This window comes from Pedobacter sp. CAN_A7 (assembly GCF_015752175.1).
Classification (GTDB): Bacteria; Bacteroidota; Bacteroidia; order Sphingobacteriales; family Sphingobacteriaceae; genus Pedobacter.
Window position 1 is genome coordinate 980416 of record NZ_JADOUW010000002.1, and the last position, 57671, is coordinate 1038086.

Here is a 57671-nt window from a genome sequence, read left to right on the forward strand (position 1 = left end):
AGGCATTCCGGTAGATAACCTGAAAGATGCTTCCTTACAGTTTCCGGTATCACGTGCCAACAGTGATTTCTATGGTGGCGAATACCTGAATACGTTGAACTCGCTTTTCGGTCGTTTAACTTATGATTACGATCAGAAATACCTGTTTAGTGGTATCATCCGTCGTGATGGTTCATCCCGTTTCGGCTCCAATAATAAATATGGTTACTTCCCATCTGCATCCGTGGGTTGGGTGGCTTCGAGAGAAAGTTTTTTCCCTCAAAATGATGTCGTGAACTTGTTAAAATTCAGGGCATCCTATGGGGTAACCGGTAATGATAATATTGGTGATTTCAGGTACCTGTCTACCGTAAGTGGTGGTCGTAACTATACTTTAGGTAATTCTGCTGGTTTAACCAATGGCGTGAGTCCTGATGCTTTATCAAATCCAGATTTGAAATGGGAAGAAACCTCCTCTACAGATATTGGTATCGACGCTACTCTATTTAACAAACTTTCCATCACTGCAGATTGGTATACCAAGAAAACAACAGGGATGTTGTTAGGTGTAGCCGTACCGCTGTACGTAGGGAATAACGGTCCGGTAGGTAATATTGCCGACTTAACCAATCAAGGTATTGAATTGGAATTAGGTTATAGCGATAACATTGGTGATTTCTCTTATAAAATTTCCGCTAACGGTGCCTTATTAAAGAACAGAATCGGTTACCTGGGTGATGATAAAGAATACCTAGGCGGACAAACCATTACACCAGCAGGCCTGGAAGTAACCAGAACCGCTGTGGGCTATGCCATAGGGTCATTCTATGGTTTCAGAAGTGACGGCTTATTTCAGAACCAGCAACAAATCGAAGACTACAAAAACGCAGATGGCAACCGAATTCAGCCGGATGCACGTCCCGGCGACATCAAGTTCAGGGACCTGAACGGTGATGGTATCATCAATGAAAGCGACAGGGAATTTATTGGCGATCCAACGCCAAAATTCACTTACGGGATGACCTTCAGTGCAGCTTACAAAGGGTTTGATATTCTGGTATTTGGTCAAGGTTCTGCAGGAAACCAAATCTTTAACGGTTTAAGAAGATTCGATCTGCCGTCTTCTAACTACACTACCGATATTTTAGACCGTTGGACCGGCGAAGGAACCAGTAACACCACTCCACGTCTGGCGATGGAGGATAACAACAAAAACTATAGCCGTGTGTCGAGCCTGTTTTTGGAAAGCGGATCTTACTTCCGTATTAAAACCTTGCAATTAGGTTATTCGCTTCCAAATAGTGTGGTTAAAAAAGCAGGTCTTTCTAAATTCCGCTTATACGTGATGGCAAATAACCTGTTCACCTTCACCGAATACGGTGGTTATGATCCGGAAATTGGTGGTGGAAGTTTCGGTATCGACCGTGGCTTTTATCCGCAGGCAAGAACCTTGTTCTTAGGTTTAAATGTTGGCTTTTAATCTTATTCATATGAAATCATATATAAAATACGCTATTGCCTTACTGGCATTTATACAGGTCTTTGCTTCATGTAAAAAGGATTACCTGGAGCTCACCCCAAGGGGCACGGCTTTAGAAGATAATTTCTACAAAAATGAAAGTGAAGTATACCAGGGCCTTATTGCCGTTTACGATGTGATCCAATGGGGAACTTCAGGCGGTTACACCATGAAAATGCCATTGTTGAGTGCAGCATCCGACGATTGTTATGCTGGCGGAAGCAATGCCTCCGATCAGCCGAACTGGGTGGCTTACGATAACTTTAAAATGGATTCCCGCATCGGTCCGCAGTCAGGTTTATGGTCTAAAAACTATACCGGTATCAACCGCGCCAATGTGATTCTTGATAAAATAGAGAAATCGACCACCCTCAGTGCACCTTTTAAAGCAAGGGTAACCGCAGAAGCTAAATTTCTTCGTGCTTACTTCTATTTCGACCTGGTACGTTGGTTTGGAAATGTTCCCCTAATTATTACAGTTCTGCCTACGGCCGACTTATACACCCAGGTGCAGGCCACACCAGATCAGATTTATGCACAGATTGAGCAAGACTTACGTGCTGCTTTTCCTGACCTTCCCGTAACTATTGGTGATACCGATAAAGGAAGAATCTCGCAGGGTGCTGCAAAAGCACAGCTTGGAAAAGTGTTGCTTTACCAAAACGACAATGCTAAGATGACTGAAGCAGCCACCTTATTTCAAGATGTTAACCGTACAGGCAATGCCTATGGTTATGCTTTAATGGCTGATTATGCAAGTATTTTCAATCCGGAGAACAAGTTTAACAGCGAATCAATTCTAGAAATTCCACATTCAAATAATGCTGCCTGGACAGACTGGGGTTGGATTAATGGGGGTGAAGGTAACGTTGCTACACAATTTATTGGTATTGATGGTTATAGTGGCGATACTTATTCCAGTGGCTGGGGTTTTTGCCCGGTTACCGAGAGCCTGGTTGCTGTAATGAAAGCTGACCCACGTTTCGATGCAACCATCATTGACGGTACTGCCTTAAAAGCTGCCGGTGCCACCTATAATGTAAGGTACCAGAACACCGACTACTTTATTAAAAAGTATGCACCATTAAAAGCTTACCGTTCGGCAAGTGGAACAGCTGAACAAAACTGGCCGATCAATGAAATTGAAATCAGACTGGCGGATACCTACCTGATGGAAGCGGAAGCATTGGTGCGTGGTGGCGGACAAGCCACACGTGCCCAGGAACTGCTTGACGCCGTTAGAAAAAGGGTAGGCCTGCCTTCCATTCCTGCTACATTAGATAACATCTACAAAGAACGCCGACTAGAACTGGCCACTGAAGGACATCGTTTCTTTGACCTGGTTCGTACTGGCAAAGCAGTAGAAGTATTAGGTGCAAGTGGTTTCCAGGCTGGAAAAAGCGAATTCTTGCCAATTCCACAAACGGAAATCGAAATCACCAAAGGAACGATCAAACAGAATCCTGGTTATAATTAATCATTAGAAAATGAAATTTGTAAACGACACTTTAAAAAATCCGGTCCTTATGGGCCTGATTTTTATATTCACCTTATTGAGCAGCGCCTGTAAAAAGGACGATTCAGACCGCGATTTGGGTCCTGCACCCACTGCCGATCAGGTGAAGTTCACTGCCAGTCCTGGCACTGACAATCCGAACGTAATTACCTTAACCAGCCAGTCGCCAGGATTTAAGGCCATGTGGGATTTGGGAAATGGCGCTACTGCCGAGGGTAACACCGTAACCGCATCTTATCCTTTGTCGGGAGAATATGTGATTAAACTAACCATCCTCACCGATGGTGGTTACGCATCCAACACACAAACTGTTACCATTGCGCAAACCAATCCGGCTATGCTCACGGATCCTGCTTTCGACCTTATTTCAGGTGGCTTAGCTAATATGGCGGGTAAAACCTGGGTGGTTGATAAAGGACAGAAGGGACATTTAGGCGTAGGTCCGATAGGGGGCACTGAACCCGAATGGTACCAGGCTGGCCCAAATGAAAAAGAAGGTTTAGGATTGTACGACGATGAAATGGTATTCAACATGAATGCCCTGAAATACACCTACAATAACAATGGAACAACTTTCGCCAATGCTGGAAATGCACCAGGTATCGGTGGTCCTACAGGAAGTGCTGATCCTACCGTGGCTTATACACCGCCAACTAACCTGACCTGGCTAATTACTGAAAACAACGGCACCAAATACCTGACTATTTCAAACGGTGGCTTCATCGGTTATTATCTGGGCGTATCACAATACCAGATTCTATCACTTACTAATGATGAAATGCACCTTAGGTCTTTAGACAAGGCGGTAAATGGCAATGCCTGGTACTTACGCCTAATCAGGAAAGGTTATGAAAGACCAGTGGTGGCACCGGTACAGAAACCTATGCAGGCAGCTAACCTTTCAGACGATTTTGACCTGGTGTCTAATTTTACCTGGGCAACGGAAAACATTACCTACAAACGTTCTTATGATAATCCAAATCCTTTTCCCATCAATACCTCTACAAAAGTGGCCTTTTATGAGAAATGGACAGGGGGTGATGGTCAATATGGAAACCTTAATGTAACCATGCCTTACCGTTTTGACCTGGCCGCCAAAAACAAAATCAGAATGAAGGTGTTCATTCCTGGGGCAAACGATTTTACAAAAGTTAAATCAATGGTAGCCATTAAGTTACAGAACTCTTTGTTAGGCGGAAATGCCTGGACCACACAAATAGAAATCGCAAAAACCATTACACCTGATCAATACAATAAGTGGATACAGTTGGAGTTTGATTATGCAGGATTTGCTGATCAGACGCTTTACGACAAAATCGTCGTACAGGTAGGTGGCGAAGGTCATCCAGAACCAGGGATCTTCTATATTGATGATTTCGAATTCAAATAAGCTCAGTTTTATATGGTGTATTTAAAAAATAAAAGTACAATGTTGTCATTCACTATACCCGCAATACTAGCTCTGATTAGCGCCTGCTCCAGTAATGAGGACTTAAGGCCTATCATTATCCAGCCGGGCACCAATCCTATTGTTGATAAACAATGGGCATTTGAAACTGCGCCAAGCTGGAGTGATGAATTTGATTACACCGGCTTACCGGCCACCGCCAAGTGGGATTACGACCTTGGCGGTAGCGGCTGGGGTAACAATGAAAAGCAAAACTATACCAATTCGATTAACAATGCCAGCGTAGCCGATGGCAAGTTAACCATAACAGCCAGGAAGGAAAGCAGCAATGGGATGAGTTACTCTTCTACCCGTTTGGTAACCCGCAACAAGCTGGATGTATTGTACGGAAGAATCGAGGTAAAAGCGATGTTACCTACCGGTAAAGGCACCTGGCCGGCAATCTGGATGTTGCCTACAGATTACGCCTACGGCGGATGGCCAAAATCAGGTGAAATTGATATCATGGAACACGTGGGTTATGACCAGAATACGGTTCATTTTACCACGCATACCGAAGCCTATTATTTTAAAATCAATACGCAAAAAACAGCCACCAGGGTTATTCCAACGGTTAGTACGGAGTTCCATACCTATCGGGTAGACTGGACGCCATACGCCATTAGGGGTTATTTTGATGATGTAAAAGTGTTCGAGTTTGCTAACGAAGGTAAAACTTATAAAGAATGGCCTTTCGACAAACGTTTCCATCTTTTGCTTAATGTGGCTGTAGGTGGCGACTGGGGTGGTGCACAGGGCATCGATGATAATATCTTCCCTCAAAGTTTAATAGTGGATTATGTGCGTTACTACAAAATGATTGAAAAGTAAAGGCATGAAATTTAAAAATATAGTGAAGAGTGGTTTTTGCGTTGCATTGCTATTAAGCTGCTTTTTTTCTAGTGATGTTTATCCCCAGGGTTTTCTAAAAACCCGGGGACAAAACATCGTCAATGAAAAAAACGAAAACATCTTGCTGCGTGGTATGGGCCTTGGTGGCTGGATGCTGCAGGAAGGTTATATGTTAGGCATCAACAATGAAGGCCAGCAATACAAAATCAGAGAAAGAATCAAGGATTTTATCGGTCCTGAAGAAACACAGAAATTTTACGACACCTGGCTGCAGAAACACACCACACGTGCAGATATCGATGCCATGAAAGCATGGGGGTTTAACTCCGTCAGGCTACCTATGCACTATAACCTCTACACCCTGCCAATAGAAGCAGAGCCTGTTGCCGGTAAGGATACCTGGTTGGAGCAAGGTTTCGCCATGACCGATAGCCTGCTTGCCTGGTGCAAAGCCAACGAGATGTACTTGATTCTTGACCTTCATGCTGCACCCGGAGGCCAGGGCAATGACTTCAACATCTCCGACCGCAATCCAGAATTACCATCTTTATGGGATAGTGCCGAAAACCAGCGTAAAACCGTTGCGCTGTGGAAAAAGCTGGCCCAGCGTTATAAAAATGAAAGCTGGATCGGCGCATATGACCTGATTAACGAGCCAAACTGGGGTTTTCAGGATCCGGTGAACGATAAAAACGGATTGAAAGAACAAAAAAATGAAGTGCTGAAAAAGGTGTTGGTCAATATCACCAAAGCCATCAGGGAAGTAGATCAACAGCACATGATCATTATTGAAGGCAATGGCTGGGGCAATAACTACCAGGGCATGTTACCCCCCTGGGATGACAATATGGTGCTCAGCTTCCACAAATACTGGAATTACAACAACCAGGAATCTATAAAAAGCTTAGTGGAACACCGCGAAAAGTACAATGTGCCGGTATGGCTTGGCGAAACCGGCGAGAATTCTAATGTCTGGTTTCAGGAAGCCATTGCCCTTTTTGAAAGAAATAATATCGGCTGGTGCTGGTGGCCTTTGAAAAAGCTGGGTTTTAACAATCCTTTAGAAATTAAAAATAACCCATCTTATCAACAAGTTTTAAACTATTGGAACAAAAAGGGACCTAAGCCAAAAAGCAGTGTTGCTGCACTAGGTTTTAAAACTTTATTGGAAAACCTGGAGTTCGGAAAAAACACAGTGCATCATGATGTAATTGATGCGATGTTCAGACAGGTAGCAACCACGGACACTAAGCCTTTCAAAAAGAATGTTTTAACCAACAAGACAACATTGAACCTGGCTGCGGTCGATTACGACCTGGGAAGAAATGGTTATGCTTATTTTGATAAAGACACTGCCGATTACCACATCTCCACAGGTAAAAGGTCTGCTGGTAACCAGGGTCGTGTATACCGCAACGACGGTGTCGATATACAGAAAGACAGTACAGGAACAGGTTATTTTGTGTCCAATATGGAACAAGGGGAGTGGCTACAATACACCATTCAGGTGCAGGATGCCGGAACCTATGTGGTCAAACTTGAAGATACACCTGCATCAAAAGGGCTGTTGACCATATGGCTTAACCAAGAAGAATCAGGTGAAAAACTGAAGTTGAAACCAGGAATCCACCAATTAAAAATAAGAGTTGATCAAAGTGGTGCTCAGCTTAAAAACATACAGATTGCTGCCCTATAATGAACCTATGTTAAGCTTAGCGCTTACAAAAAGCAGGAGTAAAAGTTTAAGACAACATCATCACCAGGACAATAACTTGTAAACTAATGAAAAAGATACCGGAATTAATTGCCGGTATCTTTTTATATCTCCAAATAATTGCTCAAACTTGCCTATATTTTTAAAGTATGGATATTGGAATAATTGGGTTAGGCGATATGGGTAAGCTTTATGCGAAATGTTTTGCTAAAGCAGGTTACCAAGTCTTTGGTTCCGATCTGCCTCAATTCAAAGAACAATTAAAAGAAGAGCTGGAACCCTTAGGTATACTCCTTTTGGAGGATGGTAAAGAAGTTTCCCGCCGTTGCGACGTGATTTTCTATGCGGTGGAAGCCGAGAAAATAGACCTGGTGCTCAGCCTTTATGGTTCTTCGACTAAGTACGGCGCCATTGTAGCTGGTCAGACCTCCATTAAACATCCCGAAATTGCTGCCTTTGAGAAACACCTGGCAAAGGATGTGAACATCATTACCTGCCATTCGTTGCACGGACCCGCATTCGATCCTGAAGGACAGAAACTCATTGTCATCCCACACCGTACCAATAAAGAAGCTTTTCAAAGGATGATGGACCTTTTATCGGTCTTAAAATCAGACATCGTCGTGATGGAAGATTATCATGAACATGATAAAATTGTAGCCGATACACAAGCATCAACACATGTAGGTTTCGAAAGTATGGGCACCGCCTGGAAAGAAGCTGGTTTTTTTCCATGGGAAGATGCTGCCTACCTTGGCGGGATAGATAACGTGAAGATTTTAACCACCCTCAGAATATTTAGTTATAAAGCCCATATTTACGGAGGCCTGGCCATACTGAATCCGTATGCCCGTCAGCAGGTGAAAAGTTATGCGCAATCTGAGTCTGATTTATTTAAGATGATGATCAGGGAAGAGGCTGATGAATTCAGGAACCGTTTGTATAAAGCACGTGATTTTATCTTTCATGAGGAACAAAAACCTTTGTTGCTCGATGATGATGTGATGAAAGAGTTTTCTCTTTCTGACCATGCTGCTTCCAGAAAGCCCAATTCCCACCTGAGCCTTTTAAGCATGGCCGACTCCTGGTACCGCCTGGGTGTAAACCCATACGATAACCTGATCTGCCAGACCCCACCATTTAAACTTCGATTGGGCATTGTGGAATACCTGTTTAGGAATGAAGATTTATTGGAAGAATCCATAGAAACTGCCTTATATGATAAAAAAATAAGGGGCGATGATTTAGAATTTCACTCTGCAGTTCGCGAGTGGTCGTCTATTATCGGTTATGGCGATATGGAAGGTTATAAACAACATTTTGAACAAACTAAGCTGTTTTTTGGCGAAAGACTGGAGCATGGTCGCCAGCAAAGTACAGAAATGATCAGAAGGTTAAAAATGGATTAACCTGATTTATATACTTAATACACACACTTTAACAAACACATGAAAAAATTTTTTATCGGACTGCTCGGCTTTTTTACCGTTTATGCAGCTCAGGCTCAAAAGCAACCCTACCAATATGTTAAACCAATCATTGGTACGGCAAAAATGGGGCATACTTTTCCTGGTGCCACTGTTCCTTTTGGTGCCGTACAATTAAGTCCCGACACAGATACCTTAGCCTACGAGGTAAACGGGAAATATAATAAAGACATGTACAAATATTGTGCAGGTTACCAGTATAAAGATAAAACGATTGTCGGCTTTAGCCATACCCATTTTAGTGGAACCGGCCATTCTGATCTTGGTGATTTCCTGATCATGCCCACTACCGGTAAACTGCAGCTGAACCCTGGTACCGCTGATAAACCTGAAAACGGTTACCGTTCGGCTTTCTCTCATGATAATGAGGTGGTGGAAGCCAATTACTACAAGGTGAAACTTGACGACCATAACATTACGGCCGAATTAACCACCAGCCCAAGGGTAGGATTCCACCAGTATACCTTTCCTAAATCAGATGAGGCCCACATTGTGCTCGACCTGATGAGTGGCATCTACAATTATAAAGACAAAAACGTATGGACCTTCGTCCGCGTGGTCAACGATTCCCTGATTACCGGTTATCGCCAGACTTCAGGCTGGGCACGTACCCGTACTGTTTATTTTGCCATGACTTTCTCGAAGCCATTTAAAAGTTACGGACAGAAAAACTACGATGATAAACAGGTATACGGCGGTTTCTGGCGCAAGTTTGATCAAACTAAAAACTTCCCGGAGATGGCTGGAAAGAACATTAGAACCTATTTCGATTTCAGCACGGAAGAAGGAGAGAAGGTAAAAATTAAGTTTGCGCTTTCTTCGGTAAGTCAGAAGAACGCCCTGGAAAACCTGCGTACTGAAATACCGGGATGGGACTTTGAAAAAGTGAAAAAAGATGGACAGCAGGCCTGGAACAAGGAGCTGAGTAAAATTGCTATAAACACCTTGAATGAAGATGACAAGGTGAACTTTTACACCGCCATGTACCATACTTTTATTAATCCCACCACCTATAATGATGTGAATGGAGAGTATAAAGGTTTAGATCAGGATACCCATAAAGCAGAAGGTTTTACCAATTATACCACCTTCTCGTTATGGGATACCTACCGCGCTTTGCATCCACTGTTTAACATCATCCAGCCTAAACGTAACGGTGATATGGTAGCCTCCATGATGGCGCATTACGACCAGAGTACATTAAAAATGTTACCCATATGGTCACACTATGCCAATGAAAACTGGTGTATGAGTGGTTACCACAGCGTTTCTGTGGTGGCTGATGCCATTTTGAAAGGCACGTATACCGGTGATGCCGAAGCAGCGCTACAAGCTTGTATCAACACGGCCAACCACCGCAGTTATGAAGGAATTGGCGAATACATTGATAAGGGATATATTTCTGCTGCCTCCAACGGTACTTCTGTGTCCAATACTTTAGAGTATGCCTATGATGACTGGTGTATTGCACAGTTGGCTAAAAAACTGAATAAAACAGCTACCTATAACGAATTTATGAAACGCTCGGCAAACTGGAAAAATGTATACGATGCCCAGTCAAACTTTATGCGCCCGAGGTTAGCCGATGGCAGTTTCAAAAAGGATTTTGATGTATTAAGTACCCACGGTCAGGGTTTTATTGAGGGTAATGCCTGGAACTATAGCCTTTATGTGCCCCATAGCCCTGAAGAAATGATTGCTTTAAGGGGTGGAAAAGACCGTTTTGCTACCCATTTAGATTCTTTGTTTACCATGCACCTGCCTGATGAGTTTTTTGCTGATACCGAAGACATTACCCGCGAAGGCATTATAGGCAATTATGTACACGGTAACGAACCGGCGCACCACGCTGCTTATTTGTATAATTACACCAACACGCCATGGAAAACTCAGGAACGTGTGCGCATGATTTTAAAAAAAATGTACCTGCCGACTGCGGATGGCCTGGGCGGAAATGATGATTGCGGACAAATGAGTGCCTGGTATATTTTCAGTTCCCTCGGTTTTTACCCCATGGCACCAGGGTCTTTGAACTACGAATTGGGTAGCCCGGCAATCGTGAATGCGACCTTAAACCTGGAAAATGGAAAAACCTTTAAGGTGACCACCAAAAACCAAAGCAACAAAAACGTCTATGTGGATAAAGTGTTGATAAACGGCAAAGTGATTGATCGTAAATACATTACACACGATGAAATTACTGCCGGTGGCGAAATACAGTTTATAATGGCTGCAAAACCTCGTAAAAAATAAAGCCTGATGGATATCCGGTAAAGATTCTATATTTGCCAGCTAAATTTTAAACAGCTAGTAGATGAAGAAATTTGCCTTCACTGGAGTAGCGTTGTTGAGCCTCACGGCCAGCCTTCAGGCTCAACAACCTTCCCAAAGGGATAGCACCAATAGACTTGATGAAGTCATGGTGAAAGAAAACAGGCTTCAACTGCCTTTTTCGCAACAAAACCGCAACATCTGGATCCTTGACCAGGAGAAGATAAAAACTTTACCCGTTCGCTCCGTTGCCGAGCTCTTAAGTTTTGTAACCGGCGTAGATGTTCGCCAACGTGGACCGGGTGGCGCACAGGCCGATATCAGCCTGGATGGCGGTACATTCGACCAGTCGCTCGTGTTAATTAACGGCGTCAAGGTGTCAGACCCTCAAACCGGGCACAACATGATGAACCTGCCCATTACCCTGAATGATATTGACCATATTGAAGTGATCAGAGGTTCTGCATCTCGTGTATATGGCATTAACGCATTAACAGGTGCCATCAACATAGTTACCCGTACAGTAGAGAAAACCTCCCTTTCTGCCAATGTCTTTGCCGGTAGTAGTTTTAATAAAGACGAAGTATCTGGTGATACCTATGCCAATTATGGCATACAGGTAAATGGAAGTCACAAAGGCGAGAAAGCAAGTCACAGTTTATCTGTAGCACAGGAAGCCGGAAACGGTTACCGTTACAATACTGCTTTTAATAACCAAAAGGTGTTTTACCAGGGAAAACTGGAATTAGGCATAGCCGACGATCTGGATGTGATGGCAGGTTATACCCATAATAACTTTGGCGCAAATGGTTTTTATTCCTCGCCAGGCGATAAAGAGTCGGAAGAAACAGTAAAAACATTACTGGCTTCGGTTGCCTACACCCGCAAGATCAATGCCGCCTGGACCATTATCCCAAGAATCAGCTACCGGAATAATGTAGACGATTACCTTTACATTAAACAAAATCCCGATCAGTTTCATAACAACCACCATACCGAGGTTTGGGATGCGGAACTTAACAATAACATTCAAACAAAAATAGGAACTTTTGGTGTAGGACTAGAAACCCGCCGGGAATCTATCAATAGCACTAACCTGGGCAAACGTGACCGTACGAATACGGGTCTGTTTGGCGAATTTAAGTTTGAGCCCATTGATCGTTTGCTCATCAATATGGGTGCTTATGTCAATTACAACTCTGATTATGGCTGGCAGGCTTTCCCAGGCATAGATGCTGGGTATAACTTTTATGGTAACTGGAGGGTATTTGCCAATGTAGGTACCGGACAACGCCTGCCTACTTATACTGATCTTTATTATAAAGGGCCCACCAATATTGGTAACGATTTGCTGCAGCCAGAAAAATCAGTTTATGCAGAAGGGGGTTTGAAATATAATAGCGAGCGACTGGTGATGAATGCCAGTTATTTTGTACGCCGCATCGATAATTTCATTGATTGGGTAAAAGCGCAGCAAACAGATCCCTGGAAGCCTGAAAACTTCAGTGAGGTAAACACCAAAGGTTTAACTTTAAGTGCCGATTACAGTGTTATAAAGGCCAATGCAGCAGCCACGCTATCGCAGTTGCGTGTAGGTGCTGGCTACACCCACCTTGATCCAAGTTTTAAAACCACCCTGGCGACAGCTGCTTTTTCACGCTACGCGCTGGAAAGTTTGAGAAACCAATTAAGTGGAACCGTACACGCTGATATCTATAATACCTTTGGCCTTACGCTGACCGCACGTTACAACGAAAGGATTAATTATAAATCATATACCGTGTTGGATGCACGTTTGGCCTACAGACAAGCTAAATACACCATTTATGCCGATGGCGCCAACCTGTTAAATGTACAATACATAGAAGCCGGTGCAGTACCTATGCCCGGCTCCTGGTTTACTTTAGGGGTTAAAGTAGGCTTGTAATACTTTACCTGATTTGCAGCTGCAGACCGGCGTAAAAATTACGCCCGGCTGCAGCATTATAATATCGGTTTCCTGCTGCATTAAGGTCGTTACCCAGACTATAGGTCTGATCCAACAGATTGTCGGCTCCTACAAAAAGTGTTACCGGGCTGTTACCTACCTTCAAATTTTTATAGCTCAGTTTTGCCTGCAACAAATGATATTTATCCGCATAAACCGTGTTGGCATCATTTAAAGGGATGGTCGATGTATAATTGTGTTGCACAAATAGCGACCAGCCTTTTTGAACATGCAGGTCTGCACTGCTTACTACGGTGTTTTTAGGTACGCCGGTCAATTCATTGCCACTGTAGTCGTTTGCACCATCCAGGTAGCCCCTAAAGTTAAATTTACTCCAGGTATAGGCATTTCTTAATTGCAAACCACTTACAAATTGTGTGGCATTTTGTGGAATAAGCCAGGCAGAAACTGCCGTTTCCACACCCCATTGTTTTGTTCCTCCAGCATTAATGAAAAACTCTGAATCGTTTTCATTTAAACGCCTTACAATCGCACTGTTCAGCTTATAGTAAAAACCAGTTACATCCACAAAGATCCTGCGGTTGGCCGTTGTATATTTGAAACCTGTTTCCGTGTTCCAACCATATTCCGGTTGCAGATCGGCATTAATCACCTGATCCGATGCGCGGATTTCAGCAATGGTTGGTGGCGAATATCCTTTACTTATGGAGGCATGTAGCGAAAACTGGTTGCTGGCCAGGTAGGATAGCGCCAGTCGAGGCATAAATTGAACGTCAAACGTATTGGTTTGCCGGCCTATGGCTACCGGTGCCAGACTTTCATAACGGTATTTATACAAGTTGGCACTTGCCGAAAGCTCCAGCAGCCATTTATCCAGAAAATCGATGTTTAAATGTGCAAAGGCGAAGTTGGAAGCTGCTTTGAGTTTATCTTCAGATTGCACCGCACCACGCTGCCCCTGGTTATTATCGAAATTACTGATGTCAGATTGCGTTTGTGAGCTTTCCAAACCAATGTTAAAAGTCCAGTTAAGAGCTTCACGTAATTGCTGGTATTCCAGGTAGGTACGTAACCCTGTCGTAAACTCCTTGCGGTGTTCATAATTGGTGATAAACGGATTTTTAAAATCCGTGTAGGAGGTGTATAACGCGGCTACATGTTTTAAGGAGGGACTTATTTTCCACTCATTAGACACACCACCATAAACAGTTTTGCTGAAAATAGCAATCTGTTGTTCTATCGCACTTTTGGTGAAAGCCGTGGCTTGTCGTGATAAACGCGGATTCAGCGCAAACTGTGCTGCGGTTAATCCACCGGGAGTATTGTAGTGCAGGTCTGAATAAAACAACAAAGCTTTTAAATTAGCTGAAGCACTATAATCATACTTTTGAAAAAGCTGTATGTACTTTCTGTCCATTGCACTGTGATCGCGGTATCCATCACTACGCTGGTACGACTGGCTCAACAGGAACTGGTATTTATCCCACTTTTTGCCCAGTTGTATATTCTCCTGGAACAATCCGTACGAACCACCCAGTGCATTGAATTTCAGCGTGGTACTGTCGGCGTTTTCCTGCAGAGGCTGGATCAATACCACACCACCAGAGTTAGCGCCGTAAATACTACTTTGCGGACCTTTGAGCACCTGCACCTGTCCAACACTGCCAATGTCCAGTGCATTGAGGTAACTGTTACCACCAGCATCGGTAAGTGGAAATTCCTCCAGGTATACTTTGATGTTGCGGATGCCAAAAGGCGAGCGCAGCAAACTTCCACGGATGGACAAGCGGTAACTGCCTGGCGAACGCTCCTCCATGCGCACACCGGCGATGGTATTGATGGCAGGAACAAAACTTGTACCCGCCTGACTTTGTAAAATGGTAGAATCTATTAAACCGTAAGCCGTAGTACTGCGTAATAATGGCTGTACCGAAAAATAGGGGCGGATAACCACCTCTTTTAACCTATTGGTGGTATCTGTGGCCTTCCTTTGGCGACGATCGGTATTTTCTTGTGCTGTACTGCTTAAAAACAGTAACGTAAAAATAGGGAGAAAGAATTTTTTCATTATTTTAATTAGCTGCTACCCTCCATACAGTATTGCTTACATCATCGGCGACCAATAACGCACCGTCTTTAGCTACGGCAACACCTACCGGGCGACCGTAAACTTCGGCTTTATCAAGATCGGCAATAAAGCCAGTCAGGAAATCTTTCATCGGTCCGGCTTGTTTACCTCCTTTAAATGGGATGAAGGCTACTTTATAACCCGATAGTGCCGAGCGGTTCCATGAACCATGCTGCCCGATAAATACGCCATCCTGATAGGTAGCCGGAAATTTATTTCCAGTGTAAAAAGCCAGGCCTAAAGATGCGGTATGTGAACCTACAGCAATATCAGGTTTAATGGTTTTTTTAACCAGATCAGGACGTTGTCCTTTCATACGCGGATCTTCATGTGCACCAAAATAGGCGTAAGGCCACCCATAAAACGCACCTTTTTGAACACTGGTAATGTAATCAGGAACCAGGTCATCGCCCAGTCCGTCACGTTCATTTACGGCAGTCCACAATACGGAGCTGCCGGGTGCCCATGCCATGCCCACCGGATTTCTCAGTCCGCTGGCATAAATGTTCATTCCAGTGCCATCCGGATTAATCTCCAGGATATTAGCACGGTTCTTTTCATGTTCCATGCCATTTTCACCGACGTTACTGCCGGAGCCTACAGTGATGTAAATTTTACTGTTATCGGCGTTTGCAATCAAATTTCGGGTCCAGTGGTTGTTGTAACCACCGGCAGGCAAGTCCATAATTTTAGTGCCTTTTTCGCTGATGGCTATATCGCCAGGTTTGTAAGGGTATTTCCACAAACCATCGGTATTAGCTACATAAAAAGAATTTCCAATGACCAGTACACCATAAGGTTGGTTTAAGCCGGTTAAAAATTCAGATTGTAGGTCAGGCTTTCCATCATTATTGGTGTCTCTGAAAAGAATAACCGTATTGGCGCTTTTGCCACCTTGCTCTGACTTTGCTTTGCCGGTTACTACAGCTTCTATCTTTTCTTTGCCAGATCGTTCTGTATTAGATAAAACAACGAACACATCGCCATTGGGCGCTATATAGATGTTTCTTGGGCTTTTAGTATCGGATGCAAACTTGGTCACCGTAAATCCTGCTGGCGCAACAGGTGTTTTACCTTCGGGCCAGCCGATCACTTTGCTGAATTTGTTTTTTGCCCCATCTGGATTAGGTTCAGGTAGTGATAGTTCCTGGTTATACGCAGTGCTAAGGGTATCTGTCTGACTGGTTTGTTTATTGCTTTCCTGGCAGGCCAGTGAAAAAGGCAATACGGCCATGATCAAGGATAGTTTTCTCATATTTTTTCTAAGGTAAGGCATTATTTGAATTTGCTTTACACTTTTTAACAGGGAAAGGGGGAGTTGGTTTGTAACAATTTATAAGGATATTTTTTATTGAAAATTACCACACTCTTTTTAAAATCTACTTAAAGATAGGTAGGTGAAAATTGTTTTCTTCTCCATAAGTAATAACGGTGTATTTAAGAAATTAAATTGTTGATGTTTAGGCGAAATGGAAGGGAATTCCTGCACAATCCATTCTATTTGACCGCAGATAAGCTATCCCTGAAAGCAAGATGAATACGACATGAATCCGAGATGAATCCGTGTTTTTCTAGGAAAACACGGATTCATTATACATTGAAGTTATATACAACCTATATTCACCCAGAATCCATGTCGAATTTCTTTAAACTAAAAAGGCTACGTACTCTAGTACGCAGCCTTTTTAAATATTCAGCTAAAAACTTAAGCTAATTTAGCTTGTAAGTTTTCATCAATTGCAGCTAAGAACTCCTCAGTATATAAGTAATCTTTACCGTGTTCTACTTTATTTCCATGAATACAAACCGCTAAATCTTTAGTCATTTTACCACTTTCTACAGTTTCAATACAAACTGCTTCTAAAGCGTGACAGAAGTCAATTAATGGTTGGTTATTATCTAACTTACCACGGAATTCTAAACCTCTTGTCCAGGCAAAGATGGAAGCGATAGGGTTAGTTGAAGTTGGTTTTCCAGCCTGGTGATCACGGTAGTGACGGGTAACCGTACCATGCGCTGCTTCAGCTTCCATTGTTTTACCATCTGGGGTAATCAATACTGAAGTCATTAAACCTAATGAACCAAAACCTTGTGCAACAGTATCCGATTGAACGTCACCATCGTAGTTTTTACAAGCCCAAACAAAGTTACCGTTCCATTTTAAAGCAGAAGCAACCATGTCATCAATTAAACGGTGCTCATAAGTAATTCCAGCTTCCGCAAATTGAGTTTTGTAGTCATTTTGGTAGATCTCTTCGAAGATATCTTTAAAACGGCCATCATATTTTTTAAGGATGGTATTTTTAGTTGATAAGTATAAAGGCCATTTTTTGCTCAAAGCCTGGTTGAAACAAGCATGTGCAAAACCAATGATACTCTCGTCTGTGTTATACATCGCTAAAGCAACACCGTCACCTTTAAAGTTATACACGTCAAAAGATTGAACTTCGCCACCATCTTCAGGAGTGAAAGTTAAGGTTAACTTACCTTTTCCTTTAGTTACTAAATCTGTAGCACGGTATTGATCACCAAAAGCGTGACGGCCAATACAGATAGGGGCAGTCCAGTTTGGTACTAAACGTGGTACATTGCTCATCACAATAGGCTCACGGAAAACAGTACCATCTAAAATATTACGGATGGTTCCGTTTGGCGATCTCCACATTTGTTTCAAATTAAATTCCGTCACACGTTGCTCATCAGGAGTAATGGTTGCGCATTTGATACCAACACCATATTTTTTAATGGCTTCAGCAGCGTCTATCGTTACCTGGTCATTGGTTTCATCACGGTATTCAACACCTAAATCGTAATATTTGATATCAAGATCTAAATAAGGAAGAATCAGTTTGTCTTTGATGAACTTCCAGATGATACGAGTCATTTCGTCACCATCTAACTCTACAACGGGCTGGGTTACTTTAATTTTCTGTACAGACATATTATCGATGTAATTTTAATTAACTAAATACGAGATACAAAGATAGAAATTCTGAAACAATTAAAGATTTTATGGCGTTTATAAACAATAAAGAATATAGATATGAACTCTCCCAACCACAACAACGCAGAACAAAAAGGGGCTAACGACAAATTACACGGCGATAATTTGGGCGAAACGCAAAACTTAAGAGACCTGGCTTTTGATAAGGATAAAAACAGTTTTGAAATTGATGTAAAAAGCGAAGACAAGGACTATGACCATCCGCTTCCGTATGATACGACAGCTGCCAATGGCGGCGACGACAATTCGGATTATGATGAAGCCAATCCTTTTATTGGTGATGAATATGCCCGCAAAGATGAGGTAGTGGAGAATGACCTGGATAGTATGGGCATGCATATCGATGACGGCGATATTGTAGAGTTGAATCCCGAAGACGAATACTTAGCTAAAACGCCCGAAGACGACCGTACTGATTTGGATGAGGAGGGCTACCCGATTAACAATGCCCCACCCATGCCTTAAATACTACTATACAAAATTATGAATTGACGTCGAGGTTAAACTGCTTACGCATTTCTTCCAGCTGCGGGTTTTTCTGCACCATGTACTGGTATTTTTCAATGCTGGTATAAAGTCTGTTTTTTAACTCACGTTCTACTTTTTTAGTCACAATACGGAGGTTAAAGTTCTTTAACTCCGGTCGCAAATAATTCAGGAAGTAAACCAGCTCATCTTGCAGGATGCTTTCCTGAATTTTGTTTTCTATAATGACTGTAATCACGTCGTTTTCTAAAATCGGCTCATTGCTGGTCAGTAAAGTATATATGTTGATTTTTCCTTGTTCTTTTACTTTATTAGCATAACGTTCCCAATACACTTTCAGCTGTGCAAACGTAAAAACTTCCTTGTCACTACCATCAATATATTTAGGCTCTTTGTCGTCAATACCGTCAGCGATATTCTGCAGGGCATTTAACGAAGGTATTAAAGTGCCTATGGTGTTGTTGCTCTGCTGTTGTGGTTTCAGCGTAATGCTGTCGGCCACGCGTTTTTTCTCCTGTGTTGGGGCTGGAATGGCCGGGATCACAGGTGATGTTACCTTCGGTTGTTCGGACTGTTGTGTAGCTGATGGAATTGCTGTTACTGCTGGGCTTTGCTGTGCCGTTGTTGCCTCGTGTTGCGGTGTTGTAACCGCGTTTTGTGGCGCTGCTGCTGTTAGAGGTGCAGGTGCTGCGAATGAAGCAGGCGCTACAGGTGTTGCCTGTGCAGGTTTCGTTGCTGCTGCAGGCGATTGCGGGTTTAGATCAGACTTTTTTTTTTGCTGATCCTGTTCTCCTGCGCCGTTTTGCGCCGATGGTAGTTGGGCCAACTGTAATACCGATGGAATATGGCACATCTTTAATAAAGCCAATTCTACCTGTAAACGTTGGTTTTTACTGTTCTTATAAATGAGGTCGCATTGGTTAGCCAGGTTCAAAGCCGTTAAAATAAAAGAGGCTGATGTTTGCTGACTTTGACTCAGGTATTTCTGCTTGATGTTCTCACTTACTTCCAGCAGTTTCACCGTTTGTGGATCTTTACCCACCAACAGGTTGCGCAGGTGACTAGCTAGTCCATTAATAAAGTTGTTGCCATCAAAACCATTATTCAGAATCTCATCAAAGAGGATAAGCGTCTGGCTAACATTGGCGGTGGTTAAATATTCGGTCAATTTAAAATAGTAATCGTAATCCAGGATATTTAGGTTATCAATTACTGATTTATAAGTCAGGTTTTTATTGGTATAACTAACAATCTGGTCAAACATGGACAGCGCGTCGCGTAAACCGCCATCTGCTTTTTGAGCAATGATGTGCAGACCGTCGGCTTCTACGGCCACATTTTCACGAATGGCTATGGTGTTCAGGTGCGAAGCGATATCTTCTACCTGTATCCGGTTGAAGTCAAAGATCTGGCAACGCGATAAGATGGTTGGCAGAATTTTGTGCTTTTCTGTCGTCGCTAATATAAATATAGCGTAGGAAGGTGGTTCTTCTAAAGTTTTCAAAAAGGCGTTGAAAGCACTGGCCGACAACATATGCACCTCATCGATAATATAAATTTTGTATTTTCCGGCTTGTGGCGGGATACGCACCTGCTCAATTAAACTCCTGATGTCATCGACCGAGTTGTTGGAAGCGGCATCTAATTCGTGGAAGTTAAAGGAGTGGCCTGTTTGAAAGGAAACGCAGGAATCGCAGGTGCCACAGGCTTCCTGGTTAGGCGTAAGGTTGGTACAGTTTATGGTTTTAGCAAGGATACGGGCACAGGTAGTTTTACCAACACCACGCGGACCGCAAAACAGGAAAGCCTGTGCAAGCTGGTTGTTTTTGATAGCATTTTTTAAGGTTCCGGTAATGTGATTTTGGCCGACAACGGTTTCAAACGTAGAAGGACGGTATTTTCTGGCCGATACTATAAAATTCTCCATGCGACAACGAAATTAGAAAATTTTTGTGGAGCGCCATGCTTATCTATTGAAAATAATATAATTGTTTAACTACAGGTCCTGCGATTAAGCATAAATGGGAATGAGTAGCCAGTTATATCTTTAATTCGGGAATGACCAATTATGCTTATTATAATATGGAGGTTTAGAGAATGAGCCTGGGCGTCAATTTCCTGTTCGGTAAATAATTATGTGTAATTGTCTCTTTTTCAAATAGAAAATTATTACTACATTTGCAACCCCGTAGTCTACGGGAATATTATAAATTAATAAAATAAATAACAATGAATCAGTACGAAACTGTTATCGTTCTTACCCCGTTGTTATCAGAAGAGGTTGCTAAAGAGGCATTAGCCAAATTCAGCAAAATCATCACTGATAGCGGAGCCGAAATTGTTCAAGAGGACAATTGGGGTTTGAGAAAATTAGCGTATCCGATTGAAAAAAAAGCAAGCGGATTTTTCCACCTTACAGAGTACAAATCTTCAGGTGAATTAATTAACAAGTTGGAGTTAGAGCTTAAGCGCGACGAGCGTGTTCTACGTTTCTTGACCATTAGATTAGACCGTCATGCGGTTGCCTATAATGAGAAAAAACGCAGTGGAGCTTTTAACAAAAAACCTAAACAGGAGGCTGCAGTATAATGGCTAAGGATCAAATACAATATGTTACCGCTCCAAAAGTGGACGATAACAGAAAAAAATATTGCCGTTTCAGAAAAAACGGGATTAAATACATTGATTACAAAGACGCAAACTTTTTATTGAAATTCATCAATGACCAAGGTAAAATTTTACCTCGCCGTTTAACCGGTACTTCATTGAAATTTCAACGTAAAGTGGCACAAGCTGTTAAACGCTCACGCCACATTGGTTTGTTACCTTTCGTTGCTGACCAATTAAAATAAGAGCTGAAATGGAAATTATATTAAAACAAGATATCAAATCCCTAGGGGAAAAAGATGATATCGTGAATGTAAAGCCAGGTTACGGTCGTAATTACCTTATTCCACAAGGATTTGGTGCTTTGGCTACGCCTTCAGCTAAAAAAGTTTTAGCAGAAAACTTAAAACAAGCTGCTTTCAAACAAGATAAAATTAAAAAAGACGCTGAAGGTATTGCTGTACGTTTAGCTGATGTGAAGTTATCTATTGGTGCTAAAGCTGGTGAAACAGGTAAGATTTTTGGTGCAGTAAACACTATTATGATTGCTGATGCGTTAAAACTACAAGGTTTTGATGTTGACCGTCGCCGCATCACTTTCGAAACTGAACCTAAATTTGTTGGTGAATATATCGCTAACTTAAACTTACACAAAGAAGTGAAAGTTAAAGTTCCTTTCGAAGTAGTAGCAGAATAATCAAACTTATTCGATATAAAAAAAGCGTCCTGATTTTCAGGACGCTTTTTTTTGTGCCTATTTTTTCCGCAGGCTGCGGTATTGGTCAATTTGTTTCCTGATGTCCTGAACATCGCCTTTAGAAAAACCATGTACCTCTACCTTGGTGCCGTTTAGGTACAGGGTGATTGTGGAGAAGCCAATCATTGGGCTGTCGATTTCGATGGCAGTGATGTCTTCATAATTCAGGTATTTAGATTCGCCGCTAAATACACCTGGTTTCTTAATCTCTACGCTGCTTTCATTTAAGTGTATCTCTATAGGAAATGCTTTGTTGCCCTCAGAGAGCCTCGATGCTGTATATTTCATGTGTGTTATTTTTTATAGGCTTGACTATAACGAATGTAACAAATTTTTTGAATGCTGAAATCAAGGATTTGTTACCTTTGATTTAATGGCAAAAGTACGACGCGCTCCACAAAAAAAACAACAACCTTTTTTGAAAAAAATAACCAGTCTGCTAGCAAGAGTTTTAATCTGGTTTTTAATGGTCAGTGTCATCTGGGTGCTGCTCTATCGCTTTATCAATCCACCGATTACGCTGTTGATGATCGGGAGGAATATCGAAAGGAAAGCCGATGGCAAACCTTTTAAACTAGAGAAAGAATGGGTGCCTTTTGAAGAAATTTCTGATAACATGAAAAGGGCTGCGGTATCGGCCGAAGACCAGCTGTTTTTAACCCATATGGGTTTCGACCTGAAGGCCATAGAGAAAGCTTATGCTGATAACAACAATGGGAAAAAAGTGAAAGGTGGTAGCACAATTTCGCAGCAAACAGCCAAGAATGTGTTTCTGTGGCCGGGCCGATCTTGGTTGCGTAAAGGTTTTGAAGCCTATTTTACATTATTGATTGAGGTGTTATGGAGCAAAGAGCGCATTTTAGAAGTATATTTAAATGTCATTGAAATGGGTGATGGGATATATGGCGCAGAAGCGGCTTCGCAGGCTTATTACGGCAAATCCTGCCGGAAGATGACCCGTGGTCAGGCGGCTTTGATGGCAGCGTGTTTTCCTAATCCAAGGCGCTGGACACCAGCCCAGCCTACCAAATACATTAAGAAACGCCAATACCTGATCATGAGAAACATGAGACGTTTGGGTCCCCTTGATTTCTAGGGGCTAGTATTACCTTCATGCAGAAAAAGAACCTAAACCTGAATAAATCTAAAACCAATGAATATCACCATCCAGCCCCTGATTAAATTTACTTTCCTGGCGCTACTGCTGTTGGCCATGTCGCCAGTTGTGGCACAAAAAAAATACGTGATGGTGATTCATGGCGGTGCCGGTACCATTTTAAAGGCAAACATGACACCTGCAAAGGAATTGGCCTACCGCGAAGCTTTAACCCAGGCTTTAAAAACTGGTTACGAAGCTTTGAAAGCAGGTAAATCCAGTATGGATGCGGTGGAAGCCACTATCCATGTGATGGAAGATTCTCCTTTGTTTAATGCTGGAAAGGGCGCTGTATTTACTCATGACGGGAAAAATGAAATGGATGCTGCTGTGATGGATGGCAAAACACAGATGGCGGGTGCAGTTGCGGGCGTAACAACCATCAGAAATCCGATATCAGCCGCCAGGGCGGTGATGGAGAAATCAGAACATGTGATGATGGTAGGGAAAGGGGCGGAGCTCTTTGCCAAAGAAGCAGGGTTGAAAATGGTTCCACCAAGTTACTTTTACACCAAAGACCGCTGGGATGGTTTACAAAGAGCGATTAAGGAAGATTCAGCGAAAGCGGTATTGGATCATGGCAGCAAAAAAAGCATGTTAATGGGTGTTCAAAACAAAGACAATAAATTTGGTACTGTAGGAGCGGTGGCTTTAGACCAGGCCGGAAACCTGGCTGCAGGAACATCTACAGGGGGCATGACCAATAAAAAATATGGCAGGGTAGGTGATGCGCCAATCATTGGTGCAGGGACTTATGCTAATAACGAAACTGCAGGCATATCAGCCACGGGTTGGGGTGAGTTTTACATCCGCAATGTAGTGGCCTATGATATTTCGGCCATGATGGAATATAAAAAGATGAGTTTGCAGGATGCTACTGCCGCTGCCATCGAAAAAGTAGGTAAAATGGGTGGCGATGGTGGGTTGATTGCCTTAGATCGTGCAGGAAACGTAGCGATGCCATTTAACACCGCTGGAATGTACAGGGGAACGGTAACCGAAAACGGAGAAATTGAGGTTTTGATCTATAAATAGTTACAATAAATGCGCGAAGACACTGCTGTGCCAGCTTTTTTCAAAAGGAACTTCCCATTTCGTTTCAAACTCTTCTAAGTTTTGTACGAGGTTGTTGAAAACTATGGTCTGCGGACCAATCTTTTTAATGGAAATAAGGGTTTCAAAATCTTCCTTGCTCAAGGCTACAATTTTATTATCGGCTACATAAGCCATGTTGAAGCGGTTAAACAAGTCGACATTAAACTCCAGTTCAATCTCTTTAACCAAACGTACAGAGGCATCGATAGAACAACCAGTTACATTGGCAGCTGCTTCATCAACGGTAAAGACAATAAAGAAATTGTATACTACCTCTGCTTTAGCATCTAACTGATGGCCATGCGCTTTCCATTGGGCGGTAAAGTCCTGTAACTTCATTTCAATAGCCTGAACCTCGGCAGCAGTAAATTCACGGTCGCTTTGGTATACCCAAACTTTAGATTTCGGAGAAAAACTCATATTACAAATTTAACATTTTTGAAGGAAGAATATGCAGTTGTGTTTACTAATTTGACATTCAGACTTTCAATACTACTTATCGTCCGCTATGGAGGCCTGCAATGGATGCCTTGGGTGGTATTTCTCCAAGAACAGGATATCTAACCGGTGCCGAATACGTAATTGACGGTGGAACAATTCCGACCATTTAAAAATTTAAATAATAAATTATGAATTTACCTATAGTAATAACGAATTTAGTTAAAGCACAAGACCGTTTTGATGCTTTGACGGGGTACTCATTCAGTCGCTAAAAATTACCTTGTAAAATTAAACTGGCTTAGTGTTGTACAGTTCTGCTGTATAACACTTTCAAACAGAAGTACATTTTGAATCTAATGAAAGAAATATATGCTTAGAAAAGATGACACCATAAGTAGCGGAGATTTCTCTGCTGCTCAAATAGCATTAAGGGAACTATTTCCATCTCCTGATGAAATTCCTGATGTAATGAAGTTGCATGATCAGATACACCAGGATAGAATTCTTATCAACGGTGAATTACGTACATGGAAAGGTTCATTTCATGAAGTTTTCTCTCCTATTTTGTTAACCGATAAAGAAAGTGGATTGATTGGGAAAAAACAGATTGGAAGTTATCCTATAGCCACGACAAAGGAGACCGTTGAAGCGCTAAATGCCGCTGTAAACGCTTATCAAGGAGGACGCGGTGAATGGCCTTCCATGCATATTCATGATAGGATTCATCACTTACAATATTTTATGGCGGAGATGATGAAGCAGAAGTCAGCCATTGTGAAACTAATTGTTTGGGAAATTGGAAAAACGGTGACAGATGCGGAGAAGGAATTTGACAGGACTATTGAATATATAAACGAAACGATCCGTGCTGCAAAAGAACTTTATAACAGTACAAATGCATTCAAAGTTGCGCAAAACTTCATAGGTCAGACCAAGAGAGTGCCGCATGGTGTTGTTTTATGTATGGGTCCATTTAACTATCCCTTAAATGAAACTTTCACCACTTTGATTCCTGCGCTTATTATGGGGAATACCATCTTATTTAAACCACCTAAACATGGGACTTTGCTGTTTGAGCCATTATTGGAAGCTTTTGCTAACTGTTTCCCCAAAGGAGTGGTCAACACGATATATGGCAGGGGCCGAGATACCGTTCCAACACTTATGGAAAGTGGGAAAATTGATGTCCTGGCTTTGATAGGTTCAAGCAGGGTTGCCGATGCTTTGAAAAAGATGCATCCGAAATCAAATCGTTTGAAATCTGTATTGGGACTGGACGCAAAAAACGCCGCAATTATATTGGCTGATGCCGACCTGAGCCATACGGTTAAAGAAGTTATTGCCGGATCTTTATCATTTAACGGCCAAAGGTGTACTGCGTTAAAGATTCTTTTTGTTGACCATACCCTAGTTGATGAATTCAATAAACTTTTAATAGAAGAGATCAAACACCTAAAGGTAGGATTGCCCTGGCAAAAAGGTGTGACGATTACGCCATTGGCAGAACCTGAAAAACCTACTTATCTACGTGAATGTATAGATGATGCTACGAGTAAGGGGGCTGAAATTCTTAATGAGGAAGACGGTGGAGGCGTAATTTTTGAATCGTTTGTGCATCCTACAGTACTTTATCCGGTAAATAGTGAGATGAAAATTTATCATGAAGAACAATTTGGTCCGGTAATTCCAGTTGTTTCATTTACGTCTTTGGCAGAGCCTATAGAATATATTATGAATTCACCATTTGGTCAGCAGGTTAGTATCTTTAGTCAGGATGCAAACGCTGTATCTGTGTTAATCGATACACTTGCCAATCAGGTGGGGAGAATTAACTTAAACAGCCAGTGTCAACGCAGCCCCGATACGTTTCCTTTTAATGGACGCAAAGATTCTGCCGATGGCACTTTATCGGTAGATGAAGCCTTGTTTGCTTTTTCTGTTGATTCGGTCATCGTGACTAAACAGACCGCAGAAAATGAGCATCTAATTAGATCCATATTGGAAAAAGGAGGTTCAAAGCGGTTGACTAATCAAGTGCTATTTTAAAATAGCCAGTTTAATAGTTTACCGTTAAATTAGGAAACGAAGATTTCCAATTGTGTTGATCGTGGTAAGGGCAGTTGGCCGTTGATGTGGAAAACAGGCGTTTCTACAAATCGGGTGGCGACAATGATTTTTGTGCCGGAGGCGTGGGTGTCAAATAACTGTTGCACCAATTCGGGCGAGTTGTTGTCTTTAGAAAGGTGTGCAAGGACCAGGTGTGACAAGTGTTTCGGTTTATGCTCCAGGAATAAGGCTAATGCCTGTTTGTTGGAGAGGTGCCCTTCACCTCCGCTGATGCGTCTTTTTAAAAAGAAAGGATAGCTGCCCTGGTTAAGCATATCCTCATCATAATTCGCTTCCAGGAAAGCCGCATCACATTGTTTGAAATGGTGAATCAGCTGCTCACATACCACACCCAGGTCGGTAAACACACCTACTTTGGTGTTGCCGCAGCTGACAATAAAACTATGCGGTTCGGCGGCGTCGTGTACTTTGGGGAAAGCAATAATGTTTAAGCTGCCCACCGTATAGGTTTCAAAGCTTTCCAGCGTGCGGATTAATCCGGGTTTCAGTTTGCTGAACTTGCAGTTCAATAGCGTACCGGGTGTAATGTAGACAGGGATATTGTATTTTTTTGCCATCACACAAACGCCCCTGATGTGATCGGAATGTTCGTGGGAAATGAACAGGGCTTTAACCTTGAGCATAGATAGGCCCAGGCGCTGCATCCTGATCTCGGTTTCCTTACAAGAAATTCCGGCATCAATTAAAACTGCTTCTGTGTCGTTACCCACATAGTAGCAGTTTCCGTTGCTCCCGGAATTTAAAGAAGTAATCGATAGCGTATTACAATCCATTTGCACGGGCAGTGATTTCAGCAATATCCAGGACCTTCACGTTATCGTTCTGGTCTTTCATTTTTACCCCATCGCTTAACATGGTCATGCAGAAAGGGCAAGCTGCAGCTACAATCTGTGGATTGGTGCTTAAGGCCTCTTCAATTCTTTCGATGTTAATGTCCTTGTCGCCTTTTTCAGGTTCTTTAAACATTTGTGCACCACCAGCGCCACAGCAAAGACCGTTAGACTTACAACGTTTCATTTCGACCAGTTGGGCGTCTAACACTTCTAAAGCACGGCGAGGGGCTTCGTAAACGTCGTTTCCGCGACCTAAATAACAAGGGTCATGGAAAGTGATTTTTTTTCCTTTAAAACTTTCTCCGCCTTCAGCTTTCAGTTTACCTTCATCAATCAGCTGCTGGATAAGCTGGCTGTGGTGAATCACCTCGTAATTACCGCCTAAACCTGGGTACTCGTTTTTGATGGTGTTAAAACAATGTGGGCATCCGGTAACAATCTTTTTAACCTCGTAGCCGTTAAGCACCTCGATATTGGTCATGGCCTGCATCTGGAACAGGAACTCATTCCCGGCACGTTTGGCAGGATCGCCGGTACAGCTTTCTTCGGTGCCTAAAACGGCATATTTCATGCCTACATGGTGCAGGATTTTGCAAATATCACGGGTGGTTTTTTGTGCACGCTCATCGTAACTGCCAGCGCAGCCAACCCAGAAAAGAATTTCCGGAACTTCGCCTTTGGCTACCATTTGTGCCATAGTAGGCACTTCAAAATTTAATTGATCGCTCATGTTCAGCTTGAGTTTTAATCGTTAGTTTTCTTTGGCCCAGTTAAAACGGTCGGCAGGGGAATATTTCCATGGCGCACCGTTATTTTCCACATTACTCATCATCACGTTCAGGCTGGCTGGAACTTTAGATTCTTCCATGACCGTAAAACGCCTTAATTCGGTGATGATGGCTAATGGGTCAATGTTAACCGGACAAGCCTCTACACAAGCATTACAGCTGGTACAGGCCCATATTTCTTCGCGGGTAATGTAATCGTCCAGCAAAGATTTTCCATCGTCAAAGCCGTTGCCGGTTTTATCAATGTTTTTGCCTACTTCGGTAATCCTGTCGCGCGTATCCATCATGATTTTGCGGGGCGACAACAGTTTTCCAGTGATGTTGGCCGGACATACCGAGGTACAGCGGCCACATTCTGTGCAGGTATAAGCGTTCATGAGGTTAACCCATGATAAATCGTTGACATCTTTAGCGCCAAAACGGCCAGGTTCACTTGCTTCTGGTGTGAAGGAAGGATCTAGCATGGCTTTTACTTCGTTGGTTACACTCTGCATATTGGTAAATTCCCCTTTAGGCTCCAGGTTGGAGAAATAAGTGTTGGGGAAAGCCAGCATAATGTGGAAGTGTTTGGAATAAGGCAAGTAGTTCAAAAAGGCGAATATACCCACGATGTGAAACCACCAGCAGGTTCTTTCTACCATGACCAACCCAGAAGCAGTATCGGGCAATAGGTTTTGAAGAAACTGACTTACCGGGAAAGCACCAGCGGTAATGTAGTGACCGTGACCTAAAGCTTGTAGTTTGGCATCAGCGGCATTCATCAGCAGGAAGGCCGTCATCAATAAAATTTCTGTAATCAGGATATAGTTGGCATCAGATTTAGGCCATGACGTCATTTCAACCCCACTGAATCTTTTAAGTTTTAAAACATTCCTGCGGATTAAGAAAATGACGCAGGCTAACCATACCAGTAGCGCCAGGATTTCAAAAGATCCGATTAATCCGTTGTATAAAGCACCTAAGCCACCGAAAATACGGTGTGTACCAAAGATTCCGTCAATCATAATCTCAAGTACTTCGAGGTTGATGATAACAAAACCTAGGTAAACAAATAAGTGAAGGATGGCTGGGATAGGGCGGAAGAACATTTTTGTTTGTCCGAATGCCACTTTAAGCATGGTCATCACTCTTTTTTGAGGCTGATCAAACCGGTCTGCGGCTTTGCCAATTTGGATATTGCGTATCACTTTCCGGGCATTGTAGGCGAAAAAGCCTATGGCGGAAAGGGTTAGCAGGATAAATAAGATCTGTGCTATCATAAATGATTTATTATGGTCATGCTAAGTTAAAACTAATTCCTGTAAACAAATTACTATGCATGCATAAAGCTGGGTTTTTGTAGAAAAAATGGGTCAGTGATAATTATTTTCAACTTTTTTTAAATAAAGTTTGGAAGTTTAAAAAAAGAAGCTACATTTGCACTCCCAACAACGAAGAACGTTGCGGGAAAAACAACTACTAGTTGGTGCGATAGCTCAGTCGGTAGAGCAAAGGACTGAAAATCCTTGTGTCGCTGGTTCGATCCCAGCTCGCACCACTTCTACAAAAAAAGCCTTAGAGAAATCTAAGGCTTTTTTTGTTTACAGGTTTTTTTGTCACCCTCAGGATTGAGGGTGAAATTATAAATGTTTTAAACCATAAGAGCTGGGCGGCTTGTAGATTATCTTGTGCTTTCAACAGTATAAATAAAACTATCTGCTTTATAGTAGCCAACATTATATTCTATTGGCCGCTCTTCCTGGTCGTAAACAAATCGCTTGCGAAAAAGTATCGGGCTCCCAATGGGTACCTGGAGTTTTTTTGCAATATTTTCGTCGGCACCAATGGCTCTAATTTCCTCTTTAGATAAAGTCGCTACTACATCATGATCCTGTTCCAGCAATTCGTATAGCGGGCGCTTAAAATCATCGTCAGGGGTAAGGCCAACCCGGGGATGAAAATAAGAAGCAAAGAAAACAAAGGGTTCTTCAGGTCTTCCCCTTACTCTTTCCATTTTTAGAACAGGCTCATTGATCTTAATGTCAAAAAAACGGGCAAGGTTGCTATCAGGAAGTTCCCACGATACGTGAAGCTCAAAGTTTTTAATAGGAATACCTCGCAGCTTCATTTCTTGTGAAAAACTAAGCCAATTATTTGACTTAGAGCTTACAGCGCCAGGGGCAACCTTTGTGCCAGCCCTTTTTTTACGAATTAATAACCCCTCAAATACCAATTTATTAATAGCTATTCTTAAAGTAGTCCGTGAGATCTCCAGCATGTTTGCCAGGTCAATTTCATTTGGAATGTTTATGCCATTTTGGTATTGCTCTTCCGTGATTAGCTGCCTTAACAGTTTCTCTGCCTGCATATGCAATGGAACAGGGCTTTTATGGTCTATACTATAGCGCATGATTAAATATATGTACAAAAGTATAAATATTTATCAATTTGTTATATGTATGTACATAATAATCCAAATAAATAGCTGTCTTAGTGTATAATAAACACTATAAGAGTTAAAAAATATATAAGAAATACGTTTAGAATAATTGATATATTTTATATGTTTGTACATAACTAAAAAATAATCAGTATTAATGTATACAATACATCAGTAATTGCTGTTTAAAAGGTAGTTAGATATTATTATATGTACACTCATTAATCCATGAAATGAATTCACATTTGAAAGTTAACCCGGTTGAAACAAGCCAATCCATTCGCAAAACAGCCCAGCACCTCATGCCCATGCAGTTACTTAATCGGCAAGAAGTTAAGGAGGGCTATAATATCTATCCCATTTGTGCGCTTGGAGATCAAAAAATTTTTAACGGTTATTCATCGTTAACAAAGTGGATGGTCAGCCAAAAAAATGTGGTTATTGAAGGGTATGTAGGTCTTTTCTGGGATAAAATACAGGAGGCAATCAATAAGTGTCTGGCAGAAGAGGGTCTTACCGTTCGTTGGATTAATACCAGTGACTATTTGAAAGCACCTGCAGATGTTGACGTGTTAGTTGCACCTTTCCTGGGAACAGAAGATTCAGTTTGGGGAACTAAATGCACCTTATCACTTGCAGATCTTTATCAGACAGAAAATCTTTCTACACAGCGGCCAGATGAAACTGCTGACATTAATATCATCATCGGTCCGGGGGCTTCGCTGGCCGGCTGGGATGCTGCCATTTTATACATTGATCTTCCAAAAAATGAATTGCTGTTCAGGATGAGGGCAGGGGCTATAAATAATTTAGGCGCGAGTGCATTAACAGAGGCTTATAAAATGTACAAGCGGTTCTACTTTGTTGACTGGGTGCTGCTAAATAATCATAAAAAGGCTATACTAAATAAGCTGACTACGATCGCTGACGGCCAATGGTTAGCTGATATCAATTGGATGTTCAAGTCTGATCTGGACAATGGTTTAAATAAGATCAGCCATTCCGTGATCCGCGCAAGACCCTGGTTTGAGCCGGGTGCCTGGGGCGGACAATGGATAAAAGACCATATAGAAAATCTGAACAAAGATGTGGTCAATTATGCCTGGTCCTTTGAACTAATCGTGCCAGAAAACGGACTCGTTTTTGAAAGCGGGGGTAATTTACTTGAAGTTTCCTTTGATACGTTGATGTTTCAGCACCAGCACCAGGTACTTGGTAAACATGCCGCAACATTTGGCGATGAATTTCCTATCCGTTTCGACTTCCTCGATACCTTTAAGGGCGGTAACCTATCAATCCAGTGCCATCCGGGTATAGCTTACATACAGGAACATTTTGGAGAGAAGATTACCCAGGATGAAACCTATTATATTTTAGACTGCGATAAAGATGCTAAGGTGTACCTGGGTTTTCAGGAAAACATTGAGCCTGCAACATTTAAAAGCGTGCTGGAAGAAAGCCAGGAAAAAGGCGAGCAGATTGACATCACGCAATATGTGCAAACGTACACCGCACAACAACATGATTTTTTTCTTATACCCAATGGTACTGTACATAGCGCCGGTACCGGTAATCTGGTGCTCGAAATTAGCGCCACCCCATATATTTTTACCTTTAAAATGTATGATTGGATGAGGCTGGACCTGGAGGGTAAACCGAGACCAATTAATATCGAACATGCATTTAACAACCTAAATTTTGACCGAAAAGGAGCGCAGGTCCGCCAGGAACTGATTTCCAAACAAGTCGTCATCGAACAGGGAGAAGGCTGGCAGGTGGTGCATTTGCCCACTCATGTCGATCATTTCTACGATGTGCACCGGATGGAGTTTGATCACGAAATGTTCGTACAAACCGATGATTCTTGTCACGTGCTGATGCTGGTTGAAGGTGAAGCGTTGCAAGTCGAAACGGCAGATGGCAGTTTACAGCAATTTGCCTTTGCGGAGACTTTTGTAGTCCCTGCAGCAGCAGCATCCTATAAATTAACTAACCTGGGTGATCGTCGTGCTAAGGTGATCAAAGCATTTTTAAAATAAGCATCATGAGTAACAATTACCTCTACCTGGTTTGTTTAGTCGCTGCGCTCGGCGGTTTTCTATTTGGTTTTGATACCGCTGTGATATCCGGTACAATCAGTCTGGTTAAAAACGATTTCAGCCTCAATTCTGTTAGCGAAGGCTGGTTTGTAAGCTGCGCCTTACTGGGATGCATAGCGGGGGTAAGTTTTTCCGGGAAATTAAGTGATCAATATGGAAGAAAGGTCGTGCTGATTATTTCGGCAGTTTTGTTCCTGGCATCTGCCATTGGCTGTATGTTATCAACATCTTTTACCGTACTCATTATATTTCGCTTAATAGGCGGCCTTGGCATTGGGGTGGCATCTATGGTATCACCATTATATATTTCTGAGTTTGCACCATCACGCCTGCGCGGCATGATGGTGTCCTTATACCAATTAGCCTTAACCATAGGAATTGTGTTGGCTTACTTCTCCAATGTTTACCTGGCTGATCATGCGACAACTATTTACGGAAGTGAAGGCATGACTAAAATATTCTCTACCGAAGTGTGGCGTGCCATGCTTGGTCTGGGTGCTTTACCTGCCGCTGTATTTTTAATAAGTCTGTTTTTTGTCCCTGAATCTCCCAGGTGGTTGCTCTTAAAGGGAAAAGAGCATAAGGCTGAGGTTATTTTGATTAAAATTGACGGACCTGAAGCGGCTAAAAAGGAGATACAGGCATTTAAGGACCAAGGTGTTGAGCATGATACCTCTATAAAAGAATTGTTTACTCCTGTATACCGCAAGGCCATGTGGATCGGTTTGTTGTTGCCCTTTTTATCACAGGTATGTGGTATCAATGCAGTTATATATTATGGTCCGCGCATCTTGGAGCAGGCTGGTTTTACCTTAAATAATGCACTTGGCGGACAGGTAACTATAGGTCTTGTTAACGTGGTGTTCACCTTTGTCGCCATTTTCACCGTAGATAAATGGGGTAGAAGACCACTGTTATTTGTAGGTATAGGCGGCGCTGTAGCCTCACTGCTAACCATCGGCGCTTTGTTTGCTCTTGGCATCACCTCCGGTCCATGGATATTAATGTTTATCCTGGTATTTATCGCCTGTTTTGCTTTTTCTTTTGGCCCCGTATGCTGGGTAGTCATTGGCGAAATATTTCCTAATGCCATAAGGGGTAAAGCCATGGCTTTGGCAACCTTGTCCTTATGGATCGGTAACTTTTTAGTCGGCCAGTTAACACCCGTTATGCTGGAGGGGCTTGGGTCTTCCTGGACATTCTGGCTATTCGCGCTTTGCTGCTCTCCCGCTTTGTGGCTCACCTGGAAACTCATCCCTGAAACTAAAGGCCGTTCCCTGGAAGATATTGAGGCGCATTGGAAAAGCGACTACCAGAAAAATAGATCATAAAAACAATAGTCAGCATCTATCAGCCTGACTGCCCAACACAGTAACCAATTACCAACTAAATAACCAAATACTTCTTGTATGAAACCATTACACAACTTAAAGAAATTAAAGTGGCTTTGTAATAAGTCACTCGCCACCGCCCTGGTTTGTGCCAGCGTTTTTAGCGGATCACCAACATTTGCAGCTTTGGATCCCGTAGTGAAAACAATAAATCTTGCCGATATCACCATTACCGGTCGCGTATTAGATGAACAGAAAAAACCCATACCCGGAGTAAACGTAAGTATTGCCGGCACAACTCTAGGTACAGTGACCGATGGTAACGGTAATTATAAATTAAATGTGCCTGATGCCTATGCTGGCAGAAACATTACCTTCTCCTATACCGGCTATGTCAAACAGGAAGTTTCTATAGCTGGTAAAACCGAGATCAGCATTAGCCTGGTGCCAGATAACCAAAACCTAAGTGAAGTGGTTGTTGTAGGTTATGGTACGCAGGCCAGGGTAAGCTTAACCGGTGCTGTAAATGAAATCAGCGCCAAGAATATTGAAAATAAACCGGTGCTAAATACGCTGCAGGCTTTACAGGGCGAAGCACCGAATTTAATCATACAGCAAAGCCAGCTTAATCCTGGAAGCAACGTAAGCATTAACATTAGGGGAGTAGGTACATTGGGTAATAACGACCCGCTGGTCGTGATCGATGGTATAATCGGCGGTAACATCAATACGCTAAACCCAAATGATATTGCCAGTGTATCTGTGTTGAAAGATGCGGGCTCGGCTGCCATTTACGGTTCACGCGCGGCAAACGGAGTGTTGTTGGTGACGACCAAAAGCGGTAAACTAAATCAAAAACCCACGCTAACCTATAATGGAAGTTTTGGTTTGCAAGACCCTAATGTTCTGGTTCAAAAAGTGGGGGCATGGGATAATGCGTCGTACAAAAATGAATCACTGGTCAATTCGGGCTTACCGGCTGTTTATACTCCAGAGCAGATCCAGGAACTTAAAAACCAGGGCAACGGAACCTGGGATGTAAATCACTTATTGAAGAATGCACCGCAACAAGCCCATAACGTCAGTATCAGCGGTGGTGGCGAAACAAACTCTTATTATTTATCGGCAGGTTATCAGGATCAAAAAAGTAATTTGATCGGTAACGGGGGCTCTGGTCCCGATTTTGGTTATACGAAGTACAACCTGCGTTTAAACCAGACTTCACAAATTGGTGTGCTAAGGGTAAACATGATCCTCAATTACACCAAGACCCGCAACAAAACTAATACGGTGGGAGATAATAATATTTTTGCCGACGCCAACAGGGTGCCTTTAAACTACAGCTGGCAGGACGCAGAGGGAAACTACCTCACCAACCCTGTAGCTTCTCAGTATAATGAATATGGCGTACTGGAAAAAGGAGGGGCTAACCAGTCAGACAACGATGAAATCTTCGGAAACCTTAACGGCCAGGTAAATATCACCAAAGATCTTAAACTAACTGGAATCTTTGGTGGGACCATTGCCAACAACGGTAATTTTTTCCGCCGTACCAAAGTGAATTTCCTGCCATCAGGGGTATATGGCGATGACTTGACGGTATTCGATAATAACGCAAAATCACTTTTGATGAATACACAGTTATTACTGGAATATAATAAAACTGTAAATGATCATACTTTTAAAGTACTATTTGGTGCATCAAATGAGAACTTCAGTTCAAGGGGTTTCCAGCTTCAAAAGACACTTACAGACCCTTATCTGGGTACTTCAACTACCGGCACTTTGATAGATGCCATCAACTCTTATAACAGCATTGCAAATGACCAGTGGAGTCTTAACTCCTTGTTTTCGAGAATAAATTATTCATACAAAGGCAGGTACTTGTTTGAAGCTACCGTACGTGATGATATGTCCTCCAGGTTTGCCAAAGGTAACAGGGCAAGTTTCTTCCCTTCTGTAAATCTGGGCTGGCTGTTAACGGAAGAATCTTTTATGGAGTCTATAAATGCCATAAGCAATTTAAAATTGCGTGCATCCTATGGCATATTAGGTAATCAAAACGTTGGTGCCTACCAATACCAGACTACGTATTTCAATTACCCCATTGCTTATGGTTTCAATAACCAGTCGGTTGGTGGAGCAGGCTTTAATTTAGGTAACAGTGAACTTACCTGGGAAAAAGCGGCCACTTTGAATCTAGGTATTGATGCGGCTTTCTTTGACAACAAGTTAGCCCTATCGTTCGATTATTTTAACAAAGTTACCAGTGATATTTTACAACCACGTTATGATGTGCCGCGCTTATTTGGTGCCGGTCTACCAGATTATAACGTAGCAAAAGTACGTAACAAGGGCTGGGAAGCCACAGCAACCTATAACCTACGTACCGGAGAGGCGGCGCATAGCTTCAGCGTGAATGTAGCAGATAGCAAAAACAAACTGCTGACCCTAACAGGCGGCACTACGCAGCAAATTATCAACCAGGATGTTTTCCAGCTGATCAGGAGAGTTGGTGAACCCATCACCCAGTACTTTGGTTATGAAACCAATGGCTATTTTCAAAACGATGCCGATGTGGCCAGCTACCCAAAACCAGCAGGTGCCGATGTTGGCCCAGGCGATTTGAAATTTAAAGATCTCAATAGCGATGGCATCATTGACGATAAGGACAAAACTGTCTTAGGTAACCCTTTCCCCCGATATACTTTCGGCTTTACCTACAGGGTAAACTACAAAAACTTCGATTTCCAAGTGTTTCTACAAGGTGTCGGTAAGAGAGATGCGTTTCTTCGCGGCGAACTGGTGGAGCCATTCCATTACAATTATGGCGCTACACTGTATGACCACATGACGGATTACTGGAGCCCTGAAAATCCTGATGCGAGGTATCCAAGGCTGGCAGCAGTCGGTTCAGCATCAAACACCAACAATTGGCGTTCCGGATCTGACATCTATAAATATAATGCAGCTTACATCAGGTTGAAAAATATTAATATTGGTTATACCCTTCCTAAAAGCTTCAGTAAAAAAGCAGGAATGGAAAGATTACGCGTGTCTTTAATCGGCCAGAACCTGTTAACATTGACTAAACTAAAATTTATTGATCCTGAAACAACCGAGTTTGGTAATAATGTGAGCGTGGCCTCAGGTTCTAATAATGCAAGAAGTTATCCGCTGCCAGTATTTTACGGTGCGGGGATAGACATCACTTTTTAAAAACAATATTTAAAAATTACAGCTATGAAATTCCTAATTAAAATAGTTACCGTATTCCTCGCTGCTACGGTGGCCACCGGATGTAAAAAATTGGATCTGACCCCCACCGATAGATTTTCTGACCTTACTTTTTGGACCGTTGATGCTAACGTATACAACGCTTTAAATAATAACTACAGCTTAATTTATAACAGCAATACTTTCTTTTATAACGAGTCCACATCAGATAATGCTTATAGTGCAACTGGTGACTATGCGCTGATTGCCAGTGGTAATGCCACTTCAGCGCAAGGGATATTTCTAAACGACTGGGCTTACTATTACAGCACCATAAAATCATGTAATGTTTTCCTTGCCAATGTCGACCAGAATAAAACATTACCGGCAGAAGTTATTTCCCGCTTAAAAGCCGAAGTTCGCTTTATTCGCGCCTTTGAACACTTTAATTTAGCTAAATGGTATGGTGACGTCCCTTTGATAGATAAGGATTTAACCCCCGATGAGGCAAAAGTGATAGGCCGCAGTCCTAAAAATACGGTCATGGAATTTGTGATCAGTGAGTTGGAAGCTGCAGCTGCTGCATTACCTTCCAAAGACCAAATTCCGGTAAATGAGAATGGCCGTATTACCAAAGCTGCAGCACTGGCGCTACAGGCGCGTGTTTTATTATATCAGGGCGACCGGATGGCCGAGGTTGCCGCAGTATGCGAAGCGCTAATGAATAATCAGACGGTTAATGGCCAGTATGGGCTAGTACCTAATTACAGCAGCCTGTTCAGCGACCCGGCTATCAATAAAAATAATAACGAGGTCATGTTATCCATCCAGTATGTGCCATCAATTCGTACCTGGGGTGAGTTTTTTGATTTTGCCCCGCGTTCAGTTGGCGGTCGTGTGAGCGGTATGTCGCCGACACAGGAACTGGTTGATGACTATGTTACGCTGAACGGTAAAGGCATCAAAGAAGCAGGTTCCGGTTATGTGGAAGCTAATCCTTATGCAAACCGCGACCCGCGACTTACCGCTACCGTGGTTTACGACCGGTACAACTGGTTGAATGCCGATGGCAGTACCAAGGTGATTTACATTAAACCGGGATCGGACCCTAATCCATCGCGTTTAGATGAATATAGTCCTGCATCACAGGCATCCTCACCAACTGGCTACTACTGGAGGAAATATTTTGACCCTATCGCCTTAACCTCTTTTACTTCAGGTTCAAATATACACCTGATCAGGTATGCCGAGGTGCTCCTGAATTACGCAGAAGCAAAACAAGCTATGGGCCAAATGGATGCAACGGTATGGAACAATACCATCAGGTTGCTTCGCCAAAGGGCAGGTTTTACTGTTACAGAAGCATTAAATTTTCCGGCTTCGGCAGATATGACCACGATCATTCGCCGGGAACGCAGGGCTGAATTGGCTATGGAAGGTTTAAGGACTGATGACATCCGCAGGTGGAAAATAGCTGAATCAGTTTTAAATGGTTATGCCCATGGTGCAAAATTTGGCGATGCTGCTATAGATAACGGTTATATTCGTGTACAGCGACGGACATTTGGCGCCAAGGACTATCTATGGCCTATCCCATCTTCAGAAATTGGCCTTAACCCAAATCTTACCCAGAACCCAGGATATTAACCCTGATCGCCTACTTTAAAACCATGTCCATAAACAGGGTGTTGCTAGAAATAATGAACATTGGCATTGGCCAAATATGAACAATAAGCTATGAGATTATCACTAAAGACCGTACTTGCACTATTAGCTGTATCACTGGCATCATGCCGTGTACAGCAAGATAACATCCTTAAATACGTTGACCCTAATATCGGCACTGCACATAGCAGGTGGTTTTTCTACACGCCTGCGGCTGTACCTTATGGTATGGCGAAACTTGCCCCTTCCACAAATGGTCATTATGGTAACGCATCAGGATGGGAAGCGGTAGGTTATGATACTCGTCAGAATTCCATAGAAGGTTTTGTCCATTTTCATGAATGGCAAGTAGGTGGCGTCAGTTACATGCCCACTACCGGAGAACTGAAAGTAAAACCTGGTGATCTGGAGGACACGACCGATGGATACCGATCTCAATTTGACCGGAAAACGGAGGTTGCTGAGGCTGGCTATTATAGCGTATTATTAGCTGACTACGGCATTACTGCTGAACTTACTGCCACCAAAAGAGTAGGTTTCCAGCGATACCGGTTTCCGGCACACAAACAGTCGCATATCCTCTTAGATATTGGCAATAAGCAAGGTGAAAGCGGTGAGGTTACTGATGCAGCCATCAAAATGATAGACGATACTCACTTTGAAGGCTATGTTTTTACCTACCCTAAATATGTCAATATTTACGACCCGGAGGGTAAAGTGGCCATGTTTTTCTATGGAGAGATCAGCAAAAAACCATTGAATGTTACGGCCTTTACCGCGACTGGTATCAAACAGAATACCACTTCTGCCAATGGCCCTGGTGCAGGTCTGGTGTTGAATTACGAGACCGATGAAAATGAAGTTATCGAAATTAAAACGGGTTTATCCTATACCTCAACAGCCAATGCTAAAGCGAATTACGTGGCAGAGGCCACAGGATTGTCTTTTGAGCAGGCCAAGTTGAACGCACAAAAAACCTGGCAACAGGAGCTTGGCAAAATTGCTGTGGAAGGAAACAGCGAAGCCGATAAAACGAAATTCTATACAGGGTTATTTCATGCCTTATTGGGGCGTGGAATAGCAAGTGATGTCAATGGTTCATACCCCAAACACGGTGGAACGATGGGCCAGCTTCCTACTCAGGCCGATGGAGAAATGAAAGCCGAATTTATCAATACCGACGCCATTTGGGGTGGCTTTTGGAACATTACTCAACTTTGGGCACTGAGCTACCCTGAATGGTACGGCAGTTTTGTTAATACGCAGTTACAACTTTATAAAGACCGTGGCTGGTTTGGCGATGGGATTGCCAATAGCCAGTACATATCTGGTGTAGGAACAAATTTTGTAGGTCTTGCTATCGCAGCAGCTTATAATTCTGACATCCGTAATTATGATGTTAACCTGGCTTATGAAGCCGTTAAAGCTAATGACCTCCAGTATAAAAACCGCATCATTGGCGCCGGTAAAATGGACACCAAAGCATTTTTACAATATGGCTATGTACCACACCTGGAACAAACAGGCCGTGATTTTGTCACGGATTCCACCGGATCTAACTTTTCAGCATCACATACCCTGGAGTATAGTTTTAGTGCCTTTGCCACCGCACAAATGGCCAAATCAATGGGTAAACAGGATGACTACCAAAAGCTCATTAAATATTCGAATGGTTGGCAGGAAATTTTAAACCCTGAAAACAAATTGATGCAACCAAAAGATGCCAAAGGAAAGTTTGTCGGCAAGTTTGACCCCTATCAGCCATGGAGGGGATTCCAGGAGGGGAATTCTGTACAATATACTTTTTACGTACCACAAAATCCCGCGGGTTTAGTAAATGCCATAGGAAAAGACAATTTCAATAAAAGGCTGGATAGTATTTTCTCCGTTTCAGAAAAATTAGCTTTTGGCGGTGGTAAAAAGATCGATGCCTTTGCCGGCATCAACGCTATCTACAACCATGGTAACCAACCCAACTTGCATATCAGCTGGCTGTTTAATTTTTCTGGAAAGCCCTGGTTAACACAAAAATGGACAAGGTTAATCGGCCAGGAATTTTATGGTACGGACCCGGTTCATGGTTATGGTTTTGGACAGGATGAGGATCAGGGCCAGTTAGGGTCCTGGTATGTCATGACCGCTTTAGGTTTATTCGATGTGAAAGGCCTGACCGATGCTCGGCCGATTATTCAACTGGGCAGTCCCTTGTTTGATCAGGCTGACATCACTTTAGGTAATCAAAAAAAGCTTTCTATTGTAACCAAAAACAATTCAAAGGAAAACCTCTACATACAATCGGCTGAGTTTAATGGCAAAACCTTAGCTAATTGCTGGCTCTACCGTGATGAGTTAATGAAAGGTGGCAAGCTTGTCTTTGTGATGGGTAGCCAGCCCAACGAAAACTGGGGAACAAAAGTACCGCCACCATCTACACAATAATATATAATACTTATAGGAATGAGTTTAATGAAGATCGCAATAAAGTATACCTGGCTATGCACAGCTTTAATTTTGACGGTTACCGCTTTACAGGCCCAGCAAAATAAATCGGCTGAGTACCTGAAGCGCGCTGAAACCATGTACACAAACATCTGGAAAAACTATCGCGTGCCTGCCTATACTGGTTTGTTTTTAGAAAACTACCCGTCCAATAAAAAAGATAGCCTTACTTACATGCAGGGGGGCAAGGTGAGTGAGAAGCCAGTAAGTTTTTTATGGCCGTTTTCAGGTGTCTTTTCGGCCACCAATGTCTTCATGAAAATACCTGCGTTAAATGCCAAATATAAGCCCTATCAGGATACGCTGGTCATAGGGGTGGAGCAATACCGGGATGACGTTCGTCGGCCTATGGGTTACCAGGCCTATCCGGTAAAACTTGAAAAATCAGACCGCTATTATGATGATAACGGGTTAGTGGGGATAGACTATATGGAGTCGTACTTCGTGACAAAAAATCCATTATACCTGCAACGTGCTAAAGATGTTTTTAAGTTTATTCTTAGCGGGTGGAATAACAACATGGGGGGCGGAGTACCCTGGCTGGAAGGACATCATGATCAAAAGCCTGCCTGCACGAACGGTATGGCTACGCTGACCGCCCTGAAGATTTATCAGGGCAGTAAAGATCCTTATTACCTGGATCAGGGTAAGAAATTTTATGATTGGATGTACCATACCCTCCGGGATTCTACAGGGGTTATTGCTAATGATATTAAGCCAGGTGGAAAACTGAACCGTACCTTCTATACATACAATACCGGGTCACTGATAGAGGCAGCAGTACTGCTTTACAAGATAACGGGGCAGAAGCAGTACCTGCAACAGGCCCAGGAATTGGCTGCAGATAGCTACAAGCATTTTAGTACGGTGCCACATGATAAAAACCTGCGACTGTATATCGATCTGCCCTGGTTTGTTACCGTATTATTTAGGGGTTATGAGGCTTTATATGAAGTGGATGGTAACTATAAATATTTAGATGCCGTAGAACAAGACCTGAATTATGCCTGGCAAAACACCCGTGATCAATACGGTTACCTGTCACATAGCTGGACGCCAAATCAAGAAGAAATGAAGAAGCCAAAGTGGTTATTAGACCAGGCTTGTATTGCCGAACTATATGCCAGACTAAGCATCATTTTAAAAGTCGAGAATGTTACAAACCCATCAAACTGATAAATGGCAATAATGTACTAATTTACTGATCTAACAATTATAGGATATGAGAAATCAACTAAGAATCTTTATAAGTACAGTGGCAATCGTTTTACTTGCATCAACAGCAGGTAGGAGTCAGGCTCCTGTGTTTACCAAATATGTGAATACTTTCATTGGTACAGCGCCACTTACTGATCCAAAGATCCTTGGTTATGAATTGCCTGAGGGCTGGAGATCCTGGGCAGGATTGACCTTTCCGGGCAGTTCTATGCCTAACGCCATGGTTCAACTTAGTCCGATGACAGCATATGGATCCGGTGCCGGTTATGAATATGAAGACACCGTTATTTATGGCTTTACGCATACCAATAAAGGTCATTGGAATCTTTGCAATATTCCGATATTGCCCGTTTCCAATCCAGGGAAGAACTCAGCTGCCTTAAACAAAGACAGTAAATTCGGATCAACGTTTTCTCATCAAAAAGAAAGTGCAACACCAGGTTTCTATCAGGTCTATCTCGAAGATTATGACGTGAACGTGAGCCTGACTTCAACATTAAGAGCTGGCTACCATAAATACGAGTTCAAAAATAATAAAGCAAGACAAATTCTCTTTGACCTGGCAAAAGCCAATAACAAAGTCTCCAACTGGAATATTGAAAAAGTGGGGTCTTCAGTTTTGCAGGGCTATCAGCAGACTGGCGAAAAAATCTATTTCTATGCACAACTGAACACTGCTATTGAAAGCTTGGACATACCCGAAAAAGGTAAACCGAATGGTTATGCCATGGTTAAACTGGCTGACGGTAACAAAGATCCTGTGGAACTAAAAATAGGCTTATCGTTCGTGAGTATCGAGAATGCTAAACAAAACCTTAAAGCAGAAATAGGAGACAAATCTTTCGCCGCAGTGGTTACCGAAGGCACGCAAAAGTGGGAGACCTTATTGTCAACCATCCAGGTGAAAGGCGGAACGGAGAAACAAAAGCAAATGTTGTATTCCAGTTTATACCGTTCGTTTTTATGGCCAGCGCTAAGAAGTGATGTGAATGGTCAATTTACAGATGCAAAAAATAACCTGGCTAAAGCAGATTTCAATTATTATACAGAGCCTTCCTTGTGGGATACCTACCGGAATAAGGATGTGCTCCTGGGCATGATATCGCCGCAGGTTACCGTTGACGTCATTAAATCGATGAAGGACGTAGGGGAGAAGACCGGTTTCATACCCACCTTTTTCCATGGTGATCATGGCGCCTCTTCCATTACAGGCGCTTACCTGAGAGGAATAGATGATTTCGATGTTCAGGCAACCTACAAGCTACTGCTTAGAAACGCTAATTTACCAAATGGTGCCCGACCGCACATTACCGAATATATCGAAAAGGGTTATATCGCTGAACTTGACATCGCTAATCCGCATGTGGAAACAAAGGGTACGGCGGGAGTATCTAAAACCCTGGAATATGCATATGATGACTATTCACTAGCCCAAATGGCGAAAAAATTAGGTGATACTACTAATTACAGGATCCTAATGGCCAGATCAAAAAATTATAAAAACGTCTTTGATCCAGGTACCAAGTTTATGCGGGGCAGGTTGAAAAATGGCGACTGGATTAAGAACTTTGATCCTCAGTATCCTTATTATGAATACATGTACAGGGAAGCTAATGCATGGCAGATGTCATTCTTTGCCCCACATGATATGAAGGGTTTAATTGCTTTATATGGCGGAGCAAAAGGTTTCGAAGCTAAGTTAGATTCGTTGTTTACAGTGCCTTGGAATCCTAAACACATTGCCAGAAACGTAGAATCAATGATTGGACAATATTGTCATGGTAACCAACCGGATCATGAGGCGCCTTTTTCTTATCATTTTATTGGCAAGCCAGAAAAGTCACAGAAAATAATTGATACCATCTTAAATACGTTATATGGCATTGGTGACGATGGTTTAGCACTAAGTGGAATGGATGATGCTGGAGAAATGTCGGCCTGGTATGTGTTCACGGCCCTGGGTTTGTACCCTTTTTCAGCCACTGATGCGGAGTATATCGTAACAGCCCCACTTTTTGATGAAGTAAAATGGCGGGCCAGTAATGGTAAAATGGTTACCATTAGCAAACCAGGAAAGGGCCGCGCAATTTCTTCTATCAAAGTAAATGGAAAGACAATTGACGGTTATTTTGTGTCGCACGATGTATTCCTAAATGGGGGTGACATAGAAATTGATACCAGGTAAAAATTTCACTGTCTCTTGAACAATGGGATATATATAAGGACTTGTACTGATTGTGTGGAGGCATTGAGAAATCCTATCTTCTAATTTTTTAACAAAACGTTGACCCCACCTCTGTTCCAACTGAGTTGATAAAGCATTATAAGTCTCTTCCGCTTCGCGGGTAAACCTTATTTCGAAAGTCATTTTTTGCTAAAATGCTTTTCTTTAAATTTATTCAGCGTGATCGTTTCACCTTTTTCGTATTGCTCAATTCCTTTTTCAATACCTTTCAATACATGGGGAGGTAGTGTCAAATTTTGTGATTCAAAAGGCACTTTCAATGCCTTAAGCACAGCTTTGATGGTTTTTAATTGTTCTGGATTTTCTGGATGTATGGCAATAGCTTCCATATTCAAATATAATTCAAGCTGTTATTCGCTTTAGTCTTAACCGTATCATGGTTTTTCTATATAAGAGCTTCGGCTGCTGCATAAATTGCGCGATCATAATGTTATGGAGCTTATTATATTTTGACATAGCCATGATTCCTCATTACGCTATTCATACTATTTTTAAAATATGGAAAATACTTTTGACACCACCCACCTTAAATTTCCTATTGGTGCTTTTATAAAAAAGGATGAATATCCTCCTGATGAACTTGCTTCTCTGATACAGGATATGGAAGATTCACTTGCTGCTTATAAAGCCCTTGCTAATTCGGTAAATGCGGAGGATCTGTCGAAAACCTATCGCCCAGGGAGCTGGAATGTTCAGCAATTAATTCATCATGTTGCAGATATACAGATGCTCCACTTTTTAAGAATGAAGAAGGCTGTCACCGAACCCGATTACACACCAGTAACGCTGATTGACATGGATGGATGGGCTAATACCAAAGATGGAATCAATGCGCCTATTGAAGATTCCATACTCATGCTTGAAGGCGTAACCAAAAGATATTTGTTCCTGATTAGATCATTGTCAGCCGAAGAGCTGAAGGTAGCTTACTACCATCCATTAAGAGCATTCCATATAAACCAAGCGCAGGCTGTTGCAATGTCTTCATGGCATCTTAAACATCATTTAGCGCATATCAATTTAGCGCTGGCAAACTAATAATATTATTGTTTCTTCGAGTGCTGCGTTAACAATGAATTAGCTGTTGGCTAATCCAGTAATTATTTATCTCCCAATCGTTTAGTCATGGAATTATCGTGCAAATGTCGATAGTTATGAAAATGTTCATAATTAATAACCGTCTATTTAACGATTATTATATCTTTGAATGCATTGACCAAATATTTACCTGAAAGCCTTAAATATCACGTTGGTACCTGATCATAATCTGGCAACTGATTTTCCATATCATATGTCCAGTTTTATCAACCTGACCAATAAAAAGAGCTGAGACTTTCATATAGTTGGACAACTCAATAGCGCTTTAACCTAAATATGAACTGTAATAACCTTTTTCTTATGTATAGAAAATTACTGAGTACCTGCTTATTTCTAGGTTTGTTGTTTTGTGTATCAGCATTTGCTACAGAGAAATATACTGACGCTCCTGATTCTCTATACCTATTATCCCATGGCACCAACGGCCTGCGATTTGCCTGGAGCACCGACAAACAAAACTGGCATAAGGTAGGAAATGGTGATGTTTTTTTAAAGAGTGATTTTGGAGCCTGGGGTTCAGAAAAAAGAATGGATGACCCCTATCTTATACGAGGTAAGGGTGGTCAGTGGGAAGTGATATGGAGCGTGAATGAGCATAGTCTCCAATTTGCGCAGGCCAGTTCAAAAGACCTGATCTATTGGGGCCCACAAAGTTATCCCTATGTTAAAAAGTGTAAAAATGTACTTAAGCCTGTGATTTCTTTTGATCGGAAAACTGGCATCTATACTATTGTGTATATGGATGCTGCACATCAATATTTTCGTACCACCACACGCGATTTTAAAGCTTATACCGCTACACAAGAAGTAAATGCCACCCAATACCGCACTAACACATTGCAGGTGAAATTAGCAGAAGATACCGTTATGGGCCAGGTACACAGGGTTTCCTGGGAAGTGGTTAACGCATTGAATAAAAGTCACCAACTGCGTCAGCTTAAAGCGCTTAGGAATGCCGAAAATACTGGTCAGGACCCGCAACGTTTCAAGGGGCTGAAACCTCAATCGGCAAAACTTGTTGTGCAACCACAACAAGCCAAAACCATCAGCAACATGTTGATAGGAGGATTTTTTGAAGATATTAATTATGCTGCTGATGGCGGATTGTATGCCGAACTCATTCAAAATAGGGACTTTGAATACCACCCTAGAGATAAAAGGTTCCAGGATAAAAACTGGAACGCTAAACATTCCTGGAGTTTAAAGGGAAAAGGCGCGAACCTTACCATAGACTCAGTATCGCCTTTGCATATTAACAACCCCCATTACGCAGTATTATCTGCTCAACAGGCGGGTGCAGCTCTTCTAAATTCTGGTTACGATGCCATTCCATTAAAAGCTGGTGACGCTTATGACTTTTCTATAGTTTTAAACTTTTTTGGCAAAGCTGGAGTGCTAATGGAGGTCAGGCTGGTGAGCGAAAAATTGGGCGTTTTGGCAAAGACTACGATTACCCCTAAGGGTAGCGGATGGCAAAAGTACGCTGCTGTACTTCAGCCCAAAGTAGATGCAGCTGACGCACACCTGGAATTACAACTTCTTGCGGGGGAGACGGCTGGGATCGATATGGTCTCCCTCTTTCCTCAAAAAACATTCAAGGGTAGAAAGAATGGCCTTCGAGCGGATCTGGCGCAAGTAATTGCAGATATCCACCCCAAGTTTGTCAGGTTTCCAGGTGGTTGTGTTGCACATGGCGATGGGCTTGACAATATCTATAATTGGAAAAACTCCATAGGAAAACTTGAAAGCCGTGTTCCCGACCGTAACCTGTGGGGCTACCATCAATCTTTAGGTCTTGGCTATTTTGAGTATTTTCAATTCTGCGAAGATATTGGCGCGGCCCCGATTCCTGTATTGGCGGCTGGGGTTCCTTGTCAAAACTCTTCGACTGGAGGTGGCGGTCAGCAAGGTGGGATACCGATGGAGGAGATGGGCGCGTATATTCAGGATATCATTGATTTGGTGGAATACGCCAATGGTGGCATTGATACTAAATGGGGAAAGAAAAGAGCTGAAGCTGGTCACCCAGCTCCCTTTAACCTCAAATATATTGGAATTGGAAATGAAGACCTCATCACAGAGCTGTTTAGGGAAAGATTTACCATGATCTATCATGCACTGAAAAAAAGCCACCCTGAAATTACCGTTATTGGTACCGTTGGGCCCTTTTTTGAAGGAACTGATTATGTGGAAGGATGGAAGATTGCAACAGACCTTAAAGTGCCCATGGTAGATGAACATTATTACCAGTCGCCGGGATGGTTCATTAATAACCAGAATTATTATGATAGCTATGACCGCAACAAATCTAAGGTGTACCTTGGTGAATATGCTGCTAGTGTGCCAGGTGGAAACAAAACTAATCTGGAAACGGCTTTGGCTGAAGCAATTTATCTTACGGGTGTAGAAAGAAATGCAGATGTGGTGCACATGACTTCTTACGCACCATTATTGGCCCGAGAAGGCCATACACAGTGGAATCCCGACCTGGTCTATTTTAATCATTTGGAAGTTAAACCTACCGTTTCATATTATGTACAACAACTTTATGGGCAAAACGCTGGAGACAAATACTTGCCAAGTATTTTAAAGCTTACTTCCACGGCAGAAGAGGTGATTAAGCGGGTATCTTCATCAGTAGTGGTTGATAGTGAAACTGGGGACCTGATTGTAAAGTTGGTAAATATTCTTCCTGTAGCTGTAGATCTGGAAATTGATTTAGCAGGAGCCAATACTGGAACGGGGAAAGTAATGAAGACTATCCTTGCCGGCAAACCCTCAGAAAGGGAAGCGAGACCAGTGGTTTCTGAACTAAAAGACACCAGCGGTCGGATAGCATTGCAACCTTACTCTTTTACCGTGCTGAGGTATAAAAAGCATTAGAGCAATTAAACAAAAGCCATCATAGACGGCCTTTGTTTGCAAACGACAGACATAATAAAACTATTGTGGGGGTAGCAAATTACTGCTTATCCCAAAATATTCGGGTGAGGGGGTTATCTGAACCAAAACTGGCAACTGCCGCCTGATAGCTTTCACTATTTCTAGCAGATTCTTCGTTCGGATAAGAAAAACGTCTGGCAAATCCGCCTTGTAAGTTGTTATTATAATTGTTTGGTGTCAATGTGGGATATCCGCTTCTACGGAAGTTGGCAAAAGACTCTGCCCCGTTTCCAAAGGAGGCAATCCAGTATTGGGTGTTAATACGGTCAAGTGCATTAGCATTGGTATAAACAACCTCTGGATGCGATAAGTAGCTATCTTGTGCATTAACCGGAATAGCTGGACTAGGCACAGTTGGATATAGGGAATACTCCTCCATGGAAGCTTTAACACCTGCTTTATAATAATCCATTGCAGAAGAAGCGCCAGCAGGAAGCCAGCCACGGAAAGTTGCTTCGGCCAGGAGTAGCTTTGTTTGCGCATTAGTTACGAAGAATATAGGTGCTGTGGCGCTACCAACAACCCTTAAGTTCACCTGCGAATAGTTTTGACCTGTACCACTGGTTCCTCTGTACCCGGGGGCATTGCGTACACTTGTCTGGTCATAACCTATAGGGAAACCAAACTGATTTGCCATGGTTGTATCCGGAGTTTGAGCTAAAGCCTGATTAGGGTCTGCATACTTCCCAGCAATGTACTTTAATCGTGGATCAGACGAAGCTTTTAGTCTGTTAACAAACGGTTCTGCCAGGTAAAAATAATATAAGTTTCCGGTTCTAATTACATTATTAAGCGGGTTATTGTAGGTGGCATTATAGAGAATGTAGGCATTGTCGGCATTTGTGGCCATTACGCCGCCATTAAAAGCCTCCTGCACAATGGATGCTGCTTTGCTGGGATCTAATTTAGAATACCGCATGCCTAAGCGTAGGAGTAGTGAATTGCCGAGTTTCTTCCACTTTTCTACCTGAACAGCCGTAGAGCCGGAAGTACCAAAGAAAAGTTCTTCCCTAACCTGGTCTTTATCGGGTGATAGGGCAGCGGTTGCCGATTTTATTTCGTTATAAAGATCTTCATAAATCACTTCATCTTTATCGTATTTGGGATAGTAAAGACCGCTTATATATGCTTTGCCTGCTTCGCTGTAAGGTACATCGCCGTAAGTATCTACTAAAGTCATGTATATGTATGCTCTCCATATTCTAATTTCGTTGTACAGATTACTGCGTGTCGGGTCGTCTTTTACCAGCTCTATAGCCTGTTCAATAAACTTAACCGGACCGGGGTAATTATCGTTCCAACGGGGTACATTAAAAATGTTGTTATCCTCGTTAAAATTAAATCCGGCTGTAGCACCAAGATTATACGCGTTTACAAACTGCTGAACTACTGTTTGTTCAGCTTCATAAAAGCCGCCGCTGGTCAGTCGTTGAGCATTAGCAAATAATAACGCAGGGTTAATTTCCGTCAATGCGTAATCATTGGTGTTTACTTCTTCAAAGTCTTTGTCGCAGCTTTGCAGACAAAACACAATTAGGAATGAAAATATATAATATTTTAATCTGTTCATGATGCCAATCTTAGAATTTTACATTTAGGTTAAGTCCGTAATTACGGGTGGTCGGTAGGGTAGTTTGTTCATAGCCAATCCTATTGTCGCCTGAGGATGCGAAGGCTTCCGGATCAAGGTCGTCTATGTATTTTTTGATAAAGAGCACGTTTCGGCATGAAGCCGATAAAGTGAGCCCCTTTACAAATTTCCATTTAGTTCCGATCATATCAGAAAAGTCGTATGCCAGGGTGATATTTCTTAATTTAACGAAATCAGCTTTATAAATGAAAGGATCTGCGATTTGAAGGGTACGGTAATCTGTATAAAATGTTTGCGGATCTACGGCAACCGTGTTCGGACTGCCATCTTGCAATACCCCTGGAAAGATTACACCGCCTTCACGACCTACCAAAGAACTTTTTGTATGCCCTTGTCTTAATCCATTAAGCTGTGTAGAAGAGAGTATTTTGCCTCCGAATTTAAAATCTATGTGTACTAATAAAGAAAGTTTTTTGTAATGAAAGGAGTTGTTCCATCCACCGGTGTAATTCGGTGTGCCGCTTCCAAACAGCACATCGGTGTTATTGGCTAAAAGGCGGCCATTGGCGCCGACAACAATATCGCCGTTGTCATTTCTTAAATACGTTCTTGCCGCAAGTTGATTTAATGGCTTACCCACTTCGTAAACCAGAGAGCCGATAAACTCATTTCCACCAAATTGAGAAACAATCTGCCGGTTTACGCCCGGTGCAAGTGATAGTACTTCAGAGTCGTTAAATGCGGTGTTGAAAGATGTATTCCACCTGAAGTTTGGAGTAACCACCGGGAGCAGGTCAACCAACAATTCTATACCCCGGTTTTGTAGCGACCCAAGATTTAGCGGCGTTCCGGTATAACCGGAAGCATTAGATACCGGTACGATAATAATTTGGTCACTTGTTTTTTTATCATAGAAGGCAATATCAAAATTAACTCTGCTACCAAATGTTTTTAATTCCAGGCCAATTTCTTTTTCAGTTACACCAAAAGGCTTGATCAGGGGATTAGGACTATTGACGTTTCGTATGGTTCCCAGACTAATTCCGTTATAGGGGTTTGCTTCTACTCCATATGCAAGTCGATTGGAAAATGCAGTGATTCCGTTGGCACTACCTACATCGGCATATGTGGCTCTTAATTTACCAAAGTTGAGCCAGGAAGAGCCCTTTAACAATTCAGAGAATATGAAACTACCACTCACAGAAGGGTATAAGTATGAATTATTGGCTGGATCAAGTACAGAAAACCAGTCTTGTCTAGCCGTTACGTTTAAATATAACAGGTTCTTATAACCTATATCTGCAAAGGCATATAAGGAGTTTACCTGTTCACGGTAGATACCGAAATTCTGGTCTTTGGTAATACCGTTTTCAATGGAGTAAAGGTTTATGGCAGTAAAGTCCGTTACACTTTGGGTTACGTTTTTATTAGTGATGGTAAATCTGTTTCCACCAATACTGGCATCGAAGCTGAAGTTTCCAAATTCACGGTTAACACCGAGCAAAAAATCCATATTCATCTGTTTTTCGGTGCTGGAATTCACCGAATAGTTGCCATTATATCCTGCCCCTGTGCCGTTAAATGGAGTAGAGCTACCCATGCCCGTTGGAGTGTTTTGTTCAAGAAACGGGGTAGCATAATCCATATTAACCCTTCCCTGTAAGTATAGCCATTTGAAAAAGTCATACCTTACCGTAGTCGTACCTAGGAACCTGTCGCGGTTACTCCGAATGAATTGCCTTGGCATTAAAAAATAAGGGTTTATTAAGGTGGTTTGAAATCCCGATGTCTGCCGCTCTGTAATGCCATTGTCAGCTAGCGCTTTCTCTTTAAGTACATCCAGTGATATGGAGTTTGCCATCCGGTAAAGGAAGTTTGGTGCACCAGAACCCTGCACACCTACCTGAGGAGGGTTTTCATTTTGCTCGTTGGTATAGTTAATGTTTACTTGAACAGATAGTTTTTCCGTAACATTTTGATTAACGCCGAGGTTAAAGATTTTTTTATGGTAGTCATTATTAGGGGAAATGCCTTTTACATCCTGATTGGAGAATGATGTTCTAAAGCTTCCAGTTGCATTACCACCGGATAATGCAACAGAATTGATGGCGGATGTACCGGTTCTGTAAAAATTTGTTATCCGGTTTTTTTGGGGCGAATATGGTCTGCTTATTCCATCAAATTGTACAGTAGGCACCCCATCATATTTTTCTCCCCAGCCAAATTGCCCGGTACTAATTGCCGCTCCCTGTGTTGCAGGACGAACACCGGCCTGCCCCTGGCCATACTCATATTGGAAATCGGTAAAATCAAGTACTTCATCTGTGGAAAAATTAGAAGTGACTTCTACCCCAAACTTGGAATTCTTTTTTCCTGTTTTCGTGGTAATGATGATAGCGCCATTAGCTGCCCGCGAGCCGTAAAGAGCTGCTGCTGTAGCACCTTTCAATACCGTCATTGTCTCCACATCATCAGGATTGATTTGTTGGAGATTATCGCCTAAATCGAGTGCGTTGTTACCATCTGCCCCCCGAGCGCCCTGGTCCATAGGCAGGCCGTTAATTACAATTAATGGAGAATTGTTAGCACCCGAAAAAGCTGCCTGGCCCCTCAAGCGGATCCTGTTACTTCCTCCTGCACCGGACGAGGGCGGAGCGATCTCCAGACCAGCGATTTTGCCTTCCAGAGAAGTCATCACATTCGTGGTGCGGTTTTGCTGGATTTCTTGTAATTTAACCGTTTCTGCAGAATAGCCCAGCTTCCTGGAGTCTTTTTTGATACCTAAGGCGGTGACTACAACTTCACTTAAATTCTGTGAATCTTCGGTCAGCACTACATTAATTACGGTTCTTTTGTTAACCGCCACTTCCTGTTGCTTAAAGCCAATCATGTTAAAAGAAAGTGTTGCATCGGGAGCGGCCTGTATAACATACTGCCCCGAGCCATTGGTGCTGGTCACGAGATTAGCACTTCTTATGGAAACAGAAACACCAACAAGCGGTTCGCCATTTTGATCTGATACTTTGCCGGTAACTGTTTGCCCTTGAGAAACATACGACACCAGTAATAAAGATAATAGAGACAATAGATGTCTACCCCGCAAGTTGCGGTAAATGCATAAAAGTTTTGCTGCCATAATTAGGAAGAATGGTTAATGATTTGGTTTATAGTTTGGTTATCTAGTAAAAGTATAGCCTAATCAATCTACATACTTCCAAATCTTTTCAGCGGTGAATGTTATACAAAAGCTTGGGGTTATGATGTGTTTTTTTCTTGAAGAAGGGAGATGGCTTCAAATTCATCGGCTAATTTGACACTTAGCCGTTCAAATATTTTGAAATATTCGTTGTAAGTTTTGTGATTTTGTTTGTTGGGCTTATAATCAACAGGCAAAGTAACCGATCTGGCAGCTTCATCTATATTTTTATAAATTCCCATATTAATAGCACTAAGTAAGAATGCACCCTTACCTACACTATTACGTTCACTTATAATACCGACTGGTTTATTAAATACATCTGAAATCATCTGTGCGCAAAATGGAATGGTTGCAAAGCTTCCGTTAAGGGAGAGGGATTTAATGGTGCGATGTGCTGCCATGGACTGCCCTATGTTGTATATTCCATAGATTATTCCTTCTATAGTGGCTCTGACCAGATGTTTGCGTTCATGGCGGATATTGAGTCCAAAATATACTCCCCTGGCGTTAGCATCCCAGATTGGAGCACGCTCGCCAAGTAAATACGGCAAAAAAAGTGCACCATTGGATCCTACAGTTACTTCCGAGGCTTCTTCTATCAGGCCTTCTGCTGAAAGATCACTGTTGAAGCCTGTTTTTGAATCGCCGAACTGCGTATTAAACCAATCGAAGATTAATCCGCCATTGTTTGTAGGACCGCCTGATATAAAGTGCTGCTTGGTGAGCACATAATTAAATAATCGTTGTTTCTCATCTTGAATGGGCTTATCGCTGACTACCCGGAAGGCTCCGCTGTCTTCTATGGTTATGGTAGCTTTGTTTCCGTCCCAAATACCTGCACCTAGTGTAGCCATACACCCATCACTCGAGCCTACAATGATTTGTGTACTACTGTCGAGCTTTAGTGAAGTAAGATACTCTTTCCGCAGTTTAAGGTCTGAGAAAAACACCTCACACAGCTCGGGCAACTTATCGCTGTTAATTCCCGCATAATCGAGTGATTTCTGTTCCCATTGAAGGTTGTGAATATTAAAAAGTCCAGTTGCTGAAGCAATACTTTGGTCCATTACGTATTGTCCTGTTAGTTGCTGAATGATATAACTCTTGATGGAAAGGAATTTCCATGTTTTATTGAACCTTTCTGGTAAATTGTTTTTGATCCAGGCAATTTTTACTAAGGGCGACATGGGGTGTATTGGTGTACCTGTTAAATTATAGATTTCTGTGCCTAAGGCAGAATTTTTAAGTTCCGTAGCTTCTTTCTTTCCCCTGTTATCTGCCCAGGTTATTGCATTTCCAAGCGGAACCCCATTTTTATCCACTGCCAGTAAGCTATGCATGGATGCAGAAAAGCAGATACTGTCTACCCGGTACTTTTGCGGATGAATCTTTTCTATTAAGAGGTTTTTCAGCACAAAAAGCATGGTGATGAACATTTGTTCTGGGTCCTGTTCGCTATAGTCCTGCTCTTCATGAAAAGTAGGATAGTGCCCTTTAGCTGAGCCGATCAGTGTACCATCGATCTTAAATGCAAAAATCCTCACCGCATTGGTGCCCATTTCTATAGTGATAATGCAATTCATATTATTCGGATAAATTCTTTTTACGGAATTGACTTGGTGTATAACCTGTTAATTTTTTAAATGTAGTTGCAAAGTGTTGTGATGAATAAAATCCGGTGCTCAAGGCTATTTCGGTAATATTCGCATTGCATTTTTTTAACTGTTTGATGGCTTCTGAAATCCTAATGTTGATGAGGTAATTAAGAGGTGAAAATCCGGAATAGTTTTTAACTTTTTCGGTAAAAGTAGTAGTTCCCATATCAGCGATCGTGGCCATTTCTTCTACGGTCCATTGATGAGCCAAATCCTGACGCAGGGTTTGATCGAGCTTCAAAAATATTTGGGGGAAGTCTCGGTTGGACGTACGTTGATTAATGATGTTACGGGTGAACTGAATGAATAGATCTGCTAACATCGAGTTTATTCGCGTATAGTGACCTATTTCCCGGTTTACCAATTCAACGTACATGGAGTTGAAAAAAGTGCCGGCATCTTTAAGCTTTATAATGGAGCGACAATCTTTCACATTGAGAATACGCCAGATGGTTTGAATATCTGGGTGCGTTAATCCACTCCAGGGACTCATGGTTGGCTTGTTAGCCTGGTTAGAAACCTTAATCTTTAACCAGCATAATGTTCCAACATTTAGAATGCGTTCCTGCCCAGTAAGTTTCTGTTTCGGAAGTACCAGCAGTACATCCCCTGGATAAAGCGTATGATTCTGATCTTGAACTTGCCACTCAAATTTTCCTTCTATAATATAATAAACGCGGACCAGATCTGGAGCCTCCTGATAAAACTCATCTAATTGCAACGTGTTGATCCGCTTAAGCGCAAACTCAATCATGTGGGGAAAGCGCTCGAGTTCCCTTGACGTACTTTGCTGTAGTAGGAATTGGTTCATTTGGTCTTTGGTCGTTGCTCAGGATGGAATGTCTGAACACAAGTTTACATAATAACTTTAGATGTTTTGTATAAAAATCAACGGTGAATATTAATGGAATCGGTAGCTATTTAAATTAACAAACTTGCATTTATCTAACCAAAACCTAACTATGCACATATACCGCACTCCAGAATCCATTGTTATTAATTTTTCAGGTAAGGCTTATTTTTTTCCTGATCGTGATTGGGACAGCTTTATTAACCGTCAATTTTTATATTCCTGTTTGCTCGAAGAAATAGATAATTGTGCAGCAGATCAGCAGATGGAACGAGAGGTTCTTCCGGAAGCTAGATTGGTACCATTGAACAGCCAGGAGGTATGGGCTTCGGGTGTAACTTACCTGCGTAGTCGCGAAGCCAGGATAGAAGAAGCAAAGGATGCTAAAGGCGGAGATTTTTATTCAAGGGTATATGATGCAGATCGTCCGGAATTGTTTTTCAAATCTGCGCCTTACCGGGTAATTGGAGATGGCGGTGCAGTCCGCATCCGTAAAGATTCAGCCTGGAACGTTCCAGAGCCGGAATTAACATTATTTATATGTTCTGAAGGTTCTATTGAGGGATACTCTATAGGTAATGACATGTCATCACGTGATATTGAAGGTGAAAATCCATTATATCTTCCTCAAGCAAAGTCGTATGATGGTGCAGCAGCGATAGGGCCTTGTTTGTATGTTCCTGAAAATCCCATTGATCCAGACACTAAAATAAGCCTTTCCATAAAAAGGGATCATGTTGAGCTTTTTTCGGATGCTATATTATTAAGCAAAATGAAAAGGACGTTAAAAGAACTTTCAACCTATCTATTTCTTGAAATGTCTTTTCCCCATGGCGTGTATTTAATGACAGGTACCGGAATCGTTCCGTCAGACAATTTTACGCTAGCTATCGGTGACACCATTAGTATTACTATTGATGGAATCGGCACACTAACTAACACAGTTACACAATAATATATGGATATTAGCAATATACTGGGTAAGCAATTGATCGGTTATCAGGAGTTGGCAGATGGAACGGAATATTTTCATTCTGTCGACCCTGCAACGGGTAATGAATCTCCTATTCGTTTTTATAAGGCTACTTCAACAGAGGTAAACATGGCGGCGACATTAGCAGAAAGCGCATTTACTAGCTATCGTAAGAAGTCTGGCGGTGATAAATCAACCTTTTTACTGAAGATCGCAGATGAACTAGCCGAGAATAAAGCACTGCTCGTCAGTGTATGTGGAGCGGAGACTGCCTTGCCACAGGCTCGATTGGAAGGGGAAGTGGGACGTACCATCAACCAATTCAAACTTTTTGCAGAACTTATTGCAGAGGGGTCATGGATAGATGCCCGTATTGACACTGCTATTCCCGACAGGTCCCCTGTTCCAAAACCAGATCTTCGATCGATGCTGATTGCCCTTGGGCCGGTTGCAGTCTTTGGTGCAAGTAATTTTCCGTTTGCCTTTTCTGTAGCAGGGGGAGATACCGTTTCGGC

Annotated in this window: 41 protein-coding genes and 1 tRNA gene (2 of these 42 only partly in view); 27 read left to right on the forward strand and 15 right to left on the reverse strand. The window is 42.3% G+C overall.

All coding sequences use genetic code 11. The annotated features are described in order from the left end of the window. From IWX76_RS10390 to IWX76_RS10425, 8 genes are all read left to right on the forward strand, one after another. Nucleotides 1–1459 carry the 3' end of a SusC/RagA family TonB-linked outer membrane protein gene (locus IWX76_RS10390; RefSeq protein WP_196859816.1) on the forward strand. Its footprint begins 1643 nt before the window's first position, so the window shows 1459 of its 3102 coding nt (coding positions 1644–3102); the start codon falls outside the window, past its left edge; it ends in the stop codon at nt 1457–1459. Nucleotides 1460–1469: 10 nt separating this feature from the next. Next, nucleotides 1470–2975, forward strand: coding sequence for a RagB/SusD family nutrient uptake outer membrane protein (locus IWX76_RS10395; RefSeq protein ID WP_196859817.1), 1506 nt, complete (start codon nt 1470–1472; stop codon nt 2973–2975). A gap of 10 nt (nt 2976–2985) precedes the next feature. Next, nucleotides 2986–4404: a PKD domain-containing protein gene (locus IWX76_RS10400; RefSeq protein ID WP_196859818.1), complete on the forward strand. Its 1419-nt coding sequence runs from the start codon at nt 2986–2988 to the stop codon at nt 4402–4404. A gap of 39 nt (nt 4405–4443) precedes the next feature. Further along, nucleotides 4444–5292 (forward strand): glycoside hydrolase family 16 protein, encoded by an 849-nt coding sequence (locus IWX76_RS10405; RefSeq protein ID WP_196859819.1) that lies wholly within the window; start codon nt 4444–4446, stop codon nt 5290–5292. A 4-nt stretch (nt 5293–5296) separates the two neighbouring features. Beyond that, nucleotides 5297–7009: a cellulase family glycosylhydrolase gene (locus tag IWX76_RS10410; protein ID WP_196859820.1), complete on the forward strand. Its 1713-nt coding sequence runs from the start codon at nt 5297–5299 to the stop codon at nt 7007–7009. A 167-nt stretch (nt 7010–7176) separates the two neighbouring features. After that, complete coding sequence (locus tag IWX76_RS10415; RefSeq protein ID WP_196859821.1) at nt 7177–8436, forward strand: NAD(P)-binding domain-containing protein; 1260 nt, start codon at nt 7177–7179, stop codon at nt 8434–8436. A gap of 39 nt (nt 8437–8475) precedes the next feature. Further along, nucleotides 8476–10767 (forward strand): GH92 family glycosyl hydrolase, encoded by a 2292-nt coding sequence (locus IWX76_RS10420; protein ID WP_196859822.1) that lies wholly within the window; start codon nt 8476–8478, stop codon nt 10765–10767. 61 nt (nt 10768–10828) lie between these two features. After that, the gene (locus tag IWX76_RS10425) at nt 10829–12712 is read left to right on the forward strand and encodes a TonB-dependent receptor plug domain-containing protein (RefSeq protein WP_196859823.1); all 1884 of its coding nucleotides are present in this window, start codon (nt 10829–10831) and stop codon (nt 12710–12712) included. Nucleotides 12713–12716: 4 nt separating this feature from the next. Here IWX76_RS10425 and IWX76_RS10430 read toward each other — a convergent pair whose 3' ends face one another. From IWX76_RS10430 to IWX76_RS10440, 3 genes are all read right to left on the reverse strand, one after another. Continuing rightward, nucleotides 12717–14801, reverse strand: coding sequence for a TonB-dependent receptor (locus IWX76_RS10430; protein WP_196859824.1), 2085 nt, complete (start codon nt 14799–14801; stop codon nt 12717–12719). 4 nt (nt 14802–14805) lie between these two features. Continuing rightward, nucleotides 14806–16116 carry a PQQ-dependent sugar dehydrogenase gene (locus IWX76_RS10435; protein WP_196859825.1) on the reverse strand — a complete coding sequence of 437 codons (1311 nt, stop codon included), beginning with the start codon at nt 16114–16116 and terminating at the stop codon, nt 14806–14808. 450 nt (nt 16117–16566) lie between these two features. Then, the gene (locus tag IWX76_RS10440) at nt 16567–17802 is read right to left on the reverse strand and encodes an isocitrate dehydrogenase (NADP(+)) (protein WP_196859826.1); all 1236 of its coding nucleotides are present in this window, start codon (nt 17800–17802) and stop codon (nt 16567–16569) included. A gap of 102 nt (nt 17803–17904) precedes the next feature. On the opposite strand from IWX76_RS10440, the gene IWX76_RS10445 reads away from it, so the two are divergent. Next, nucleotides 17905–18330, forward strand: a complete 426-nt coding sequence (locus tag IWX76_RS10445; RefSeq protein WP_196859827.1) for a hypothetical protein — start codon at nt 17905–17907, stop codon at nt 18328–18330. A gap of 16 nt (nt 18331–18346) precedes the next feature. Here IWX76_RS10445 and IWX76_RS10450 read toward each other — a convergent pair whose 3' ends face one another. Beyond that, complete coding sequence (locus IWX76_RS10450) at nt 18347–20278, reverse strand: DNA polymerase III subunit gamma/tau (RefSeq protein WP_196859828.1); 1932 nt, start codon at nt 20276–20278, stop codon at nt 18347–18349. A 302-nt stretch (nt 20279–20580) separates the two neighbouring features. Between IWX76_RS10450 and rpsF the strand changes: the two genes are divergently transcribed. The 3 genes from rpsF to rplI are packed head-to-tail and all read left to right on the forward strand — an operon-like array spanning nt 20581 to nt 21655. Beyond that, nucleotides 20581–20940: a 30S ribosomal protein S6 gene (gene rpsF / locus IWX76_RS10455; protein WP_196859829.1), complete on the forward strand. Its 360-nt coding sequence runs from the start codon at nt 20581–20583 to the stop codon at nt 20938–20940. Beyond that, nucleotides 20940–21203 carry a 30S ribosomal protein S18 gene (gene rpsR / locus IWX76_RS10460; protein ID WP_196859830.1) on the forward strand — a complete coding sequence of 88 codons (264 nt, stop codon included), beginning with the start codon at nt 20940–20942 and terminating at the stop codon, nt 21201–21203. The genes rpsF and rpsR overlap by 1 nt, the downstream gene beginning before the upstream one ends. A gap of 8 nt (nt 21204–21211) precedes the next feature. Further along, nucleotides 21212–21655, forward strand: a complete 444-nt coding sequence (rplI, locus tag IWX76_RS10465) for a 50S ribosomal protein L9 (protein WP_196859831.1) — start codon at nt 21212–21214, stop codon at nt 21653–21655. 57 nt (nt 21656–21712) lie between these two features. Here the strand turns inward: rplI and IWX76_RS10470 are convergent, their stop codons facing one another. Then, nucleotides 21713–22003 carry a hypothetical protein gene (locus tag IWX76_RS10470; RefSeq protein WP_196859832.1) on the reverse strand — a complete coding sequence of 97 codons (291 nt, stop codon included), beginning with the start codon at nt 22001–22003 and terminating at the stop codon, nt 21713–21715. 85 nt (nt 22004–22088) lie between these two features. Between IWX76_RS10470 and mtgA the strand changes: the two genes are divergently transcribed. Together mtgA and IWX76_RS10480 are read left to right on the forward strand one after the other, a co-directional pair. Beyond that, nucleotides 22089–22811 carry a monofunctional biosynthetic peptidoglycan transglycosylase gene (mtgA, locus tag IWX76_RS10475; protein ID WP_196859833.1) on the forward strand — a complete coding sequence of 241 codons (723 nt, stop codon included), beginning with the start codon at nt 22089–22091 and terminating at the stop codon, nt 22809–22811. A 57-nt stretch (nt 22812–22868) separates the two neighbouring features. After that, nucleotides 22869–23906, forward strand: coding sequence for an isoaspartyl peptidase/L-asparaginase family protein (locus tag IWX76_RS10480; RefSeq protein ID WP_196859834.1), 1038 nt, complete (start codon nt 22869–22871; stop codon nt 23904–23906). On the opposite strand, the gene IWX76_RS10485 is transcribed toward IWX76_RS10480, so the two are convergent. Then, the gene (locus IWX76_RS10485; protein WP_196859835.1) at nt 23907–24386 is read right to left on the reverse strand and encodes an ABC transporter ATPase; all 480 of its coding nucleotides are present in this window, start codon (nt 24384–24386) and stop codon (nt 23907–23909) included. 390 nt (nt 24387–24776) lie between these two features. On the opposite strand from IWX76_RS10485, the gene IWX76_RS10490 reads away from it, so the two are divergent. Next, nucleotides 24777–26453 (forward strand): NADP-dependent glyceraldehyde-3-phosphate dehydrogenase, encoded by a 1677-nt coding sequence (locus IWX76_RS10490; protein WP_196859836.1) that lies wholly within the window; start codon nt 24777–24779, stop codon nt 26451–26453. Nucleotides 26454–26482: 29 nt separating this feature from the next. Here IWX76_RS10490 and IWX76_RS10495 read toward each other — a convergent pair whose 3' ends face one another. The 3 genes from IWX76_RS10495 to IWX76_RS10505 are packed head-to-tail and all read right to left on the reverse strand — an operon-like array spanning nt 26483 to nt 29414. After that, nucleotides 26483–27307: an MBL fold metallo-hydrolase gene (locus tag IWX76_RS10495; protein ID WP_196859837.1), complete on the reverse strand. Its 825-nt coding sequence runs from the start codon at nt 27305–27307 to the stop codon at nt 26483–26485. Continuing rightward, a complete protein-coding gene (locus IWX76_RS10500) occupies nt 27297–28097 on the reverse strand; it encodes a (Fe-S)-binding protein (RefSeq protein WP_196859838.1) in 801 nt (266 codons plus the stop codon). Before IWX76_RS10500 ends, IWX76_RS10495 begins: the two co-directional genes overlap by 11 nt. 21 nt (nt 28098–28118) lie before the next feature. Then, nucleotides 28119–29414, reverse strand: coding sequence for a 4Fe-4S dicluster domain-containing protein (locus IWX76_RS10505; RefSeq protein ID WP_196859839.1), 1296 nt, complete (start codon nt 29412–29414; stop codon nt 28119–28121). Nucleotides 29415–29619: 205 nt separating this feature from the next. Between IWX76_RS10505 and IWX76_RS10510 the strand changes: the two genes are divergently transcribed. Further along, nucleotides 29620–29692: transfer RNA gene (locus IWX76_RS10510), tRNA-Phe, on the forward strand. A 123-nt stretch (nt 29693–29815) separates the two neighbouring features. Here the strand turns inward: IWX76_RS10510 and IWX76_RS10515 are convergent. Further along, entirely contained in the window at nt 29816–30544 is a 729-nt protein-coding gene (locus IWX76_RS10515) for a GntR family transcriptional regulator (RefSeq protein ID WP_196859840.1), read from the reverse strand. A gap of 263 nt (nt 30545–30807) precedes the next feature. On the opposite strand from IWX76_RS10515, the gene IWX76_RS10520 reads away from it, so the two are divergent. From IWX76_RS10520 to IWX76_RS10550, 7 genes are all read left to right on the forward strand, one after another. Beyond that, nucleotides 30808–32613 carry a class I mannose-6-phosphate isomerase gene (locus IWX76_RS10520; RefSeq protein WP_196859841.1) on the forward strand — a complete coding sequence of 602 codons (1806 nt, stop codon included), beginning with the start codon at nt 30808–30810 and terminating at the stop codon, nt 32611–32613. Nucleotides 32614–32618: 5 nt separating this feature from the next. Continuing rightward, on the forward strand, nt 32619–34004 hold the full coding sequence (locus tag IWX76_RS10525) for a sugar porter family MFS transporter (RefSeq protein WP_196859842.1): 1386 nt from the start codon (nt 32619–32621) through the stop codon (nt 34002–34004). 78 nt (nt 34005–34082) lie between these two features. Then, nucleotides 34083–37223, forward strand: a complete 3141-nt coding sequence (locus tag IWX76_RS10530; protein WP_196859843.1) for a SusC/RagA family TonB-linked outer membrane protein — start codon at nt 34083–34085, stop codon at nt 37221–37223. 24 nt (nt 37224–37247) lie between these two features. Then, nucleotides 37248–38867 carry a RagB/SusD family nutrient uptake outer membrane protein gene (locus tag IWX76_RS10535; RefSeq protein WP_196859844.1) on the forward strand — a complete coding sequence of 540 codons (1620 nt, stop codon included), beginning with the start codon at nt 37248–37250 and terminating at the stop codon, nt 38865–38867. A 90-nt stretch (nt 38868–38957) separates the two neighbouring features. Then, nucleotides 38958–41324 carry a GH92 family glycosyl hydrolase gene (locus tag IWX76_RS10540; RefSeq protein WP_196859845.1) on the forward strand — a complete coding sequence of 789 codons (2367 nt, stop codon included), beginning with the start codon at nt 38958–38960 and terminating at the stop codon, nt 41322–41324. Nucleotides 41325–41351: 27 nt separating this feature from the next. Next, a complete protein-coding gene (locus IWX76_RS10545) occupies nt 41352–42560 on the forward strand; it encodes a glycoside hydrolase family 76 protein (protein WP_334641692.1) in 1209 nt (402 codons plus the stop codon). A 46-nt stretch (nt 42561–42606) separates the two neighbouring features. Further along, nucleotides 42607–44787, forward strand: coding sequence for a GH92 family glycosyl hydrolase (locus IWX76_RS10550; protein ID WP_196859847.1), 2181 nt, complete (start codon nt 42607–42609; stop codon nt 44785–44787). 179 nt (nt 44788–44966) lie between these two features. Here the strand turns inward: IWX76_RS10550 and IWX76_RS10555 are convergent, their stop codons facing one another. Further along, the gene (locus IWX76_RS10555; protein WP_196859848.1) at nt 44967–45176 is read right to left on the reverse strand and encodes a DUF2683 family protein; all 210 of its coding nucleotides are present in this window, start codon (nt 45174–45176) and stop codon (nt 44967–44969) included. 169 nt (nt 45177–45345) lie between these two features. Here IWX76_RS10555 and IWX76_RS10560 point away from each other — a divergent pair, with 169 nt between their 5' ends. After that, nucleotides 45346–45885 carry a DinB family protein gene (locus tag IWX76_RS10560; RefSeq protein ID WP_196859849.1) on the forward strand — a complete coding sequence of 180 codons (540 nt, stop codon included), beginning with the start codon at nt 45346–45348 and terminating at the stop codon, nt 45883–45885. A 360-nt stretch (nt 45886–46245) separates the two neighbouring features. Continuing rightward, nucleotides 46246–48828 carry an alpha-L-arabinofuranosidase C-terminal domain-containing protein gene (locus IWX76_RS10565; RefSeq protein WP_196859850.1) on the forward strand — a complete coding sequence of 861 codons (2583 nt, stop codon included), beginning with the start codon at nt 46246–46248 and terminating at the stop codon, nt 48826–48828. A gap of 79 nt (nt 48829–48907) precedes the next feature. Here IWX76_RS10565 and IWX76_RS10570 read toward each other — a convergent pair whose 3' ends face one another. From IWX76_RS10570 to IWX76_RS10585, 4 genes are all read right to left on the reverse strand, one after another. Beyond that, complete coding sequence (locus tag IWX76_RS10570; protein WP_196859851.1) at nt 48908–50458, reverse strand: SusD/RagB family nutrient-binding outer membrane lipoprotein; 1551 nt, start codon at nt 50456–50458, stop codon at nt 48908–48910. A gap of 10 nt (nt 50459–50468) precedes the next feature. Next, nucleotides 50469–53615, reverse strand: coding sequence for a SusC/RagA family TonB-linked outer membrane protein (locus IWX76_RS10575; RefSeq protein WP_196859852.1), 3147 nt, complete (start codon nt 53613–53615; stop codon nt 50469–50471). Nucleotides 53616–53734: 119 nt separating this feature from the next. Beyond that, nucleotides 53735–55261 carry a gluconokinase gene (locus tag IWX76_RS10580; protein ID WP_196859853.1) on the reverse strand — a complete coding sequence of 509 codons (1527 nt, stop codon included), beginning with the start codon at nt 55259–55261 and terminating at the stop codon, nt 53735–53737. A gap of 1 nt (nt 55262) precedes the next feature. Beyond that, the gene (locus IWX76_RS10585) at nt 55263–56144 is read right to left on the reverse strand and encodes a helix-turn-helix domain-containing protein (protein ID WP_196859854.1); all 882 of its coding nucleotides are present in this window, start codon (nt 56142–56144) and stop codon (nt 55263–55265) included. Between the two features lie 151 nt (nt 56145–56295). On the opposite strand from IWX76_RS10585, the gene IWX76_RS10590 reads away from it, so the two are divergent. Both IWX76_RS10590 and IWX76_RS10595 read left to right on the forward strand, forming a co-directional pair. Then, nucleotides 56296–57138 (forward strand): fumarylacetoacetate hydrolase family protein, encoded by an 843-nt coding sequence (locus IWX76_RS10590; RefSeq protein ID WP_196859855.1) that lies wholly within the window; start codon nt 56296–56298, stop codon nt 57136–57138. Between the two features lie 3 nt (nt 57139–57141). Continuing rightward, nucleotides 57142–57671, forward strand: partial view of an aldehyde dehydrogenase (NADP(+)) gene (locus IWX76_RS10595; protein WP_196859856.1) — the 5' portion only. 1060 nt of this gene lie beyond the right edge of the window; the window shows 530 of its 1590 coding nt (coding positions 1–530); its start codon is at nt 57142–57144; the stop codon falls past the right edge of the window.

Bases quoted from the DNA above. Each gene is read 5' to 3' on its own strand.
- IWX76_RS10395 (WP_196859817.1), top strand. From the start codon at position 1,470: ATGAAATCATATATAAAATACGCTATTGCCTTACTGGCATTTATACAG.
- IWX76_RS10400 (WP_196859818.1), top strand. From the start codon at position 2,986: ATGAAATTTGTAAACGACACTTTAAAAAATCCGGTCCTTATGGGCCTG.
- IWX76_RS10405 (WP_196859819.1), top strand. From the start codon at position 4,444: ATGTTGTCATTCACTATACCCGCAATACTAGCTCTGATTAGCGCCTGC.
- IWX76_RS10410 (WP_196859820.1), top strand. From the start codon at position 5,297: ATGAAATTTAAAAATATAGTGAAGAGTGGTTTTTGCGTTGCATTGCTA.
- IWX76_RS10415 (WP_196859821.1), top strand. From the start codon at position 7,177: ATGGATATTGGAATAATTGGGTTAGGCGATATGGGTAAGCTTTATGCG.
- IWX76_RS10420 (WP_196859822.1), top strand. From the start codon at position 8,476: ATGAAAAAATTTTTTATCGGACTGCTCGGCTTTTTTACCGTTTATGCA.
- IWX76_RS10425 (WP_196859823.1), top strand. From the start codon at position 10,829: ATGAAGAAATTTGCCTTCACTGGAGTAGCGTTGTTGAGCCTCACGGCC.
- IWX76_RS10430 (WP_196859824.1), bottom strand. From the start codon at position 14,801: ATGAAAAAATTCTTTCTCCCTATTTTTACGTTACTGTTTTTAAGCAGT.
- IWX76_RS10435 (WP_196859825.1), bottom strand. From the start codon at position 16,116: ATGAGAAAACTATCCTTGATCATGGCCGTATTGCCTTTTTCACTGGCC.
- IWX76_RS10440 (WP_196859826.1), bottom strand. From the start codon at position 17,802: ATGTCTGTACAGAAAATTAAAGTAACCCAGCCCGTTGTAGAGTTAGAT.
- IWX76_RS10445 (WP_196859827.1), top strand. From the start codon at position 17,905: ATGAACTCTCCCAACCACAACAACGCAGAACAAAAAGGGGCTAACGAC.
- IWX76_RS10450 (WP_196859828.1), bottom strand. From the start codon at position 20,278: ATGGAGAATTTTATAGTATCGGCCAGAAAATACCGTCCTTCTACGTTT.
- rpsF (WP_196859829.1), top strand. From the start codon at position 20,581: ATGAATCAGTACGAAACTGTTATCGTTCTTACCCCGTTGTTATCAGAA.
- rpsR (WP_196859830.1), top strand. From the start codon at position 20,940: ATGGCTAAGGATCAAATACAATATGTTACCGCTCCAAAAGTGGACGAT.
- rplI (WP_196859831.1), top strand. From the start codon at position 21,212: ATGGAAATTATATTAAAACAAGATATCAAATCCCTAGGGGAAAAAGAT.
- IWX76_RS10470 (WP_196859832.1), bottom strand. From the start codon at position 22,003: ATGAAATATACAGCATCGAGGCTCTCTGAGGGCAACAAAGCATTTCCT.
- mtgA (WP_196859833.1), top strand. From the start codon at position 22,089: ATGGCAAAAGTACGACGCGCTCCACAAAAAAAACAACAACCTTTTTTG.
- IWX76_RS10480 (WP_196859834.1), top strand. From the start codon at position 22,869: ATGAATATCACCATCCAGCCCCTGATTAAATTTACTTTCCTGGCGCTA.
- IWX76_RS10485 (WP_196859835.1), bottom strand. From the start codon at position 24,386: ATGAGTTTTTCTCCGAAATCTAAAGTTTGGGTATACCAAAGCGACCGT.
- IWX76_RS10490 (WP_196859836.1), top strand. From the start codon at position 24,777: ATGCTTAGAAAAGATGACACCATAAGTAGCGGAGATTTCTCTGCTGCT.
- IWX76_RS10495 (WP_196859837.1), bottom strand. From the start codon at position 27,307: ATGGATTGTAATACGCTATCGATTACTTCTTTAAATTCCGGGAGCAAC.
- IWX76_RS10500 (WP_196859838.1), bottom strand. From the start codon at position 28,097: ATGAGCGATCAATTAAATTTTGAAGTGCCTACTATGGCACAAATGGTA.
- IWX76_RS10505 (WP_196859839.1), bottom strand. From the start codon at position 29,414: ATGATAGCACAGATCTTATTTATCCTGCTAACCCTTTCCGCCATAGGC.
- IWX76_RS10515 (WP_196859840.1), bottom strand. From the start codon at position 30,544: ATGCGCTATAGTATAGACCATAAAAGCCCTGTTCCATTGCATATGCAG.
- IWX76_RS10520 (WP_196859841.1), top strand. From the start codon at position 30,808: ATGAATTCACATTTGAAAGTTAACCCGGTTGAAACAAGCCAATCCATT.
- IWX76_RS10525 (WP_196859842.1), top strand. From the start codon at position 32,619: ATGAGTAACAATTACCTCTACCTGGTTTGTTTAGTCGCTGCGCTCGGC.
- IWX76_RS10530 (WP_196859843.1), top strand. From the start codon at position 34,083: ATGAAACCATTACACAACTTAAAGAAATTAAAGTGGCTTTGTAATAAG.
- IWX76_RS10535 (WP_196859844.1), top strand. From the start codon at position 37,248: ATGAAATTCCTAATTAAAATAGTTACCGTATTCCTCGCTGCTACGGTG.
- IWX76_RS10540 (WP_196859845.1), top strand. From the start codon at position 38,958: ATGAGATTATCACTAAAGACCGTACTTGCACTATTAGCTGTATCACTG.
- IWX76_RS10545 (WP_334641692.1), top strand. From the start codon at position 41,352: ATGAAGATCGCAATAAAGTATACCTGGCTATGCACAGCTTTAATTTTG.
- IWX76_RS10550 (WP_196859847.1), top strand. From the start codon at position 42,607: ATGAGAAATCAACTAAGAATCTTTATAAGTACAGTGGCAATCGTTTTA.
- IWX76_RS10555 (WP_196859848.1), bottom strand. From the start codon at position 45,176: ATGGAAGCTATTGCCATACATCCAGAAAATCCAGAACAATTAAAAACC.
- IWX76_RS10560 (WP_196859849.1), top strand. From the start codon at position 45,346: ATGGAAAATACTTTTGACACCACCCACCTTAAATTTCCTATTGGTGCT.
- IWX76_RS10565 (WP_196859850.1), top strand. From the start codon at position 46,246: ATGTATAGAAAATTACTGAGTACCTGCTTATTTCTAGGTTTGTTGTTT.
- IWX76_RS10570 (WP_196859851.1), bottom strand. From the start codon at position 50,458: ATGAACAGATTAAAATATTATATATTTTCATTCCTAATTGTGTTTTGT.
- IWX76_RS10575 (WP_196859852.1), bottom strand. From the start codon at position 53,615: ATGGCAGCAAAACTTTTATGCATTTACCGCAACTTGCGGGGTAGACAT.
- IWX76_RS10580 (WP_196859853.1), bottom strand. From the start codon at position 55,261: ATGAATTGCATTATCACTATAGAAATGGGCACCAATGCGGTGAGGATT.
- IWX76_RS10585 (WP_196859854.1), bottom strand. From the start codon at position 56,144: ATGAACCAATTCCTACTACAGCAAAGTACGTCAAGGGAACTCGAGCGC.
- IWX76_RS10590 (WP_196859855.1), top strand. From the start codon at position 56,296: ATGCACATATACCGCACTCCAGAATCCATTGTTATTAATTTTTCAGGT.